Genomic DNA, 56,498 nt, shown 5'->3' with positions numbered 1-56,498 from the left:
TAGGGCGCGATGATCGCAACCTGATCATTGCGCGCCGCGAAGGTCCGGTCGAAGGGGACATGCAGCATCAGGTCGCCGGGCATGAAGCCCAGCAAGCCGCCCTTCCACACGCCGTTGCGCAGATCGTCATCGGCGCTTTCGTCCGCGACCAGTTGGGCCACATCGGCGCGCACGCCCAGCCTGCTCGCGATCGCCTGCGCCAGGTCGGCGTCCAGACCGACGATCTTGCCGCCCTCCTCCCACGACCAGGGCCGGTTGTCCTGATAGACGATCACGCGCAACGTACCGAGCGCCTTGACCTTGGCCAACGGAGCCGCGCCGCCGCGGCCCGCGGCCAGCGCGAGCGCCACACCCGCCCCGCCAATCAAGGCGCGACGGGTGAGCATCGCCCTATCCCTCATGTTTGGTTTCAAGCCAGGCGCGGATGGCCCAGCCGGCCTTTTGCCCCAATACGTCGCCAAAGGGCGGCATATAGACCTTGCCGTCATGGCTGGAGCCGTGGCGGAAGCGTTCGGCGAACCATTGATCGCCGGATTCGCCTTCCTCCAGATAACGCAGGTCCGGCGCGATGCCGCCGGATTCCGCATCCAGCCCATGGCAGCGCGCGCAATTTTGACCATAAGCCGACTGGCCGATCTCGATCGCCTTGGCGTTGCCGCTATAGGGGTTTTTTTCGAGCCAGGCTTCGCCAATCTCCGGCAGCGCACTCGTGTCGACTGCTTGCGGCGTAACGTCGCCATGCGCCAGCAGCGCGCTCGCCCCGGTCATGCCCAGCGTGGCAATGGCGCCCAGCAGCGCGATCCGTCCCAGTTTCATATGCGTCATCCTCTCACGCGGATTCTCGTTGACCGGAATATCGGCTAAGGCAGGCGCGCGGCCCATTGGCCATTGGTACAATCCCGTCGATCGTTACCAGCCGATAGGATGGCGGCCATAGCGGTGAGAGGATCAGGATATGAAGCGCATCGGCATTGCCGTCGGGGCCGTCTGGCTGGCGCTGCCCGCCGCCGCGCACGGGGAAACCCTCTATGTCTCCAACGAGCGCGGGGACAGCGTGTCCGTGGTCGATACCGCGTCGGGGCAGGTGACGGCGACCTGGGCCGTGGGCGGCCGCCCGCGCGGCATCACCCTGTCGAAGGATGGTCGCTACCTCTATCTGTGCGCCAGCACCGACCATGCGGTGCAGGTGATCGACCGCGCAACCGGCAAGCTGGTCGCGGAATTGCCATCTGGGCAAGACCCGGAGCAATTTGCCCTCTCCCGCGACGGCAGGACGCTGTTCGTCGCCAATGAGGATAATGCCGCGCTGACGGCGATAGACCTGGCCAGCCGCACCGTCGCCTTTCAGGTCGATGTCGGCGGCGAGCCGGAAGGGGTGGCGCAAAGCCCGGACGGCCAGTGGGTGGCAGTGACGTCCGAAGAGGATAATGTCGTCAACTGGATCGACCTTGGCACGCGCCAGATGGTCGCCGAAACCCCGACCGACCAGCGCCCGCGCCATGTCGAATTCACCGCCGACGGCGCGCAATTATGGGTCGCGGCCGAAATTGGCGGCACAGTCCAGATCATCGACACGACAAGCCGTGCGGTGCGCGAGACGCTGCGGTTCGAGATACCGGGCGTCCCGGCGCATCGCATCCTGCCGTGCGGCATCCGTTTCACCCCCGATGGCAGGACCGCTATCGTCGCGCTGGGTCGGGCCGATCATGTCGCGCTGGTCGATGTCGCGACCCGCAAAGTCCGCGCCTATGTGCCCGTGGGCAAGCGGGTCTGGCATGTCGCGGTCAGCGCCGATGGCACCCAAGCCTATACAGCCAATGGCCTGTCCGATTCGGTATCGGTCATCGATCTGGCCAAGGCGCAGGTGAGCGCGACGATCGCCGTCGGGACCGCGCCCTGGGGGATCGCCGCCGCACCCTGACCGAGCAGCAGTGCGATTGCAGCGACCCGCGCCAGATGGCATGGCGGGGCTATGACACGCATCGGCCTGCTCGGCGGCTCCTTCAACCCGGCCCATGGCGGGCATCGCGCGATTTCGCTGTTCGCGGCAAAGGCGCTGGGACTGGACGAGATATGGTGGCTGGTGTCGCCGGGCAATCCGCTGAAGCCCCGCGCAGGCATGGCGCCCCTGCCCGCCCGGCTGGCCCATGCGCGCAAGGTCGCGCGGCGCGCCCCGATTCGCGCCACCGCGATCGAGACGCAACTGGGCACGCGCTACACGGCAGACACGCTGCGCGCGCTGACCCGCCGCTACCCGCGCAACCGCTTCATCTGGCTGATGGGGGCCGATAATCTGGCGCAGTTCAGCCAGTGGAGGGACTGGCGCGGCATAGCGCGTCAAATGCCCATTGCCGTGATCGCCCGTCCGGGCTATGATGGTGCTGCTCGTGGCTCTGTGGCCATGAACTGGCTGCGGCGCTTCGTCCTGCCCGCTTGCCAGAAAGCAGGCTGGACGAATTGGAGACCGCCGGCGCTCGTGCTATTGCGCTTTCGCCCTGATCCAAGATCGGCGACCCTGTTTCGGCAGGCGAACCCCCTCTGGCATCGCGAATATGAACATGCACGTGTGCGGGACCCGCTCACGCGTCGGCTGATCGTCTAGAATGGAGCTTTTTTGACCAGACCCCTTATTGCCAACGATACGGCCGCAGCGGCCGATAGCGTGGCCGCCCTGCACGCCCTCGTCATGCAGTCGCTCGACGACGACCAGGCCCAGGAAACCATCTCCATCCCCCTCGAAGGCAAGAGCAGCATCGCCGATTATATGGTGATTGCGAGCGGTCGTTCGTCGCGCCAGGTCGCGGCGATCGCCGAGCATCTGGCCGAGCGGGTCAAGAAAGGCACGGGCCGTTCGTGCCGCATCGAAGGGCTGCCGGTCGCCGACTGGGTGCTGATCGACGCGGGCGATGTGATCGTCCACCTGTTCCGGCCCGAAGTGCGCAGCTTCTACAATCTGGAACGGATGTGGGGCTTTGTCGACGCGCCAGTGGCGGGGACGGCATAACCCGACGCCGTTCGGGCTGAGCGAAGCCGAAGCCTTCCACTGAGCGTAGCGAAGTGGCTTCGCCTGCGGCTCAGCCGAACCCTTCGACTTCGCTCAGGGTGAACGGATTAAGGCTGAATGCTCCTCCATATCATTGCGCGCGGGAAGATCGGGCGGTCGCCCGAAGCCGAACTGGTCGACCGCTATGTCAAGCGGCTGACCATGCCGCACAAGATCACCGAAATGCCTGATCGGGGCGGCAAGCTGCCCCCGCAGGCGCCCGGCACCGTCACGGTGATGCTGGACGAAAAGGGCAAACAGCTATCCTCCATGGACTTTGCCCGGCGGATCGAAGGCTGGCGCGACGCGGGAACGCGCGAATGTCGCTTCCTGATCGGCGCGGCGGACGGGTTCGACGACGCCGAACGGGCGAATGCGGACCTGCTGATCGCCTTTGGCAATATGACCTGGCCGCACATGATGGCCCGCGCGATGCTGGCCGAACAATTGTGGCGGGCCTGCTCCATCCTTGCCAACCACCCCTATCATCGCGAAGGATAGGCGGGTGACACGGGGCGGGATCATGATGGCGATGATGGCGGGCCTTGGCGTCCTGGCCGCGTCGCGCCTGCCCGCCGCCGATGACGACGCCATCATCCTGCCCGGCACCGCCGGCACCACATTGCAACAGGAACAGGCCGCGCTGAAGGCCGCGCGCCGCCAGTCGGACGAGGCGCGCGATCGCTCCGCCCGGCTCGACCAGCAGGCGAGCGCAGCGCGCGACGAGGCCGAGCAGGCGCGCCGCCGCGCCGCCGCGATCGCCGCGCGCATCCAGCAGGCCGAAGCCGACATAGCGGGCGCACAGGCGCGCATCGCCATCGTCGCGCGGATGCAGCGCGCGCAGGCGGCCCGGCTGGCGGCCAAGCAGGAACCGGTCGTGCGCCTGACCGCCGCGCTCCAGATGATGGCGCGCCGCCCGCTGGCGCTGGCGCTGGTCCAGCCCGGCTCGATCACCGATGCCGTGCATATGCGCGCGGTGCTGGGGCAGATACTCCCGGTGATCCGCCAGCGTACCGCCGGGCTGCGCGCCGAGCTGGAACGCAGCCGGGCGCTGCGCGCGACGGCGCAACAGGCGGCCGACGCTCTGGCCAGCAGCCAGCAACAGCGCAAGGAAAGACAGGCCCAACTCGCCGCGCTGGAGGCGCAGAAGCGGGTGGCCGCGCGCGACTATCGCACCAATGCGGGGATGGAGAGCGAGCGGGCGCTGGCGCTGGGCGAGCGGGCGCGCGACATTGTGGACCTGATGGACCGGCTGGAGGAAGCGGGCGACCTGCGCGACAAGCTCGCTGCGCTGCCTGGTCCGCTGCTGCGCCCGGCTCGCCCCGACCAGACCGGCGCCCCTGCCCCTGACCGGGCCGTGGCGATGCGCGGCCCGCCGCCCTATCGCCTGCCCGTCGTAGGCCAGTTGGTCACGGGCATGGGCGAGGTGAATGATGGCGGCGTCCGGTCACGCGGGCTGACGCTGGTGACGCAGCCGGGGGCGCAGGCCGTCGCGCCGACCGCCGGACGCATCGCCTTTGCCGGGCCCTATCGCGGCTATGGCCAGATATTGATCATCGACCATGGCCAGGGATGGACCACGCTGATCACCGGCCTGCATCGCGTTACCGCGCAAGTGGGCGACAGCGTGCGGCAGGGCGAGCCGGTCGCCATCACCGGCCCCGGCCGCCCGACCATCACCATCGAACTGCGCCGCAACGGCCGTCCGGTGGACATCGTGCCGCTGGTGGGGCTGGGATGAGGATCGCGCGCCCATTAACCTGACGCTCATCGACCCTGCGCAACATTCGTCGAAGCGCGCTTTTGCGTCGGGACGCGAATCGGCTTATGATGGATCGTAGATGCCGGAATCAAGGACAACCATGAAATCCACCTTCCTCCAGGGCGCACTTGCGCTCGGGGCGCTTGCGCTCATTCCCGCCACCACCGCGGCGCTCGCCGATGGGGAGGCGTCGAGCTACAAGGCGCTCGACGAATTCATGGACGTGTTCCAGAAGGTCCGCAGCGATTATGTCGAGAAAGTCGACGATGAAAAGCTGATCAAGGGCGCGATCGACGGGATGTTGGCCAGCCTGGACCCGCACAGCAGCTTCCTGGACGCGCGCGATTTCCAGAATCTACGGACCCAGACAGAGGGCAGCTATGGCGGCCTGGGCCTGTCGGTCACGCAGGAGGATGGCGCGGTCAAGGTCATCGCGCCGACGCAGGATACCCCGGCCTGGCGCGCGGGGATCAAGGCGGGCGACTATATCACCCATATCGACGGGCAGCTGATCTATGGCGGCACACTGGACGAAGCGGTCGACAAGATGCGCGGCGCACCGGGTACCAGCCTGAAGCTGACGATCGTGCGGGCCGGACGCGACAAGCCGATCGACCTGACGCTGACGCGCGAGATCATTCAGTTGAAGCCGGTGAAATGGGAAGTGAAGAACGGCATCGGCGTCATCAACATCGTCAGCTTCTCTGCCAATACCGGTGCCGATGTACGGCAGGCAATCCGCAGCATCGACAAGTCGCTGGGCCACAAGCCGACCGGCTATGTGCTGGACCTGCGCTCCAACCCCGGTGGCCTGCTGGATGAAGCGGTGTCAGTCAGCGACGCTTTCCTGGAACGCGGCGAGATCGTATCGCAGCGCGGCCGGGCCAAGGGCGATGTCGAACGCTATTATGCAAAGCCTGGTGACGATGCGAAGGGTCTGCCGGTGATTGTGCTGGTCGATGCAGGATCGGCGTCCGCATCCGAAATCGTCGCCGGTGCGTTGCAGGACCAGCATCGCGCGCTGGTGATGGGCGAACGCAGCTTTGGCAAGGGCAGCGTGCAGACGATGTTGCCGCTGTCGAACACCACCGCGCTCAAGCTGACCACGGCGCGTTACTATACGCCTTCGGGCCGCAGCGTGCAGGAAGGGGGCATCCAGCCCGACATCCGCGTCCCGCAGCTGTCCGACCCCGATTACAAGAACCGCCCCAAATATCGCGAAAGCGACTTGCGCCGCCATTTGATCAACGAGATCAAGACCGACGACAAGACGCTGGAGGAAGATGCCAAGGACGATCCGCGCTTTGCCATGTCGGCGGAGGAATTGAAGAAGAAGGGCGTCGAGGATTTCCAGCTCGACTATGCGCTCAAGACGATTGGCCGCCTGGCCAGCACGCCGGGCGCGACCATCGCGCAGGCTGCGGCCAGGAAGCCGGGGGCGAAGTAAGGGGTTCCCTGTCATTCCCGTTCGCCCTGAGCGGATGGTGTGGGAATCCCGCAAGTTCAGCATGACGAAAGGTGCCTGGGGGTTTAAGCGGGGATGATGAGCAAACTTCCCCTCGCTCGCGCCCTGGCGCTGCTGATCCCCGTGGCGCTGCTGGGCGGTGCCTATGTGTCGCAATATGTGGGCGGATTGCATCCGTGCGAAATGTGCTGGTGGCAGCGTTATCCGCATATGGCCGCGATCGCGCTGGCGCTGCTGGCCTTTGCGGCAAAGGGCAATCCGAGGACCAGCGCGATGTTCACGACGCTGGCGGCCATCGCCATCGCCATAAGCGGCGCCATCGGCCTGTTTCATGCCGGGGTCGAATATGGCTGGTGGGAAGGGCTGACTGCCTGCTCCACATCGCCGACCGGCGGCAATGCGGCCGACATATTGACCCAGATCATGGCGACGCCCATCACCCGCTGCGATGTTGCGCCATGGAGCCTGCTGGGCATATCGCTGGCGGGCTATAACGGCCTCTTGTCGGTCGGTGGCGCACTCGCCATCTTGGCGTTGTTGGGACGCAAAGGACGCAATGCATGAGCGCGAAGCAGGATTTTCCTCGACCGGGTCGCCGTCCCAAGCCCGCCGATCGCGCGTCGATGCTGCGGGTCGATCAGGCCGGTGAGTTCGGCGCGACCCGCATCTATGCCGGGCAGCTTGCCGTGATGGGCGATCGGCATCCTGATGCCCGCATCATTGCGGGCATGGCCGCGCAGGAAGAGCGCCACCGCCAGACGTTCGACGCCATGATCGCCCGACGCGGCGTACGACCGACCGCGCTGGCGCCGATCTGGAACGTGGCGGGCTTTGCGCTGGGTGCGGTGACGGCGGCGATCGGTCCCAAGGCCGCCATGGCCTGTACCGCCGCGATCGAGACGGAGATCGACCGCCACTATGGCGAACAATTAGTGCAATTGGGCAGCGACGATCCGGAACTCTCCACCGCCATCGCGGATTTTCAGGCAGAGGAAGTCGAGCATCGCGATGCCGCGCTGGCGCATGGAGCGCAGCAAGCCCCTGCCTACCCCCTCTTGTCGGGCGCCATTCGTTTGGGATGCCGGGCCGCCATCGCGCTGTCGAAGCGCATCTGAAAAGGACCGACGGATGACCAGGATACCGATGATCGCCGCGCTGTTGCTGATGGGCGCTGCCGGCCCCGCACTGGCCCAGCCGTCAAGCGCGCCCACCGCGGCGGCCGCGCCGACGACGGAGAAGGTCAACCTTGTCATCGTTTATGGCGACGATGCCTGTCCGCAAAGCCAGGGCGACGACATTGTCGTGTGCGCGCGCAAGGGGGAGGAAGAGCGCTATCGCATCCCCGAACCGCTACGCGGCGATCCCAATGAACCCAGCAAGCAGGCTTGGGGCGAGCGGGTGCGATCGATGGAATATGTCGGCCGGTCCGGCACCGAAAGCTGCTCGCCAGTCGGCGGTGGCGGCGCAACCGGCTGCTTCGCGCAGCTGGCGCGGCTGGCCAAGGCGGAACGGCAAGCGCTCGACAATGCCAGCTGGAAGGATCTGGTAGAAGCCGAGCGCGCCAAGCGCCTGTCCACCATCGACGCCGACAGCGAAGCGATCGAAGCGCGGGTCGTGGCGGAGGAAAAGGCCAAGGATACGGCGCCCGCATCGCAACCCTGACGGGTCCGGGCGCCGAACGGCGTCTGGACAAGGAGTCTCCGCTTTCGGGCAAGGCGGGCAATGACAGGGGCGAATGAAGGATTTTCCGATGATGCGTCTGTCTATGTCCCTGGCCTTGATGGGGGCGGCTTTGATCCCGGCGACGCCCGTGCTGGCGCAGCCTGAACCGCCGCCCGACCGTATTTTCAACCTGATCGTCTATGGCGATGATCCCTGCCCCAAGGGCAAGGATGACAGCGAAATCGTGGTGTGCGCGCGCAGGCCAGAAGCCGAGCGCTACCGCATCCCCAAGAAGCTGCGTGAAAAGCCGGCGGTCGCTGGTGGTCCCGGCTGGGGCAGCCAGGTGGCGACGATGGAACAGGTCCAGCGCCAGACCCTGCCGGGCAGTTGTTCGGTGATCGGCAGCAACGGCTTTACCGGCTGTGCGGCCCAGAGGCTGCAACAATGGTTCGCCGAGCGACGGATGCTGGAATCGAAGGGCGAACCCTGAGCTTTTAACGGCCCATGCCGGGCTGATAGCGCTGCTTGGCCGCGTTGACCTTGTCGATCAGGCTGGAAAGCGGTTCGGATGCTGGCATCGCACGGCAGGGTTGCTTCATGCTGCTCATCCGCTGGCTGAGCGTGCCGAAAATATGGTCGATGCGATCCATCAGTCTGTCCCGACAAGTGATAGCCCGCTATCGCGCCCCTGTGGTTAACAAGTGGTAATCGGTGGCCCGCCTTTGCGCCGAACCGAATCACGCACCCGTCGAGTCGCAGGCGGCAAGTCCCTGCACATAGGTCGGGTAACGTGGCGACCAGCCCAGCAGGCGTTTTGCGCGTCCATTGGCGACGCGGCGGTTCTCTGCATAAAAGGCCAGCGCCATGGGCGACAACGCGGCCTGTTCCAGCGTCAGCAGGGGCGGATGGGCCATCCCCAGCATGTCGCAGGCGGCCTCTATCACCCGGTTTTGCGCGCAGGGCAGGTCGTCGGCCAGATTATAGATGCCCGGCGGCCCATCGAACGAAGCCATGATCCCCGCGACAATGTCATCGACATGGATGCGGCTGAAAATCTGGTCGGGCAGGTCGATGCGATGCGCCTTCCCTGCCCGCACCCGGTCCAGCGCCGAACGGCCCGGACCGTAGATGCCCGGCAGGCGGAAACGGCGCATATCAGGCCGCAACGCGCCCCATGCCTGATCAGCCTGCGCCCTGGCGGTACGGCGGCCGGTGCCGACCGGGCTGGCTTCATCGACCCACGCCCCGCGCGTGTCGCCATAGACGCCGGTGGAGGAGAGATAGCCGATCCAGCGCGCTGGTGCGGCGGCTATCGCGGTACCGTAGCGGGCCAGCACCGGGTCGGTGTCGCCCGCGGGCGGGACGGAGGAGAGGATATGGGTGGCGCTGGCGATTGCCGCGCGGACGGCGGGTTCGTCATCGAAGGCCAGCGTGTCTGCGTCGGCATGGCGGCGGGTGGCGGTGATGCGCCAGCCATCCGATCGCAGGCGGTCGGCCAGCCGGGACGCGGTATAGCCAAGGCCAAAGATCAACAGATGAGGCAATATACTCCTCCGTTCGTTTCGAGCGCTTCGACTGCTTGCCAAGGCAGGCGCTCAGGACAGGCAAGGTCGAGAAACCTGTGCACCGTTTCTCGGCTTCGCTCGAAACGAACGGAGACAGAGACTAGACCGTGAAGCTCTCGCCGCAGCCGCAGGCTCCCTTGGCATTGGGATTGGCGAAGGTGAAGCCGGCGGTGAAGTCATCCTCCACCCAGTCCATCGTCGATCCGACCAGATAGAGCACCGACGCGCCGTCAATGTAGAAGGTGCCGCCGGGCGTCACGATCTTCTCGTCGAATTTGGCTTCCTCGCTCACATAATCGACCGAATAGGCCAGACCCGAACAGCCGCGCCGGGGCGTGGAAAGCTTGACGCCGATCGTCCCCTCCGGCGCGTTGGCCATCAGGTCGGCGATGCGCTGTTCGGCGCTGGCCGTCAGCGTGACGGCGGCGGGGCGGGCGCGGGTCTTGGTCTCGGTCGTCATCACAGCATCCCCAGTTCCAGCTTGGCCTCATCGCTCATCTTGGCCGGATCCCATGGCGGGTCCCAGACCAGATTGACCTGCGCATCGCCGACGCCGGGGACGGCCCCGACACGCAGTTCGACCTCGCCGGGCATGGATTCGGCGACGGGGCAATGCGGCGTGGTCAGCGTCATGGTGACGACGACATGATTGTCGGGCGACACATCGACGCCATAGATCAGCCCCAGATCGTAGATGTTCACCGGGATTTCCGGGTCGAAAATATCCTTGAGCGCGTCGATGACGCCATCATAGACATCGCCGCCCGGCTCCCCCGCCGGGCTTTCGGCGGGCTTGGCGGCGAGGAAGCCGTCCAGATAGTCGCGCTGGCGCGGCGCTTCTTCCACTCGTGCCTTGGGCGGGGCGTCAACGGCCTCTACCTCTTCCACCACGATCTTGTTCGCCTCGGTCATCCGAAGATCTTCCTTACCCGTTCCAAACCCGCGACCAGCGCATCGACGTCGCCCTGATCGCTATAAATGCCAAAGCTGGCCCGTGCGGTCGCCTCCACGCCCAGATGGCGCATCAGCGGCTGGGCGCAATGATGCCCGGCACGGATCGCGACGCCTGCTTCGTCCAATATGGTGCCGACATCGTGTGGATGCACCCCCTCGACTTCAAAGGAGAGGATGCCCGCACTGTCGTCCGGCCCGAACACCCGCACGCTGTTGAGATTGTCGAGCGCCGCGCGAGCCTGCGCCACCAGCGCACATTCATGCGCGTGGATGGCGTCCAGCCCGATCGCATGCACATAATCGATCGCCGCCGACAGGCCGATCACGCCGCTGATGTGGGGCGTTCCCGCTTCGAACCGGGTCGGCGCGGGGGCGTAGGTCGTTTTTTCAAACGTCACCTTGTCGATCATCGATCCGCCGCCCTGATAGGGGGGCATGGCGTCGAGCAGTTCCTGCCGCGCCCACAGCACGCCGATGCCGGTCGGGCCGTAGAGTTTATGTGCGGAAAAGACGTAGAAATCGCAATCGAGCGCCTGAACGTCGACGGCGAGGCGCGGCACGGCCTGGCAACCGTCGATCAATATCCGCGCGCCGACCATATGCGCGATGTCGGCGGCGCGGCGGCAATCCAGCACGCTGCCCAGCACGTTGGACACATGGGCGAGCGCGACCATGCGATGCCGGGGCGTGATCATCGCGCGCATCGCGTCAAGATCGATCCGGCCATCATCGGTCAGCGGCACGACGTCGATATGGGCGCCGACCTTTTCCGCCACCATCTGCCACGGCACGATATTGCTGTGATGTTCCAGCGTGGACAGGAGGATGCGATCGCCCGCCTTCAGCTGTTCGCCCGCCCAGCATTGCGCGACCAGGTTGATCCCTTCGGTCGCGCCGCGGACATAGACGATTTCGCTGTCTGACTTCGCGCCGATGAAACCGGCCACCTTGCGCCGGGCCGATTCATAGGCGAGCGTCATGTTGGCGGACCGCGCATAGACGCCGCGATGAACGGTGGCATAGTCGGGACCATAGGCGCGGGCGATGGCGTCGATCACCGCCTGCGGCTTTTGCGCGGTGGCGGCGCTGTCGAGATAATGCCAGTCGAGGACGCCGGGGAAATCGGCGCGGAGCGACAGGCGTTCGGGGGCGATGACGCTCACAGGATTTTACCTTCCTCGTCATGCCGGACGTGATCCGGCATCCAGAGTCTCCCACACCATGCGTGCCGCCCTGGATCCCGGATCAAGTCCGGGATGACGGAGTGGGATGGAACAGCGTTCATACCATTGCCTCCAGCTTGGCGATCGCCGCCGCTTCGAGCCTGTCCTTCACCGCCTCGTCCGCCACGCTGTCGAACACGCCCGCCACGAAGGAGCGCAACAGCAGCGTCTTGGCGGTCGCCGGGTCCATCCCGCGCGAGGCCATGTAGAAAAGCGCTGCCTTGTCCAGTTCGCCTACGGTCGCGCCATGGGCGCATTTCACGTCGTCGGCATAGATTTCCAGTTCCGGCTTGGCATTGGCGGTCGCGGTGCGATCCAGCAACATGGCCTTGACCGACTGGAAGGCGTCAGTGCGCTGCGCGTCGCGGGCGACCGCGATCCTGCCGAGATAGCTGCCGGTGGCGCGCTCGCTCAGGATCGAGCGGATCGTCTGGCCGCTGGTCGCGTCGGGCTGCGCATGGGTGACGCTGGTGACGATTTCCAACGTCTGATCACCGCTGCCCAGAATGGCGCCGCCCAGCTCGAAATGGCTGCCCCGACCCAGCGTCACGTCGATCGTCACCCGCCCCAGCTGGCCGCCAATGTTGAGGACGTGAAAATCGCAGCGCGCGCCATCGGCCACGGTCACGACATAATCATGCACCGCCGTCGCGCCATCGGCTGCGTCCTGCAACAGATGGTGATGCGCCGCTTCGCCCGCCGCAACGTCGATTCGCACCGGCGCGGGCAGCGGCCAGACGCTCTGGAGCGCCGAAAGGTCGCTATAACGCCAGCTTTCGTCGCGGCGGGTGGGAAGGTCCAACATGTTCATCGCTTTGTTTTCAATGCCTTGCGGTTCAAACTCGTCCAACTTCGTCCATATGCACGGTGTTTTCGGTATAAGCCTTTGTAACTTAAGTATATTATCTCGTATTTCACCGCGATAGGACAGATATTCCGTTATCCGACCACCTCGGCCCCAACCACATCAGAATAGCCTTCACGTTCCAGTTCGAGCGCCAGTTCCGGGCCGCCCGACTTCACGATCCGCCCGCCAGCCAGCACATGGACATAGTCAGGCTTCACATAGTCGAGCAGGCGCTGATAATGGGTGATGAGCAGCACGGCCTTTTCGGGCTTGCGCATGATCGCGTTGATGCCAGCGCCCACGATCTTGAGCGCGTCGATGTCCAGCCCGGAGTCGGTTTCGTCGAGGATCGCCAGCTTGGGATCGAGGATGCCCATCTGCACCATTTCGGCGCGCTTCTTTTCGCCGCCCGAAAAGCCGACATTCACCGGGCGCTTGAGCATATCCATGTCGAGGCCGAGCAAAGCGGCCTTTTCCTTGGCGAGGCGGATGAATTCGCCGCCATTCAGTTCCTTTTCGCCGCGCGCGCGCTTCTGGCTGTTGAGGCTTTCGCGCAGGAACTGGAGGTTGGAGACGCCGGGGATTTCGACCGGATACTGGAAGCCCAGGAACAGGCCGGCGGCGGCGCGTTCATGCGGGTCGAGATCGAACAGGTCAGCGCCATCGAACGTCGCGGTGCCGCCGGTCACTTCATAACCGGGACGGCCGCCCAGCGTGTAGGCCAGCGTCGATTTGCCCGCGCCGTTCGGCCCCATGATCGCGTGGATTTCCCCCGCGTTGATCTGGAGCGACAGGCCTTTCAGGATCGCCTTGCCGTCAATTTCATTGGTCAGTTGGTCGATCGTCAGCATCATTTATCCTTCGTGCGCGCGCTGGAGCGTGCGGGCGGTCCAGAAGGCCATGTCCCGCACGTCACCGGGCGCCGGAAACAGCGTGTCGATATGCCGCTTGATCGGCATATAGGGCCACCAGTCGACATTCTCTTCCGGCGGCCCTTTTTCGAGCAGCGCCACCACGAATTCGCTGACCGGACCCATGCGGGCCAGGTTGGGGGCCTTCGCCTTGTGGAACGCCTTGTCCTTGCGCAGCTTCTCGGTCATGGCGGCGTCCGCCTTGTCCAGCGCGGCGCGGCTGTCGGCCTCGAATGTGTCGAGATCGCCGAAATCGGCGCGGGCGCGCTGTTCCAGCTCGCCTTCCTCCAGCTCATAATCCTCAGTCAGGATGCGGATCGCGGCGGTCCATGACTGGCCATTGCCAACATCCTCCGCAAAATCCGCGAGGGCATCCTGAATATCGTCTTCGTCGCTCAAAATTCTGTTCCTTGAGAGGGAGAAAGCCCCTCCCCTTCAGGGGAGGGGTTGGGGTGGGGGTATGCCCAACGATCCGGAGCCTGTTCAAGCCGATGCAGGATCGTTTCGCACACCCCGTCAAGATTGCTGATCACATCTGCATTGCCGACATGCAGCACCGAAAGGCCAAGCCTGTTCAATGCTGCATCGCGCTTGAGGTCCGCCAAAATATCATGTGTGTCGCCATCCACTTCGATGACCAACCCCTTTTGCGGACAAAAGAAATCGGCAATGAACGGGCCTATGACTGATTGGCGGCGGAATTTATGGCCACCGAGTTGGGAACGGGACAAACGAGTCCATAAGCGTTTTTCCGGTTCGGTGGGATCACGACGCATGTCGTGAGCGAAGCCATCCAATTGAGCGAGGCGCTCAACCGACAGCCCCCACCCCCGGCCCCTCCCCTGAAGGGGAGGGGAGTTTAGGCGGTACGCCTGATCACGGGGCGTGAGCGACCTCACCCCACGCTGCCTTCCAGCGAGATCCCCAGCAATTTCTGCGCCTCGACCGCGAACTCCATCGGCAGTTGTTGCAGCACTTCGCGGGCGAAGCCGTTGACGATCAGGCCGACGGCGCTTTCCTGGTCCAGGCCACGCTGCATGGCGTAGAAGAGCTGATCATCGCTGATCTTGCTGGTGGTCGCTTCATGTTCGATCTGGGCGCTAGGGTTCCGCACCTCGATATAGGGGACGGTGTGCGCGCCGCACTGATCGCCGAGCAGCAGGCTGTCGCACTGGGTGAAGTTGCGCACGCCCTCCGCGCCCGGCGCGACGCGGACGAGGCCGCGATAGGTGTTGTTGCTGCGTCCCGCGCTGATCCCCTTCGACACGATGGTCGAGCGCGACCCCTTGCCATTGTGGATCATCTTGGTGCCGGTGTCGGCCTGCTGCATATTGTTCGTCAGCGCGACCGAGTAGAATTCGCCCACGCTGTTTTCGCCGTTCAGCACGCAACTGGGATATTTCCAGGTGATCGCGCTGCCGGTTTCCACCTGCGTCCAGCTGACCTTGGAATTGCGCCCCTGGCAGAGTGCGCGCTTGGTCACGAAATTATAGATCCCGCCCTTGCCGTCCGCGTCGCCGGGATACCAGTTCTGGACGGTCGAATATTTGATCTCCGCATCGTCGAGCGCCACCAGTTCGACCACGGCGGCATGAAGCTGGTTCTCGTCGCGCATCGGTGCGGTGCAGCCTTCGAGATAGCTGACATAGCTGCCTTCGTCGGCGACGATCAGGGTGCGTTCGAACTGGCCGGTATTTTCCGCATTGATGCGGAAATAGGTGCTGAGTTCCATCGGGCAGCGAACGCCCTTGGGGATGTAGACGAAGGTCCCGTCGGAAAAGACCGCGCAGTTCAATGTCGCGAAATAATTGTCGTGCATCGGCACGACCTTGCCCAGCCACTTCTTCACCAGATCGGGATATTCGCGCACCGCTTCGCTGATCGAGCGGAAGATGACGCCCGCCTCCTCCAATTCCTTCCGAAACGTGGTGGCGACCGACACCGAGTCGAACACGGCGTCGACCGCGACGCGGCGGCTGCCCTTCACCCCGGCGAGCATTTCCTGTTCGGCAATCGGGATGCCCAGTTTCTGGTAGGTGGCGAGGATTTCGGGATCGACCTGGTCCAGCGAATCCAGTTCCACCTTCTTTTTCGGTTCGGCGTAATAATAGGCGTCCTGATAGTCGATCGGCGGGACGTTGAGCTTTGCCCAGTCGGGCGGCGTCATCGACTGCCACATCGCAAAAGCCTTCAGCCGCCAGTCGAGCAGCCATTGCGGCTCGTTTTTCTTGGCGGAGATGAAGCGGACCGTGTCTTCGTTCAGCCCCTTTGGCGCGAAGTCCTGTTCGATGTTCGACGCCCAGCCATGTTCGTAGGTGGACGCACGATCGGCGGCCTCCTGCGCCTGGGCATTGCGCGCTTCTCTGGTCGTCACTTCGGTCATGCCAATTCTCTCGTCAAACTCGCGATCGTAACCCCGGCCAGCGCCGAACGGATCGCCATGTTCGCCACATTCATATGCGGGCGGATGCGGCAGTCCTGCTCCAGCGTGCAGTCATGTGCGCCGGTGTCGGCACAGGCGGTCATGGCGATCGGCCCTTCGACCGCCTCCACCACGTCGGCCAGCGTGATCGTGGCGGGGGGACGCGACAGGCGCACGCCGCCCCCGGTGCCACGACTTGATTCGAGCAGGCCCGCAGCAGACAGGCGGCTCACCAGCTTCTGCGCGGTAGGCAGCGGAATGCCGGTTTCCGCGCTCAGCGTCGTCGCGTTCATCTTGGCCGCGCCGCAATGGCGCGCGGCGGCCGACATCAGGACCACGGCATAGTCAGCGAAGCTGGACAATTTCATGCGCGTTGCGAACCATTCTCAAATCAGACTAAATTCGTCTGATTGGGCATTTGGTCCCGCCCGCATCAATTATCAAGGCTTTTTTGGCTTTGCTCTTGCCTCAGCTCAGGCGGTTGAGCGTCGCCACATCCCCGCCCAGCGACCGGCGCAGCAGGGTCAGTTGCGCGACGGCGGACGGTTCGGTCTGCAACTGGTGCGGGGTCAGGCCGATGAAATGCTTGATTTCCCGGATGAAGTGGGACTGGTCGTAAAAGCCCGCTTCCTCGCACATGAGTTGCCAGCTTTCCCGATCGAGCGCGATCTTGGCCGAACAGCGCAAAGCGCGATATTTGCGGGCCAGCAATTTGGGCGGCGCGCCATAATATTTGTTGGTCAACCGGGCGAGCTGGCGCGGGGACAGGCCAGTGGTTTCGGCCAATATCTCGATCCGCGGCGACCCTTCGTCCATCAGCCAGGCGTCGACCGCATGGAGCAGCGTCCAGATGGCCCGGCGCGGCGGTTTGATCTTTGCGCCCAATCGCGCCCAGCACAGCGCCGCCATAACGTCCGCCTGATCATCGTCCAGCGCGCGCAGATCATCGAGCAGGCGTGTATAGGCATCGCCCTTTTCCGCCGCCATGTCACACAGGCGGTCCGCCAGCAGACTGGCATCCTTGCCATAAAGAGCCAGCCAGCCGGCGGGCAGCAGCGAAATGCCCACGACGCGTGCGGGCCGGTCCAGTTCGAACCGGGTTGCGCCCATGGTGGGGCCAAGCAGGCAGACGTCGGGCGTCGCCATCGCTACGCCGTCCTGAAAATGATAATGGCCCCCGCCGCTCAGCATGAAGCGCAATTGTGGCACATCGGCACGGGTCGCGTCGGCATATTGGTCCGCCGACACAGTGAACAGATAGAGCGAGCCGAAATAGGCGCGTAAATGTTCCGGTGGGGCAAAGTAACGCAACCGCACCGGCCCCTGCGCAGCCGCCACGGTATAGGATAGTGGCCCCCGGTCGTCCGGCAGAGCGACACCGCCCCCGGTCCTGTCGATGTTATGCGACCCCATATTCTTACCCCAGTTGGGATTTACTATGCGCCAACATCGCCGCCGCGCAAGCAGGATGGATAATGAATCGTAACTTTTGTTGTTTTCTGTTGCGCCGCACAAAAAAATGACCCGGCAATTTGCATTGCCGGGTCAGGAAAAGGTCTCATCGGCTGGAAGCCTAAGAGCCTTCGGGTCGCAGGGACGCTTTACCCCCGAATCGCGGCAATATTATTGGACGGATCAGACATTTTTTCGCCGAAAACGATCCCAAACATGACGTTTCCTGTTATGAAATGACGTGGGGCGAGTCTGTTGCCATGCTGCAACAGCGACTCGACGGGCCGCCCCGCCGCTGGCATAGCGCGGCCATGCCCTACCGCCTGATCCGCCCGCTTTTGTTCGCTCTGGATGCCGAGCGCGCCCATAATCTGTCGATCGCCGCGCTGCGCCTGATGCCGACTCCGGCCCCGCTGACGCCCGATCCGGCGCTCGCCAGCACGGTTGCGGGACTGCATTTCCCCAACCCGGTCGGCCTGGCGGCCGGTTATGACAAGGAAGGGCGAGTCGCGCACAAGATGCACGGGCTGGGCTTTGGCTTTGCCGAACTGGGGACGCTGACCCCCCTGGCCCAGCCGGGCAATCCCCGCCCGCGGCTGTTCCGGCTGGTCGAGGACAGGGCGGTGATCAATCGTTTCGGCTTCAACAATGGCGGACAGGGCGCGGCGGCGGACCGGATCGCGCGCTATCGCCGCCCGGTGGGGGAAGGGCCGGTGATCGGCATCAATATCGGCGCGAACAAGGATGCGACCGACCGGATCGCCGACTATGTCACCGGGGTTCAGGTCATGGCCCCGCTGGCGGACTATCTGACGGTCAACATCTCCTCCCCCAACACGCCGGGCCTGCGCGCCTTGCAGGATCGCGCTGCGCTCGATGAGCTGCTGGGCGCGGTGATGGCGGCACGGGGTAGCCGCGCCACGCCGATTTTCCTGAAGGTCGCGCCCGATCTGGAACCGGCGGATGTGGAAGATATTGCCGCCGCCTGTCTCGACCACCGGATCGACGCGCTGATCGTGTCCAACACCACGATCACGCGCCCGGCGCTGCGGTCGGCCCATGCAGGGGAAACGGGCGGACTGTCCGGTGCGCCGCTGACTGACCTGTCATTACAAAAACTACGCGATTTCCGTCGCTTGCTGGGCGATCGGCTGCCGCTGATCGGCGTTGGCGGGATTGGCAATGCGGAGCAAGCCTATGCCCGCATCCGCGCAGGCGCATCGCTGGTCCAGCTCTATAGCGCGCTGGTCTATGAAGGGCCGTATCTGGCGAAGCGGATCAATCAGGGTCTCAAGACGCTGATGGCGCGCGACGGCTTTGCCACCATCGACCAGATTGTCGGCATCGACGCCTGACGGGCGCTGTCATTTAGAGTCTGTGCCGAAATGCGCGAAAGAGCGCAGTTTAGTTGCCGCACCGGCCCACACCCCCACCCGACCTCCCATTCAGGATACACTCTGTGGGCGGTCGGGTAGGCGTGTGGGCCGGTGCGGATGCATCAAAGGCGCATTTCGGCACAGACTCTTCAGATCAATCGGTCCGCCTCCAGCGCGAGCGCCAGCGAGTCGCGGCCCCTGGGGGTCCGTGCGTGAAGATGGGCGTCCGCCTGGACCAGCCGTTCCACGCCGATCGCAAGCTGGGCTTCGGGCAGGGTGAAGGGCAGGCGCAGGAAGCGTTCGAACGCGCCGCTGACGCCGAAGCGCGGCCCGGCGGCGACGCGCACGCCCAGGCTTTCGGCCAGTGCGGCGAGCGCGGTTGCCTCCGCACGGGGCAGTTCGGCCCAGAGCGACAGGCCACCCGCAGGCGATTCGACCCGCCAGTGGGGCAGATGCTGTTCGAGCAGCGCCAGCAGATGGTCGCGCCGCCCGCGCAGCATGTCGGCGCGCGCGCCCAGCCCTTCGTCGGCGTCGATCAGGTGCGCCACGGCAAGCTGTTCGACCACGGGACTGGCCATATCCGTCGTCGTGCGCAGGCGGCCCAGCGCCGCGACCGTCTGCGGATCGGCGCGAATCCAGCCCACACGCAAGCCGCCCCAGAAAATCTTGCTGGCCGACCCCATGGTGATGACCTGTCGCCCGGACGGATCATGGATCGCGACCGGCGGGGGCGGGGCGAAATCCAGCCCCATCGCTACCATCGTTTCGTCGATCACCAGCGGCGTGTGGCTGCGCGTGGCAGCCGCGACCAGCGCGCGACGAGTCGCCGGCTCCATGCTGCGCCCGGTGGGATTGTGGAAATCGGCGATCAGATAGGCAAAGCGCGGCGCGGTCTGGCGAAAAGCCGCGTCCATGGCGTCAATATCCCAGCCATGGGCCGGCAGGCCGACCGGCACCGGCACGACATGCGCGCGCTGCAACGCCTGGAGCGCGTTGTGATAGGTCGGGTGGTCGATCACGACGCGATCGCCCGGCCCGGCAAGCCAATGGAGCAGCAGCGAAAAGCCCTGCTGCGCGCCATTGGTGATGATGATCTGATCCGCATCCGTCGGGCAACCGCGCCGATCGAAATGGGCCGCGACCGCGCGCCGCAAGACGGGCAGGCCGAGCGGATCATAGCCCAGATCCCCCAGATAGGCGGGCAGCGCCTCGACCGCCGCCTGCATTGCGCGACCGACGCCCGGCGCAGCGGGCAGCGCGGCATGGGTCCAGTTGAGCAGATTGCCGCCGGTGATCATGTCAATGTCTGCCTGGGGCGGTTCGACCCGGCCCGGCGGCAGGCGGGTGACGCTGCCCGACCCCTGCCGGCTTTCCAGATAGCCTTCGTCCCGCAGCCGGTCGAACGCCGCCGCTATCGTCGTGCGCGACAGGCCAAGCGCGGCGGCCAGTTCCCGCTCGCCCGGCAGGCGGACGTTCAGCCCCACCCGCCCGTCGAGCACCAGCATCCGCAACGCCTGCGCCAGTTGGCGATAGGCGGGCTGGGCGCTGTCCTGCGCGCGCCATGCACCCAGCAGGCGGAGCAGGGAAGGCGGGCGAAGGAAGGAAGTGGACATGATGATCTGATCCAATTGGCCGATGGTCAGGGCCATTTATGTCGAAATGGTCCTTTTGGAAAAGGCCAATTGTGAAGAAGAAGCCTGCCCATGATGATGCACCGCCGCCTTTTCCAGCTATTCTGGGGCCTTGGCCTCTATGGTTTTTCGATGGCGCTGATGCTGCGCGCCAATCTGGGCCTCGATCCCTGGGACGTGCTGCATCAGGGGATTGCGCCCCGGCTTGGCTTAAGTTTCGGCATGACGGTCAATCTGGTCGGCGCCATCGTGCTGTTGCTGTGGTGGCCGCTGCGCCAGCGGCCGGGCATCGGCACGGTGACCAATATCATCGTGATTGGCATGGCGGTGGACCTGTCGCTGATGCTGCTGCCGGTGCCGGAAGGCTATATGATGCGCGCGACCTGGCTGGCTGCGGGCATCGTGCTCAACGGCATTGCCGGGGGTGCCTATATCGGCGCGGGGTTGGGGCCGGGGCCGCGCGACGGGTTGATGACCGGATTTTGCCGCCGCAGCGGGTGGCCAGTCAAATGGGTCCGTACCGGCATAGAGATCAGCGTGCTGGCGATCGGCTGGCTGTTGGGCGGGACCGTGGGCGTCGGGACCATCCTCTATGCCATGAGCATCGGCTGGATCGTCCACCACGCCCTGCCCTGGTTCCGCATAGACGCGTCGGCGCGTGCAGCGATCGCCTGAACAGTGATTGACCGGGGCGGCTATCCGGGCATGATCCGCCTGCCCCATCCTGATAGCGGAGCCGACCGATGCGCCCCCTCCTCGCCGCCGCCTTGTTACTGACCCTGACCGCAGCGACGCCCGATGAGCGCGCGCTCGCCCCGCTGGCCTTTGAACAGGTCGCGCCGGCGGGCACCAAAATGCCGCGGTTCAAGGTCGATGCGGCATGGCCGACCATGCCCGCCGACCTGCTGCTGGGCCAGGTGAGCGGCGTGGCGGTCGCGCCCGACGATTCGGTCTGGGTCGTTCATCGCCCGCACAGCCTGACCGCGACCGACACGGGCCTGGCGCAAAGCCCGCCGATCGCGGTCTGTTGCAAGCCAGCCCCACCTGTGGTCCATTTTGCCAGCGACGGGCGCTATCTGGGCGGTTGGGGTGGGCCAGACAGCGCGCCAAGCGTCGGCGGCGTCAACCAGTGGCCAGCCAGCCTGCATGGCATCTTCGTCGATGCAGCGGGAACGGTCTGGTTCGGCGGCAATGGCAAGGACGATCATGTCGTGCTGAATTATCGTGCCGACGGCACCTTCATCCGCGCGTTCGGCCAGCGCGGCAAGACCGGCGGCAATGATGCGACGGACCAGTTGGGCAACCCGTCCGATGTCAATCATTCCGACGGCATGGTGCTGATTTCGGACGGTTATGTGAACCGGCGAGTGATCGGATATGACGCGCGCACCAATGGCTATAAGGGCCGATGGGGCGCCTATGCCAGGCCGCCGATCGCGCCGACGCGGCAGGGCGCGTTCGACCAGAGCCATGCGGTCGACCCGAGCAAGATCGCCGATCCCAAGGCGCAGACCTTCGCCGACATCGTCCATTGCGTCGTGCCGACCAGGGACGGGCATGTCTATGTCTGCGATCGCAACAATAATCGCGCGCAACTCTTCAAGCGGGGCAAGGATGGCGACCTGACGTTCGTGCGCGACCTGGTGATCGCGGGCGAGACGGGCGGCACCCATACAGTCACCGACATCGCCTTTTCGCCCGATCCCGACCAGACCTATCTTTATGTCGCGGACATGATGAACGGGCGCATCTGGATATTGGAGCGCAAGACGCATGCCGTGCTGGGCGCGATCGGCCGGGTCGGACGGCAGGCGGGACAATTTACCTGGCTGCACAGCATTGATACCGACAGCGAGGGCAATATCTATGCAACCGAGGTCAATACCGGCCGGCGCGTGCAGAAGCTGGTGTTTACCGGCATCCAGTGAGAGGGGGACGCTTCATGACGACCGAATTATATGAACTGACCGTGCCCGTCTTCATCCGCGGGCTGAACGCGCTGTCGGCGCTGCTCGACAAAGGCTCTGCCTTTGCCGCCGAAAAGGGGATCGACCCGGCGACGCTGACCGGCGCGCAATTGATCGCCGACATGAAGCCGCTGACCGCGCAGGTGCAGTTCGCCTGCGATACCGCCAAGGGTACGGTGACGCGGCTGGGCGAGCTGGAGCCGGTGGCGATGGCCGACACCGAACAGACATTTGCCGAGTTGCAGGCGCGGATCGCCAAGACGATCGCACTGCTGGAAGCGGTGCCGCGCGACCGGATCGACGGGCGCGAGGATGCCGATGTGGTGTTGAAGGTGCCGGGCGCCGACATTCCCTTTACCGGCCGGTCCCATGTGCTGACCTTTTCCCTGCCCAATTTCTATTTCCACCTGACCATGGCCTATGCGCTGCTGCGCCAGGCGGGTGTGCCGATCGGGAAAATGGACTTTCTGGGCGGGGTCTAGTGGTCCACTAGCGCTTAACCGGCGATCAGCCGGACATAGGCGCTGGCGACCCAGCCGCTGACGCAGGGGCCGTCATAGGGCTGTTTGCGATCGACGGGGGAGGAAACGCCGCAATCGGGGGCTTGCGCGCCATTGTCGGCGGCAGGCGGCGGTGCCAGCACGACGCCCAGCCATTTCTGGTCGAGGCTGCGGGTGCAGATATAGGCGCGATCGCCTTCGTTGAGGGTGGCCAGCACCTTCGCATCGCCAAAGGGGGCGGCGCGCAGCGGCTGCCCCCCTGCCCCGGTGCGCAGCACCTGTCCCATGCCGCCGCAGGCGTCGAGGCGCGGGCCATCCTCCCCAATCGTCACGGCGCGTGCGACCGGCGCGTCCATGCGGCTTTCCGACACGTCGGCGCGCGGTGCGCCCGCCAGCGAACTGTTGGGCAATTCGTCCAGCACCTCGCGGCTGTCGGAACAGGCGGCGAGCAGAAAAATCAGGGCGATGGCGCGCGTCATGGCACAGGGGATAGACTGGTCTGGCGTGCGGGGAAAGGCACCATGTTTCGCTTTAGTTTCAGCGAGGCTTTCCCTATATGCTCGGCATGAGCGACGAACCCCAGAATAGCCCGAACAGCAACGCATATGGCGCCGACAGCATCAAGGTGCTGAAAGGGCTGGACGCCGTGCGCAAGCGGCCCGGCATGTATATTGGCGACACGGACGACGGATCGGGCCTGCACCATATGGTGTTCGAGGTCAGCGACAATGCGATCGACGAGGCGCTGGCCGGCCATTGCGACCGGATCGACATCACCCTGAACCCCGATGGATCGGTCAGCGTCATGGACAATGGCCGGGGCATCCCGACCGGCATCCACAGCGAAGAAGGCGTGTCGGCGGCGGAGGTCATCATGACCCAGCTGCACGCGGGCGGGAAGTTCGAGAATACGTCGGACGACAATGCCTACAAGGTGTCGGGCGGCCTGCATGGCGTGGGCGTGTCCGTGGTGAACGCCCTGTCCGACTGGCTGGAACTGAACATCTGGCGCGACGGGCAGGAACATTGGATGCGGTTCCGCAACGGCGACGCCGAAGCGCCGCTCAAGGTGCTGGGTCCGGCGGCGCCGGGGCAGAAGGGGACCAAGGTCACCTTCCTGTTTTCCGCCGAGACATTCAAGAACGTCACCGAGTATGATTTCGACAAGCTGGAGCATCGCTATCGCGAACTGGCGTTCCTCAACAGCGGCGTGCGCCTGTTCCTGACCGATGCGCGGCATGAGGAAAGCAAGACGGTCGAGCTTTATTATGAAGGCGGCATCGCGGCCTTCGTCAAATATCTCGATCGCAACAAGGCCGCGATGATGCCGGAGCCGATCGCCATTTCCGGCACCCGCGACGATGTTACCATCGACGTCGCGCTGGAATGGAATGACAGCTATTATGAAAATGTGCTGTGTTTCACGAATAACATCCCGCAGCGCGACGGTGGCACCCATCTGGCCGCATTCCGCGCGGCGCTGACCCGCACCCTCAACAATTATGCCGATAAATCGGGCATGTTGAAGAAGGAGAAGGTGTCGCTGACCGGCGAGGATATGCGCGAAGGGTTGACCGCGATCGTGTCGGTCAAGCTGCCCGATCCCAAATTTTCGTCGCAGACCAAGGACAAGCTGGTCAGTTCCGAAGTGCGCCAGCCGCTGGAAAGCCTGATGGCCGACAAGATGGCCGAATGGCTGGAAGAAAATCCCACCCATGGCAAGATGATCGTCCAGAAGGTGATCGACGCCGCCGCCGCGCGCGAAGCGGCCAAGAAGGCGCGCGAACTGACCCGGCGCAAGGGCGTGCTGGACATTGCCAGCCTGCCCGGCAAGCTGGCCGACTGTCAGGAACGCGATCCGGCCAAGTCCGAACTGTTCCTGGTCGAAGGCGATTCGGCAGGCGGGTCGGCCAAGCAGGGCCGCAACCGGCACAATCAGGCGATCCTGCCGCTCAAGGGCAAGATATTGAATGTGGAGCGGGCGCGGTTCGACCGGATGATTTCGTCCAAGGAAGTCGGCACGCTGATTCAGGCGATGGGCACCGGCATTCGCGACGATTTCAACATCGAAAAGCTGCGTTACCACAAGATCGTCATCATGACCGACGCCGACGTCGATGGCGCGCATATCCGCACGCTGCTGTTGACCTTCTTCTACCGCCAGATGCCGCAGATCATCGAGGCCGGGCATCTCTTCATCGCCCAGCCGCCGCTTTACAAGGCGACGCGGGGGCGCAGCGAACTTTATCTGAAGGACGACGCCGCGCTGGAGCAATATCTGGTCGACAATGGCGTCGAATTGATGGTGCTGGATGGACCGGGCGGCAGTCGGACCGGCCATGACCTTAAAAATCTGGTCGATCATGCGCGACGGATGCGGTCGGTGATGCGCTATGTCCCGCGCCGCTATGATCCCGCGATCATCGAAGCGCTGAGCCTGACCGGCGCGCTGGACCCCGAATTGTCGCAAGATGCGCAGGCAGAGCGACTGGCGGCTGCGGTTGCATGGATGGGCGCGCAGGATGCGGAGGGCAAATGGACCGGCCGGATCGCGGAGGAAGGCGGCTTCCATTTCGAGCGGCTGTGGCGCGGCGTGACCGATCATCATGTCATCGAGCATGGCTTTGTCGGTTCGGCCGAAGCGCGCAAGCTGCACACGCTGGCGAGCGAGGAATCGCAAAGCTATGTAACGCCGTCGCGGCTGGTGAGTGCGAAGGCCGCGCAGGCGGCCGAGGATGCGGGCGAGGATGATCTGCCAGCGGTCGCGGCGAAGGGTTCGACATTGGTGACCCGGCCAAGCGAATTGCTGGCCGCGATCCTGGCCGCGGGGCGCAAGGGGCTGGCGATCCAGCGTTACAAGGGGCTGGGCGAGATGAATGCGGAACAGCTGTGGGAAACCACGCTGGACCCCGACAATCGATCGATGCTGCGGGTGGAGGTCGAGCAGGCGGATGTCGCCGACGAGATTTTCAGCCGCCTGATGGGCGAAGTGGTCGAACCGCGCCGCGAGTTCATTCAGGACAATGCGCTGAACGTCGCCAATCTGGACGTCTAGACATGATCGGGCTGCGGCTGGCTGGCCTCGTGGCGATGGGCGCGGGGCTGGCTGGCTGCGACAGTAAGCCGAACAATGATGCAGCGTCGGTCATGCAGACGGTGCCGGTGGTGGTGAACAGCGCGCCGCCGGAGAATGTCGCCGCGCCTGTTTCGCCGCCCAAGAATCTGAAAAATAATCGCTTTCCTGTTTCACGTGAAACGCTGGCACCCCCAAAAGCACCCCCGGTGAAAGCGCAGCCGCAGCCCGATTATCGCGCCATCGGCACCGAGCCGTTCTGGGCCGTGACGGTGCGCGGGACGGTCGCGACGCTCGAACGACCCGATCAGGGGGCCGTGCAATTTGCGGTGGCGCGCGCGCGCGAGAAGCGGACGATCCGCTACGTCGGCGACGGCTTCGCCATGACGATCAGCCAGGGGCCGTGCAGCGACGGCATGAGCGACGCGCTATGGTCAGACCGGGTGGCGGTGGCCTTTGCCGATGGCGTGCTGAAGGGCTGCGGGGGTGAGCGGGACACAGGCGACAGCCCGCCCGGCTAATCCGCGCGCATGGCTGTATTGACCAGCGCCTCCGCCTCCATCAGCAGCGCGTCCTCAGCCGCGCTTTGCGCGACCTGCTCGCGACCGATGAGGATCAGGACCGGGACGGCGAGCGGGCTGACCCGGTCAAGGCTGACATGCAGCATGGTCGTGGCGGCACGGTCGATCAGGTCGCCCAGCCGCCCCACATCGGTCATGCGCGCGCGCGCATCGGCCCAGGCGGCCTTCAGCAGCAGATGGTCGGGCTGATATTTGCGCAGCACGTCGTAGATAAGGTCGGTCGAAAAGGTGACTTGCCGCCCGGTCTTGCGCTTGCCCGGATGCTGCCGCTCGATCAGGCCGGATATGACGGCGACGTCGCGGAAGGCGCGCTTGAGCAAGCTCGACTGTTCGACCCAGTCGATAAATTCATGGTCGAGAATGTCGGCGGAAAACAGGCTTTTGGGATCAGTGACCGGCTTCAGGCCATAGATGGCCAGCGCATAGTCATTGGAAACGAAGCCCAGCGGCATCAGCCCCTGAGCATCCATCCGCCGGGTCAGCAACATGCCCAGCGACTGATGGGCATTCCAGCCTTCGAAACTGTAGCAGAGCAGATAATGACGCCCTTCGTGCGGGAAGGTTTCGATGAGCAGCTGACCCGGTTGCGGCAGGACGGAGCGCAGTTTCTGCATGTCGAGCCATTCGCGCACGTCCGGCGGGAAGCGGTGCCATTGATCGGGCTGCGCCAGAAACGTGCGGACCCTTTCGGCAAGGCGCGTGGACATGGCCATGCGGGTGCCGCCCCAACTGGGGATGCGGGCCTGTTTGGAGGTCGCCCGCACGATCAGGTCGCTGGTGTCCATCCTGACGACTTCCAGCGCCATGCCGGAAAAGAAGAAGCTGTCGCCGGGGGTAAGCTGGGCGGCGAACCCCTCCTCCACCGTGCCAAGCTTGCGACCATTGGCGAAACGGACGGCGAGCGCTGGCTGATCGACGATGATGCCGGCATTCAGGCGATGCTGCTGGATGAAACGGGGATGGGACACGCGCCAGCTGCCATCAGGATCGTGCGTCAGCCGCTTGAACCGGTCATAGGCGCGCAGGGCGTAGCCGCCGCCTTCGATGAAATGGAGGACGGAGGCGAAGGCGTCGGGCGTCAATGCGCTATAGGGCGTTGCGGACTGGATTTCGGCCAGCATCTCCTCTTCACGGAACGGCCCGGCGCAGGCGAGACCCATGACATGCTGGGCCAGCACGTCGAGGCTGCCCGCGCGAAAATCATCGGCGTCGCGCTCGCCCGCTTCTACAGCGTCGAGGGCCGCGCGGGCTTCGAGATATTCAAAGCGGTTGCCGGGAATCAGGATGGCTTCGCTCGCCTGATCGAGCCGGTGGTTGGCGCGGCCGATGCGTTGCAGCAGGCGGGAGGAGCCTTTGGGCGCACCCATCTGGATCACGCAGTCGACATTGCCCCAGTCGACGCCAAGGTCGAGCGAGGCGGTGGCGACAAGCGCGCGCAGCTTGCCGTCGGCCATGGCGCTTTCCACCTTGCGCCGCGCCTCGATCGACAGGCTGCCATGGTGGATGGCGATGGGCAGATTGGCGTCGTTCGCCGACCATAATTCCTGAAAGATGAGTTCGGCCAGGCCGCGCGTGTTGCAGAATACCAAGGTCGTCTGGTGCGCGGCGATTTCCGCCATGACCTGACTGGCCGCATATTTGCCCGAATGGCCCGACCAGGGTACGCGCCCTTGGGGGATGAGGATGGTGACGTTCGGCTCCGCGCCGGCTTCGCCCAGCACCGTGGCGACCGTGTCGATATCGCCATCGGGCGCGAGCCAGGCCCGGTAGGCGTCGACATCCGCGACGGTCGCGGACAGGGCGACGCGGCGCAGGCCGGGATTGATCGTCTGGAGCCGCGCCATCGACAGGCTGAGCAGGTCGCCGCGCTTTTGCGTGGCAAAGGCATGGACTTCGTCGACGATCACCGTTTGCAGATCCGCGAACATCAGCGCCGCATCGGGATAGCTGAGCAACAGCGAGAGCGATTCGGGCGTGGTGAGCAATATGTGCGGCGGCTTGATCCGCTGGCGCGCCTTGCGGTCCGATGGCGTGTCGCCGGTGCGGGTTTCGACGCGGATCGGCAGCGCCATCTCCTCGATCGGGGTCATGAGATTGCGGCGGACATCGACCGCCAGCGCCTTGAGCGGGGAGACATAGAGGGTGTGCAGCCGATCGGTCGGCTGTTCGATGAGGTCAGTGAGCGTCGGCAGGAATCCGGCCAGCGTCTTGCCCGCCCCGGTGGGGGCGACGAGCAGCGCATGATCGCCCCGGCGCGCGGCGGCGAGCATGGCGCGCTGATGGACGCGCGGGGTCCAGTCGCGCGCGGCGAACCATTGCTCCAGCACCGGGGGGAGGATGTCCATGACAGCGATGTAGGGAGGCGCTGGCCCGGTGTCACCGCCTTCGTCCAAGTCGCGCAAGTCCGGTAACTAAAATACCATCGGGCGAAATATTCTTACGCACGCCTCTGGCCCTCCGCCCCATCCCTGCGTTATCATCATGCCATCAGGAACGGCGCAACAGACGCCGTATCAAGCAGGAGATATATATGCCGGGCGAAACCGAAGCCGACCTTAGCGGGGTCGAACCCAACCGCCGCCGTCCCAAGCCGCCGATCATGGAGATTGACGGGCGTCCGCTGAAACCCGCGACGCTTATGATGGGCCATGGTTATGACCCCACTTTGTCGGAAGGGTCGCTCAAGCCACCGATTTTCCTTACTTCCACTTTCGCGTTCGAGAGCGCGGCGGCGGGCAAGCGGCATTTCGAGGGGGTGACGGGCATCCGGCCGGGCGGATCGGACGGCCTAGTCTATTCGCGCTTCAATGGTCCCAATCAGGAAATCGCCGAAGACCGCCTGTCGGTATGGGAGGAAGCGGAGGACGCCCTGCTCTTTTCCAGCGGCATGTCGGCCATCGCCACCACCCTGCTGGCGATGGTGCAGCCCGGCGACGTGATCGTCCATTCTGCGCCGCTCTATGCCGCGACCGAATCGCTGATCGGGCGGATATTGGGCAAGTTCGGCATACAGTGGCTCGATTTTCCCGCTGGCGCGACCGAGGAAGAGATTGGCGCAGTGATCGAAAAGGCCAAGGGGCTTGGCCGCGTCGCGCTTATCTATCTGGAAAGCCCGGCCAATCCGACCAACGTACTGGTCGACATCGAAGCGGTTGTCGCGCGGCGCAACTTCCTGTTCGACGGCGAAGCGCATGTGCCGCCGATCGCGATCGACAATACATTTCTGGGGCCGTTATGGCTGAAACCGCTGGCCCATGGCGCGGATCTGGTGATTTACAGCCTGACCAAATATGCCGGCGGGCATAGCGACCTGGTCGCGGGCGGGGTGCTGGGGTCCAACGCGCTGATCACCACCATCCGGCTGATGCGCAATACGATCGGCACGATTCTGGACCCGCATAGCGCCTGGATGCTGTTGCGGTCGCTGGAAACGCTGGAATTGCGGATGAGCCGGGCGGGCGAAAATGCCGCCAAGGTGTGCGCCTGGCTGAAGGACCAGCCGCAGGTGGAGAAGATCGTCTATCTGGGCTTTCCCGAAAGCGAACGGCAGCGCGATATTTATGCCCGCCATTGCAGCGGGGCGGGATCGACCTTCTCGCTTTACCTGAAAGGTGGCGAAGCGGAGGCGTTCGCCTTTCTCGACGCACTCAAGATCGCCAAGCTGGCCGTGAGCCTGGGCGGGACCGAGACGCTGGCGAGCCATCCCGCCGCGATGACCCATTTGTCGGTGCCGGCCGCGCGCAAGGCGGCTTTGGAGATTGGCGACAATATGGTCCGTATCTCGATCGGCTGCGAGGATGCCGATGATCTGATCGCCGATTTTGCCCAGGCGTTGCGGGCGATCGGCTGAGATGGGCGACAAGGTGGATCGACCGCTTCTGTTGGTGGGCCAGCCCTTGCTGGCCCCCTTGCTGCCGCTGCTGGCAAGCGATCATGACGTCATCGCCCTGTGGGAAAAGCCCGACGCCACGCAACTGGCGCGCGTCGATGCGGTGATATGGGCAGGCGAATTCGCGCTGGACCGATCGCTGATCGACGCGATGCCGCGCCTGTCGCTGATCGCCTGCTTCACCGTGGGCTATGACGGGGTGGATCTGGCGCTGGCCAAGGCGAGGGGCATTGCGGTCACCCATGCGGGCGACGCCAATGCGCAGGATGTGGCGGACCATGCGATCGGGCTGATGATCGCCCATCGTCGCTGGATCGTGGGTGGCGACCGGCATTTGCGGGCAGGATTGTGGACGATCGAGGCCAAGACGCGCACCCGGTCGATGAGCGGGGCGCGGCTGGGGATTATCGGCATGGGGTCGATCGGCATTGCAGTGGCGGAGCGGGCGCAGGCGATGCGGATGCAGGTGAACTGGTGGGGGCCGCGCGACAAGCCTGCCCTCCCCTGGCCCCGCACCGACAGTCTGGAGGCGCTGGCGCAGCAGAGCGACATATTGCTGGTCGCGGCGCGCGCGGACGAAAGCAATCGGGGCATGATCTCCAGGGCGATCATGGATGCGCTGGGGCCGGACGGGCTGCTGGTCAATGTCGCGCGCGGGCAGTTGGTGGATGAAACAGCGCTGATCGCTGCGCTGAAATCGGGGGATCTGGGGGGAGCCGCGATCGACGTGTTCGACCCCGAACCGACCGACCCCGCGCGCTGGGTGGATGTGCCCAATGTGGTGCTGACCCCGCACACCGGCGGGGCGACGCACGAGGCGGTAGGGCGAATGGCGCAGATGCTGATCGCCAATCTGTCCGCCCACTTCGCAGGCGAGCCGCTCCCCTCCCCCATTCGCCTCTGAACCCTGCGGCGAGTCGTGCGTTGAGCGCGGCACGGCGATGAGGCCGTTGCAGGAGGGGGTGCGCCGTGGGGATGAAAGCAGGATCGCGATGGGCCGTCCGCATTGGCGTCGGGCTGCTTGTCCTGATCGGGCTGCTGATCCTGCTGCTGGCGGCATTTCCATGGGGCATGTTCAAGGGCCGGATCGAGGATCGCCTGTCGGACCGGATCGGCAAGCGGGTCACGATCGGCTCCATGGTGCGCGAGGACAGCCTGTCCTTTCACCCGGTCGTGCGCCTGACCGACATAAGGGTGCCGCAGCCCCACTGGGCGCCGGGCAACGCCGATCTGGCGCGGGTTGGCGAGGCGCGGGTCGGCTTTTCCGCGCTGGCGCTGCTGACCGGCGGGCCGGTGCTGGAACGGCTGGACCTGGCGCATGCGCGCCTGTCCTTCTATCGCGCCGCCGACGGACGCGAAAGCTGGAGCGGCGAGCGCAGCCGCGCGAGTGACGACAAGGGGCAGCGCCCTGCCCTGCGCAGCCTGACGGTCAGCGACAGCCGGATCGCCTATCACGACGACAAGCGCGGTCGATCGGTCGACGCGGCGCTGACGGTCGACGCCAGCGGATTACGCCTGTCGGGCACGGGCGATGTCCGCGGCCATCCGGTTAGGGTGACCGCCAGCGGCGCGCCGATCGTGGGGCAGAAGGCGGGTGCACGCTGGCCGTTCAAGGCGGAGATTGCCGGTGAGGCCGTGGGCATGACCATCGACGGCACGATGGATGGGCCGCTCGACATCGGCCATTTGCGCGGCAAGGTGACTGGCCATGCGATCGACCTGCGCGTACTGGATGCGATCATAGAGGCGGGCCTGCCCGGCACCCAGCCCGTGCGACTGGCGGCGCAGGTCGTGCGCGACCGGCCCGACTGGACCATCGAGAATCTGAAAGGCACGATCGGCCGGTCCGACATTGCAGGGCACGCCACCATCCGCAAACGTGATGGCCGCACGCGCATCGACGGCGCGATCGCGTCGGCACGGTTCGATTTCGACGATCTGTCGTCCAATGAAGGCAAGCGCAAGGCGGCGGCCAAGCGCGCGAAGCTGGGCGAACGGCTGATCCCCGATACGGCGATCGACCTGTCGCGGATGGCGCGGACCGATGGACGCCTGGAGGTGCGGGCGGACAGGCTGTTATGGCCCGGTTCCAGCCCGTTCCGATCCTTGCGCAGTACATTGAGTCTGGAACGCAGCCGACTGGTGGTCGAACCGCTGCGGCTCGGCCTGACGCGCGGCATATTGACGGGCCGCCTGGCGGTCGATCAGCGGCAGGGAGGGCCACGTCTCGATCTGGCGCTCAATCTGCGGTCGGCGCGGTTGCTGGATTTCTTCCCCGAAGCGCGGATCGATGGCGGGCTGGCCGGGCGGGTTGCGCTGAATGGACCGGGCCGCACGATCCGGCAGGCGGTGGGGCGATCGTCCGGCACCATCGCGCTGGTCGGGCGCGACGGATCGATCCCGGCGCGCACGGCGGCGCTGATGGGACAGGATGTCGGCAAGGGGCTGACGGTGGACAAGGACAAGATGGCGGTCCTGCGCTGCGTGGTGGCGCGCTTCGACGTCAGCAACGGCGTGGCGCGCGCGAACCCGGTGCTGATCGACACGTCACGCGCCCAGACGCGCATTGCCGGGACGATCCGCCTGACGGACGAGGTGATGGCGCTGAAAGCGAGCGGTCAGCCCAAGCAGGGCAGCCTGTTGCGGCTGAACGGCATGGTGCCGATTGGTGGGACGATCAAGCAGCCCGATATTCGCGTGCCGACCGAGGCGCGATCGGCCAAGGGCATATTGAAGATGATCGGCAAGGCGATTGCCGGTGACAAGGTGCCGCGCGCGCGCGACGCGGACTGCGAGGGGCTGGCCAAAACGGCTATGCGCTAAACACATATTTCCGTTCGTTTCGAACGGATGTGGGGATATTAGACCCAGTCCACCCGCGTCCAGCCGCGGGCCGCCGCCAGTTTCGCCAGCTTCCTGTGCGGGTTTGACGCGAAGGGGATGTCGGCGAATTCCAGCATCGGCGCGTCCGAGACATGGTCGGAATAGGCGCGGATATGCGCCTGGCCACGATCAATCGCCTCGGCCGCCATCCACGCCTTGATCATCCGCAGCTTGCCCGTGTCATAGCAATTTTCACCGGCAATCTTGGCACGGACATAGCGCAAGTCCTGCGAAAGATGATCGGTGGCGATCACGGCGTCGAAACCCAGTCGCCGGGCGATCGGCTCGACATACAGGCGGTAGGATGCGGTGGCGAGGACGAGGCGATAGCCATCGGCGCGGTCCTGCGCGATCTGGGCCACCGCGCCCTGCCGCAAATTGGTCGCCACCACCTTGTCGGCATAGGTTTCGACATGCGGCATGAGCCGCGCACGCTCGACATTGAAGCCGATCATCAGCGCCTGATTAAGCTCTTTCAACCGCTGGCGCGTGATCAGCTTGACCACATAAGCGAGCATCAGCAATCCGACGCAGGGGAGCAGCGCCAGCCGCCACGGGGCCATGGCGCGCGCCATGTGAATGAGGAAGCCGGTATAGGTGCCGCTGAACGTCACCGTGCGGTCCATGTCGTAAATTGCCAGACGGTGCGTCATGCCGTGTCCGAAACTTTTGCCCTTGTCCTTCGTTCTGACTTGCAGTTGGGCCGTTTCGGCTTGCCGCGCAACCGATATTGGACCAGTAATCCCATCGCATGAACAAAGCCGCCGATCTTGCCGAAGAAATGCGTGACGACGGCACAGTGATCCGACTTTCCGGATCGCTGGCCGTTGCCTGCCTGCATGACCTGCCCGGTCGGCTGGATGCGGTGCAGGGCCCTGTCAGCGCGATCGATCTGTCGGAGGTCGACCATATCGACACGATCGGCGCATGGACCGTGCATCGCACGGCCAGGCGGCTGAGCGCCCCGATCACCGGCGGGCGCGACGATACGATGCGGTTGATCGACGCGGTCGGGGCGCTGGACGAACCTGTATCGATCCGGCCCGATCATGTCCCGGCGATCCGCCGCGTCGTCGGCCAGATCGGCGAGGCGGTCAGCATGGCGGGATCGACCATGCTGGGCCTGCTGGGCTTTTTCGGCGGCACGCTGGTCGCGACGTGGAACATCATCCGCCACCCCAGCCGGTTCCGCGTCAATGCCGTGGTCCAGCGGTTCGAGGTTGTCGGCGTGTCGGCGCTGGGCATTATCGGCCTGATGAGTTTCCTGATCGGCATCGTCATCGCGCAGCAGGGATCGGTGCAGTTGCGCCAGTTCGGCATGGAGATGCTGACGATCAATCTGGTGGGTCGGCTGACCTTCCGCGAACTGGGCGTGCTGATGACCGCGATCATGGTCGCGGGCCGGTCCGGATCCGCCTTCGCCGCGCAACTTGGCACGATGAAGCTGACCGAGGAAGTCGATGCGATGCGCACGATCGGCGTATCGCCGATGGAGGCGCTGGTGCTGCCGCGCACGCTGGCGGTCGTCGTCATGATGCCGCTGCTGGGCTTTTACGCGTCGATCATGGCGGTTATCGGCGGCGGTTTCCTCTGCGCCATCGCGCTCGACATACCCCCGATCACCTTCGTCCAGCGCCTGCGCGAAGTCGTGCCGATCACCGACCTGTGGGTGGGGCTGATCAAGGCCCCGGTATTCGGCTTGATCATCGCCATTTCCGGCTGTTTCCAGGGGATGCAGGTCAAGGGCAATGCGGAGGAAGTGGGGCTGCGCACCACAGCTGCTGTCGTGCAGGCCATCTTCCTGGTCATCGTTCTGGACGCGATTTTCGCCGTGTTCTTTACCTGGGTAGGGTGGAACTGATGGCCGAGCATGACGACATCGTCGCCGAGGAAGAGCGGATCGAAACCGTGATGGAGCAAAGCGACATCGCGATTTCCGTGCGCGGCATCCGCAACAGTTTTGGCGATCAGGTGGTGCATGACGGGCTGGACCTGGACGTGCGCAAGGGCGAGATCATGGGCGTTGTCGGCGGGTCCGGCACCGGCAAATCGGTGCTGATGCGGGCGATCATCGGCCTGCAGACCCCGGACGAGGGGGAAATCCACGTCTTTGGCGAATCGATGATCGGCCGTTCCGACGATGAGGCGCTGGCGATCCGCAAGCGTTGGGGCGTGCTGTTTCAGGGCGGCGCGCTGTTTTCCACACTGACCGTCGCGGAAAATGTCGAAGTGCCGATCCGCGAATATTATCCCAATATCGGCGCGGAACTGCGCGACGAAATCGCCGCCTACAAGATCCGGATGACTGGTCTCCCTGCCGAGGCTGGTCCCAAATATCCGTCGGAACTGTCGGGCGGGATGAAGAAGCGGGCGGGGCTGGCGCGCGCGCTGGCGCTGGACCCGGACCTGTTGTTTCTGGACGAGCCGACGGCCGGGCTGGACCCGATCGGCGCGGCTGCGTTCGACGAACAGACCCGCCAGTTGCAACAGACGCTGGGGTTGACGGTGTTCCTGATCACCCATGACCTTGATACGCTCTATTCGATCTGCGACCGGGTCGCCGTTCTGGCCGACAAGAAGGTGATTGCCGTCGGCACGATCGACGAATTGCTGGCCACCGATCATCCGTGGATTCAGGAATATTTCAACGGCCCGCGCGGCCGCGCCGCGACGGCGGCGGTTACCCGTCAACATGACCGCGAACAGGATAGGGTGGCCCAGACGTCGCCCGATGGAAGGCAATAGGATATGGAAACCCGGTCCAACCATGTGCTTGTGGGCACGGTCACGCTGCTGCTGCTGGCGGCGATCATCGGTGCCGCCTTCTGGTTTTCGCGCCTGTCCGATGGCGAGAATAAGGAATATGACATCTTCTTCAAACAGTCGGTCAACGGCCTGGCGAAGGGATCGAGCGTCAATTATTCGGGCGTGCCGTCCGGCCAGGTCGAAAAGATCGAACTGTGGAAGCGCGATCCCGGATTTGTGAAGGTCCGCATTTCGGTGAAGGACGGCACCCCCGTCCTGCAAGGCACGACCGCGACGATCGCGGGTGTGGGCTTTACCGGCGTCAGCGAAATCGTGCTGGATGGCGCGGTCAAGGGCGCACCGCCGATCATTTGCCCGGCCAACAATCCGTTGACGGTTTGCCCCGATGGCGTGCCGGTGATCCCGACCAAGCCGGGCGCACTGGGCGAATTGCTCAACAATGCGCCGCAACTGCTGGAACGGCTGTCGACCCTGACCGAGCGGCTGACCGAATTGCTGAACGACAAGAATCAGCAGTCGATCGCCGGCATCCTAGCCAACGTCGAGCGTATTTCGAGTTCGCTGGCGGATCGCAGCCCGGAAATCTCCGCCACGCTGGCCGAAGCGCGCATCGCGGTGCAGCGCACCGGGGTTGCGGCCGAACAGATTGGCAAGCTGGCCGCGACGACCGATTCGCTGCTGACCGACGAAGGCAAGCCGCTGATGGCCGACCTGCGCAAGAGCGTCCAGTCGGCGACGCGCAGCATCGACACGCTAGACAAGACGATTGCCGAAGCCCAGCCGGGCGTGCGCGCCTTCAGCAACCAGACCATGCCGGAGGTCAACCAGCTGGTCCGAGACCTGCGTGAAATGTCGCGCGCCTTCCGCGGCGTGGCCGAAAAGCTGGACCAGCAAGGCGCTGGTTCGCTCGTAGGATCGCCCAAATTGCCGGATTACAAGCCATGATGAGAGGGACAAGGCGTATGTTCAACCGCCAAACGCGCAGCGCCACGGTTGCGCTCACCGCAGCCTTCCTGTTGGCTGGCTGCGTCTCCTTCGGCGCCAAGCCGCCAGAACAATTGCTGGCGCTGAGCGCCACGCAGACCGTCGCGCCGGGACGCCTGCTGACTGGCGCGCAGGGACCAAGCCTGACCGTGGCCGATCCCGAAGCGCCCAAGACGCTCGATACGGTGCGGGTGCCGGTGAAGCTGTCGCCCACCTCGATCGCCTATGTGACCAAGGTGCAATGGGCCGACACGCCCCGCCACCTGTTCCAGAAACTGCTGGCGGAGACGATTGCCGCGACCAGCAACCGCATCGTTCTGGACCCAGGCCAATATGCGGGCGACGCTGGCCAGCGGCTGATGGGCGAACTCGTCGCCTTTGGCCTGGATGCGCCGGGCAACAGCGCGGTCGTGACCTATGACGCGATATTGACCAAGGGCAGCGGCACCGTGATCGCGCGGCAGCGCTTTACCGCCACCGTGCCGGTCGGCGCCAAGATCGAGGCAGGCACGATCGGCGTGCCGCTCAATACCGCAGCGAACAAGGTCGCGGCGGATGTCGCGGCCTGGCTGGCAACGCAGCCGGGTTAAGCCCGCTCCAGCGCTTCATTCACCTCGCCGCCTGCCGCTTCGAGCAGGCGGCGCTCAAGCGTTTGCAACCGCGCCTTGCTCTCGATCTTGCCGCCGAGCAGGTCGGTGACATAGAATGTGTCGACCGCGCGTTCGCCATAGGTGGCGACATGGGCGCTATGGACGGTGACCTTCGACTGGAACAACGCATTGGCCAGGCTGAACAGCAGGGCTGGCCGGTCGGCAGCGTTGATTTCCACCACGGTGAAGCGGTTCGACGCCTTGTTGTCGATCAGCACGTTGGGGACGATGCGGAACGCTTCGGCACGGGTCCGGGTCAGCGGGCGCGCCGACAATTTGGTAATCATCCGGTGGCGATTGGACAGCGAATCCTCGATCGCGTTGCGGATGCGGGTCAGCTGGTCGGGATCATGAAAGGCGCCGCCGAACGGGTCCTGCACCAGAAAATTGTCGATCGCCACGCCGTCGCGCGTCGTGTGGATGCGCGCGTCGATGATGTTGCCGCCCGCCAGATGGATGGCGCCCGCGATGCGATAGAACAGCCCCGGATGGTCGGTGGCATAGACCGTCACCAGCGTCGCGCCGCGCTGCGGATAATAATGGGCGGCGATCGACAGGGGCGCATCGGCAGAAGCCAGGATGTGCTGCGCATTGTGGATCAGAATATCCTCTGGCTCGGCGATCCAGTAGGATTCGGGCAGCCGACGACGCAGCCGTTCAAATTCCGCATCAGGCAGACCCAACGCCTGCCGCGTCGCTTCCTGCTTGGCCGCGACCCGCTCGCTGCGCCCCTTCTGCTTGTGACCCAGCCGCAGCAATTCTTCGGCGGCCTCGTACAGGTCGCCCAGCAACTGCCGTTTCCAGCTGTTCCACACCCCCGGCCCGACTGCGCGAATATCCACCACGGTCAGGCAGAGTAGCAGGCGCAGCCGCTCCGGGCTTTGTACGACATCGACGAAATCCAGGATCGTCTTGTAATCGGCCAGGTCGCGCTTGAAGGCGGTGGCCGACATCAGCAGATGATAGCGCACCAGCCAGGCGACCGTTTCCGTCTCCGCCGGGGTCAGGCCCAGCCGCGGGCACAGCTGTTTGGCGACGTCCGCGCCCAGGATACTATGGTCCCCGCCCCGTCCCTTCGCAATGTCATGCAGCAGCACTGCAACGTACAGGACGCGGCGCGACAGCAGCTTGCCCATCAGTTCGGTCGCTAGCGGATGATCGCCGGGCAGGTCGCCCTTTTCGATCCGGGCCAGCAGGCCAACGGCGCGGATCGTATGTTCGTCCACCGTATAATGGTGGTACATGTCGAACTGCATCTGCGCCACGACGCGGCGGAAATCGGGGATGAAGCGCCCGAAAACGGTCGATTCGTTCATCCAGCGCAACACGGTTTCGGGATCGCGCGGGGATGTGAGCACATCCATGAAGGCCGCATTGGCGCGCGGATCCTTGCGCACCTTGGCGGTGATCAGCCCGGCGTCGCGGCTGGCCGCGCGGATTGCGCCGGGGTGGATGGCCAGGCCATGGCGGTCGGCAACGGCGAAGATTTCCAGGAGCCGGACCGGATCGACCTGAAAGAAATCATCGCTGGGCAGCGACAGCCGACCGCGTTCCAGGACGAAGCCGTCCAGCTTCTTGGGTCGGCGAAACAGGGCGGGAATGTAGCGCCGCCCCCTGGCCCCCAACTGATCGTCCAGATGGGCCAGGAACATGGCCGTCAGGTCGCCCACGATCTTGGCGTTCAGGAAATAATAGCGCATGAAGCGCTCCACCCCCGACCGGCCATGCCGCCCGGTAAAGCGCATCCGCGTCGCGGTTTCCAGCTGGAGGTCGAAGGTCAGCCGATCCTCCGCCCGGCCAGTGATGGTGTGCAGGTGGCAACGCACCGCCCACAGGAAATCCTCCGCCTTCTGAAACTGGCGCAGTTCCAGCTGGGTCAGCAGCCCGACATCCACCAGTTCGGCCACCGAGCGCACCCGGTTCACATATTTGCCGATCCAGAACAATGTGTGCAGGTCGCGCAGGCCGCCCTTGCCCTCCTTCACATTGGGTTCGACGACATAGCGGCTGTCGCCCATCCTTTTGTGGCGCTCGTCACGCTCGGCCAGCTTGTCGGTGACAAAGGCGCGCGCGGTGCCCTGCATCACTTCCGCGTCGAAGCGGGTTGATGTTTCCTCATACAGCGCCCGGTCGCCCCAGACATAGCGCGCCTCCAGCAGGGCGGTGCGGACCGTGAGGTCGGCCTTGGCCATCCGCATCGTCTCGTCAATCGAGCGGCTGGAGTGTCCGACTTTCAGACCAAGATCCCAGAGCGAATAGAGCATGGATTCGATGACCTGCTCGGTCCAGCCGGTCGGTTTCCATGGGGTGATGAAGCCGATGTCGACATCGCTATGCGGCGCCATTTCGCCCCGGCCATAGCCGCCGACCGCGATCAGGGCGATCCGTTCGCCCGTGCTGCGATTGCCCGACGGGTAGAGATGATGCGTCGTCGCGTCATAGAGCAGGCGCAAAATCTGGTCGATCAGGAAGGCAAAGGCCGTCACCGACTCCCGACCGCGCGTGGGCTTGGCATGCAGCCGCCGGGCGATTTCGGCCCGGCCGTCGTCCAGTGCCGCCTTCAATTCCTTGACGATCACGCCGCGCAGCAGCATCGGATCGCTCCGGTGCAGTTGCGCCTGTGCGGTGATATTGTCGGAAATCGCACGCCGATCGATGATCGCGCGGCGCGATCCCAGCGCGGGAAATTGCATGACCATGATGGCTATCTAGTCTTGCTCGCTGGTCGCGGCCAGTTGTTTCAGCCGATATATGTGATCGAGCGCTTCGCGCGGCGACAATGCGTCGGCATCAATGCCATCAAGCGCGGCGCGCAGCGGATCGACCAGCGGTTCGGGCTGGGCGGCGACGGCGGCGAACAGCGGCAGGTCGTCCAGTCCCGCCGCGATGCCGCCCGTCCTGGCCTTGCCCGCTTCCAGCCGGGCCAGCACGTCCTTGGCACGCTTGAGGACCGCGGCCGGCAGGCCCGCCAGCCGCGCGACGGCTAGGCCATAGCTGCGATCGGCCGGCCCGTCGGCCAGTTCATGCAGCAGCACCAGATCGCCCTTCCACTCGCGTGCACGCACATGATGGAGCGAGAGCGAGGACAGGCTTTCCGCCAGCCGGGTCAGTTCATGATAATGGGTGGCAAACAGGCAGCGGCAGCGATTGACCTCATGCACCGCCTCCACCACCGCCCATGCGAGCGCAAGCCCGTCATAGGTGGATGTGCCGCGCCCGACCTCGTCCAGAATGACGAAGCTGTCGGCGGTCGCCTGCGCCAGGATCGCGGCGGTTTCCACCATCTCGACCATGAAGGTGGAGCGGCCCCGCGCCAGATTGTCGGACGCGCCGACCCGGCTGAACAGCCGGTCGACCAGACTGAGCGTCGCGGCCTGCGCCGGGACATAGGCGCCTGCCTGCGCCAATATGACGATCAGCGCATTTTGCCGCAGGAAAGTGGATTTACCGCCCATATTGGGGCCAGTGACCAGCCAGAGCCGGTCGTCCTGCACCAGACGGCAATCATTGGCGACGAAGGGTTGCCCTTCGCGCCGCAGCGCATCCTCCACCACCGGATGCCGGCCGCCGACTATGTCCAGGCATGGCCCGGCGCCGTCCGCCACCACGAAATGGGGCCGCTGCCAGCCGCCCTCCGCCGCCCGTTCGGCGAGCGCTGCGGCGACATCCAGCCGGGCCAGGGCCTGGGCGGCGCGCGCAATGTCCGCCTTGCGATCCAGGACGGCGGCGATCAGGTCTTCCAGATGGGCCGCTTCGGCGACCAGCGCATGTCCCCCCGCCTGCGCGACGCGCCCGGCTTCCTCATGCAGATCGACCGAGTTGAAGCGCACGACGCCCGCCAGTGTCTGGCGATGGGTAAAGCCGCTGTCGGGTTGCATCAGCGTGTCGGCGGCGCGGGCGGGGACTTCGACATGATAGCCCAGCACGCCATTATGGCGGATCTTGAGGGCGGAGATGCCGGTTTGTGCGCGATATTTGGCCTCCAGCGCGGCGATCGCCCGGCGACCATCGCCCGCCATGCGGCGCAATTCATCCAGCGCCGGATCATAGCCATCGGCAATATAGCCGCCGCTCGCCGTTTCGGTCGGCGGGGCAGGCACCAGCGCGCGCGCCAGATTATCGACCAGCGCGCCATGGCCATCGAGCGCGGGCAGCAGGCGGGCGAGCAGCAGCGGCTGGTCGGGCAGACGCCCCAGCCGCTCCCGCAACAGGCGCGCTTCGCCAAGGCCATCGCGCAACTGGCCAAGGTCGCGCGGGCTGCCCCGGCCCACCGCGACCCGGCCCAGCGCCCGGCCAATGTCCGGCAGCGCGCGCAAAGCGCCACGCAACTGGTCGCGCAGCCCCGCATCGTCATGGAACAATTGTACCAGCCCCAGCCGCGCATCGATCAGGCCCATATCCATCAGCGGCGCAGACAGATCCTGCGCCAACAGCCGCGCCCCCGCCCCCGTCACGGTGCGATCGACCGCGCCCAGCAGGCTGCCCGCCCGCGCGCCATTCATCGTCGCGACAATTTCCAGGCTCTCGCGCGTCGCCGCATCGATGGCGACATGGCCGCCGCTCGTCTGGCGCAGGGGTGGCGCAAGGAAGGGTAATGTCCCCTTGCCCGCATGGTCGAGATAGCCGATCAACCCGCCCATCGCCGCCAGTTCAGCGCGGCTGAACTGCCCGAACCCGTCCAGTGTCGCGACCCCGAACAGCCGTTTGAGCGCGGTTTCGGCGCGGCTGCTGGAAAAGGCGGCGCGATCGAACATATGCGCGTCGGCTATGTCGAGCGTCGCCCCTTCTGCCACCACCGTCTCGCTGGGGCGCAGGCGGGCGAGTTCGGCGGGCAGATCGGCGGGTCGGCAGGTCATCGTTTCGAACCGGCCGGTCGAGATGTCGGCGGCGGCCAGGCCGACCTCGCCCTCTCCGCCCACCTGCGCCAGCGCGACCAGCATGTTGTCGCGACGGGAATCGAGCAATGTTTCCTCGGTCAGCGTGCCCGCCGTTACATAGCGGACGATGTCCCGCGCCACGAGCGTCTTGCCGCCGCGCGCCTTGGCCTGCGCCGGCGTTTCGGTCTGTTCGGCGATGGCGACCCGGTGGCCCGCCTTGATCAACCGGGCCAGATAGCCTTCCGCGCTGTGCACCGGCACGCCGCACATCGGGATCGGCACCCCGCCATGTTCGCCCCGACTGGTCAGCGCGATGTCGAGCGTCGCGGCCGCTGCCTTCGCATCGTCGAAGAATAGTTCGAAGAAATCCCCCATGCGGTAGAAGAGCAGGCAGTCATTCGCCTGAGCCTTGAGCGCCAGATATTGCGCCATCATGGGCGTAGGGGCGGGCTGGATCGCGATGTCGTTCGGGGCGCTGGGCATGAAGCCCGGATAGCGCCAAGCGGCACAGCAGGAAAGAAGCCTTCTCGCACTTGCCCACAAGGCGCGCTTGCCGCTAGGGCCGACGCAACGGACAGCAAAGGGCGGATGAGTGATGACCGACAAGTCGAATGTGGAATTTTCCGAGCGCGAGGCGCTGTTTTTCCATTCGACCGGACGCCCCGGCAAGATCGAGATCATCGCGTCCAAACCCATGGCGACCCAGCGCGACCTGTCGCTGGCCTATTCCCCCGGCGTTGCGGTGCCCGTGCTGGCCATCGCGGCGGACCCCGCCACCGCCTATGATTATACCGCCAAGGGCAATCTGGTCGCCGTCATCACCAACGGCACGGCGATTCTGGGCCTTGGCAACCTCGGCGCGCTCGCATCCAAGCCGGTGATGGAGGGCAAGGCGGTGCTCTTCAAGCGCTTTGCCGACGTGGACAGCATCGACATTGAACTCAAGACCGAGGATGTCGACCGCTTCATCGAGGCGGTGGAACTGATGGAACCGACATTCGGCGGCATCAACCTTGAGGATATCAAGGCGCCCGAATGTTTCATCATCGAACAGGCGCTCAAGGAGCGGATGAACATTCCGGTATTTCATGACGACCAGCATGGCACCGCGATCATCGCGGCCGCAGGCGTCATCAACGCCGCGATGCTGACCGGGCGCGAATTGAAAGACCTGAAAGTCGTGGTCAATGGCGCGGGCGCGGCCTCGATCGCCTGCACCGAACTGATCAAGGCGCTGGGCGTGGCGGGTGACAATGTCATCATGTGCGACAGCAAGGGCGTGATCTACCAGGGTCGCACCGAAGGCATGAACCAGTGGAAATCGGCCCATGCAGTCAGGACCGACGCGCGCACGCTGAAGGAAGCGATGAAGGGCGCGGACGTATTCCTTGGTCTGTCGGTCAAGGGCGCGGTGACGCCGGACATGGTCAAGGATATGGGCGAAAAGCCGATCATCTTTGCGATGGCCAATCCCGACCCGGAAATCACCCCGCCCGATGCGAAGGCGGTGCGCCCCGAAGCGATCGTGGCGACGGGCCGGTCGGACTATCCCAACCAGGTCAACAATGTCATCGGCTTCCCCTTCATCTTCCGCGGCGCGCTGGACGTGCGGGCGACGACGATCAACGAAGCGATGAAGGTCGCCGCCGCCCATGCCATCGCCGAACTGGCGCGCGAACAGGTGCCGGAGGAAGTGGCCAAGGCCTATGGCCGTTCGCACAGTTTCGGACCCGACTATATCATCCCCGCCCCGTTCGACCCGCGCCTGATGGAAGTGGTGCCGTCCGCCGTCGCGCAGGCGGCGATGGACAGCGGCGTGGCGCAAAAGCCGATCGCCGACATGGCCGCCTATCGCCAGTCGTTGAAGGGCCGGCTGAACCCGACCACATCGGTCCTGACCACGGCCTATGAAGTGGCCAAGGCCAATCCCAAGCGCGTCGTCTTTGCCGAAGCGGAAGAGGAAGTGGTGTTGCGCGCGGCGATCCAGTTCCGCGACCTGGGCTATGGCATCCCGGTGCTGGTCGGTCGCGGCGATGTGGTCGACAAGCTTAAGGCGCTGGGCGTGCGCGATCCCGACAGTTTCGAACTGCACAACAGCGTCAATTCGCCGCTGGTCCCGCAAATGGTCGACCTGCTCTATGCGCGCCTGCAACGGCGCGGCTATCTGCGCCGCGATTGCGAGCGGATGGTGAACCGCGATCGCAATATTTTCGGCACATTGCTGGTCCGGATGGGCGTGGCCGATGCGATGATCACCGGCATGACCCGCCCCTATGCGCAGACATTGCGGGAGGTGAAGCGGGTGATGGACCCGGCGGCAGGACGCACCCCGTTCGGCATCCATGTCATGGTGGCCAAGGACAAGACCGTGTTCCTGGCCGACACCACCGTCAACGAGCGCCCGACGGCGAACGAACTGGCCGATATAGCAGAAGGCACCGTCGCCGTGGCCCGCCGCATGGGCCATGATCCGCGCGTCGCCTTCCTCTCCTACTCCAATTTCGGCAACCCGCCCGGCGCGTTTCTGGAAAATGTGCGCGGCGCGGTGAAATTGCTCGACGAACGCGGCGTCGATTTCGAATATGAAGGCGAAATGACCGCCGATGTGGCGCTCAACCCGGCGGTCATGAAGAGCTATCCGTTCAGCCGCCTGTCCGGTCCCGCCAATGTGCTGGTGATGCCCGGCCTGCAATCGGCCAATATCTCGGCCAAGCTGCTGCGCGAACTGGGCGGCACGTCGATGATCGGCCCGGTGCTGGTGGGCATGGAAAAATCGGTACAGATTGCGACGATGGCGTCCAACGCATCGGAACTGCTGACGCTGGCAGTGCTGGCGGCGGGCGGGATTGCGCTTTGATCGACATAAAATCGCACCCCATCCTGTGGCAGCAAGGAAACATGATGGGGTGCAGGGGAGAGTCCGCATGAGTGACGTTATCAGTTTCGACAGCGCAACCTTCCGCCGGGTGCTGGGCCATTATCCCACCGGCGTATGCGTCGTCACCGCCGTAGAGGCGGACGGCGCACCCGTCGGCATGGTTGTCGGCTCCTTCACCTCCGTCTCGCTTGATCCGCCGCTGGTCGCCTTCTTCCCGGCCAAAACATCGCAAAGCTGGCCACGTCTGGCTGCGGTCGGCAAATTCTGCGTCAATGTGCTGGCCAGCGACCAGCAGGCACTGTGCCGCCAATTGTCCGGGCGCGGCGAGGACAAGTTTGCCGGCGTCTCGCACCGTGTATCGGCCAATGGATCACCGATATTGGACAATGTCGTCGCCTGGATCGACTGCACGCTGGACGCGGTGCATGAGGCGGGCGACCATTATATCGTGCTGGGCAAGGTCATCGCGCTGGAAGTCGACCGGCCTGAAAGCCCCTTGCTGTTCTTTCAGGGCAATTACGGGGAATTTTCGCTGCTCGCGTGACGGGGCGGGCATTGTCGCAGCGTCGGATAGGGATGGCGGCGGATTGACGGCCCGATGCTATCTTTCCAATATGTGGACCAGAGGACATATTGGGGACATATCACCGGTCCTTAACTCCTGATCCCTATTGCTGTCCAATTGCCTCCCCACGACCGGATCGCCCATGACCGCGCTGCTCATCACCGTCGATACGGAACTGTCCGCCTCGCTCCAGCAGCGCGGCGTCGACCTGGATGACAATATCCGCCGTTCGATCTGGGCCGAAGCGCAGGGGCAGGCGCATGGCATAGGCTGGCAGATGGACATGCTCGACCGCCATGGCCTGAAAGGCGTGTTCTTCCTCGATCCCCTGCCCGCGCTGGTCCACGGCGCCGATTTTCTGACCCCGATCGTCACCGCGATCGTGGAGCGCGGCCATGAAGTGCAGATGCACGTCCACACCGAATGGCTCGCCTGGGCGAAGGAATCGCCGGTCGGTGGACGACAGGGCCGCAACATCGGCGATTTCACGCTGGCGGACCAGATCGTCCTGCTGGGCTTGGCCAGGCAGCTGCTGGAACAGGCCGGGGCGCCCGCCATCACCGCCTTTCGCGCGGGTAATTTCGGGGCCAATGACGACACGCTGCGCGCCCTTGCGGCAATCGGCCTGTCCTGGGACAGCAGCGTCAATCCCGCCTATCTGGGCCATGACTGCCATATCGATGCCGATCCGGGCGAGATAGGCGCAAGCCGCCTGCACGGTATCAGTGAATTGCCGGTATCGGGCATATCCGACCGGCCCGGCCGCTTTCGTCCGGCGCAAATCTGCGCCATGTCCGCCGCCGAAATGCGCGCGGGGCTGCGCCATGCTGCACAGGAAGGCCATGATGCCTTCGTCATTGTCACCCATAGTTTCGAAATGCTGTCCCGCGACCGGCAACGCCCCAATGGCGCGGTCAAGGCGCGGTTCGTCGCGCTCTGCCGGGAGGCGGCCCGCCTACCGCAGATCCGTGGCGCAGGCTTCCACGACCTGCCCGGCGATCTGGCCGATCGCGCTGGCCGCAGCCTGACCCGCGTGCCGCCCAGTCGTCTGCGCACCGGGTTGCGGATTGCCCAGCAGGCCTGGTCGACATGGCGCTACGAACATCGGCTGGTGCCTGCGTGACAGCCCTGCCCGGCGCCATCGTCCTGGGTCTGGAAAACGCCATCGGCCTGACGGTCGTGCGTGAACTGGGCGAGCATGGCGTGCCCGTGCACGGCGTCGCGGGCGATGCGGACAGCGTGGGCGCGGCCTCTCGCCACTGCACCCGGTCGCACTTGCGCCCCGACGGCCCTGCCGCGCTCTGGCTGCCGGACATGATCGCCCGCACCGGCGCGGGCGCGGTGCTGGCCGTGTCCGAATCAGACCTGCTGGAACTGGCGGAACTGCCACCCACGATCGGCGATTGCCACATATTGGTGCCCCGGCCCGACCGGCTGGCCAAGGTCATCGACAAATTCCGAACGCTGGACATTGCCGAAAAGGCTGGCCTGCGCGTCCCGCAGACCTGGCAACCGCAGATCGGCGAGGATTTTGCCGCCCGTGTCGCGACGATGCATTATCCGCTGGTCGCCAAATGGGCCAATCCGCCCGCGATCATGCCAATCTTGGAGCAGGCCGGGCTTGAATGGCTCAAGACCGAATATGTCCACACGCCGCAAGAGCTGGTCGGACTGCTGGACCGCTACGCGCCTGTAGGCCTTTGGCCGTTGATCCAGCAATATTGCCGGGGCGTCGGCCTGGGGCAGATGCTCTACATGGAACAGGGACAGGCGACGCTGCGCTTCCAGCATCGCCGCCTGCACGAATGGCCCCCCGAAGGAGGCGTATCCACGCTGTGCCGGGCCGAACCGGCGGACCTGCATGGCGATCAGATGGCGCTGTCCGAACAATTGTTGCGCGCGCTCGACTGGGACGGGCAGGCGATGGTCGAATATCGCTATGAGCCGGACAGCGGACGCTATTGGCTGATGGAGGTCAATGGCCGTTTCTGGGGCAGCTTGCCGCTGGCCCGCCATTGTGGCGCGCATTTCGCCTGGGAAGCCTATCGCCGTACCGTGCTGGGCCAGCGTGACCCGGCGCCACCGCCGCGCGATGATCTGCGCGCGCGCTATATGGTGCCGGAAACCAAGCGTCTCATACGCCTGTGGATTGCGCCGGGACGCATCAGCGATCCGTTCTTCAAACGGCGGCCAGTCAGGGATCTGTTCGGCTATGTGCTGGGCTTTTTCGACCCGGCAACCCGCTATTATGTGCTGACGCTGTCCGATCCCCGCCCCTGGATGCGGGATATGGCGCAGATGTTCAGAAAAGCCGTGCGTGGGGGAAAGCGCTGACCAGCCGCTCGACCGCCTGTTCGATTCGGGCAAGGCAGGTCGCCATATAAAGGTCGTCCAACCCATAGGGATCGTGCAGATGCGGCAGCACCGGCACCGTCCACCGCCCAAGCAACGTCCGCGGCAGATGGTTGAGGCGCGGATCGGCGGCCAGCCGGTGCAATTGCCGCACCTCCATCGCCAGCAGCAGGTCGCCCGCCAGCGGCACATAATCCGCCATGTCGACCGCACGATGCTGCGCCAGATCATGACCCAAGGCACGGGCGGCGGCGATGGCGGGATCATGCGCGGCCCGCCCCGTGGTGGTCGACAGCCCGAAAGACGCGGACCGCAGCCCCACCCTGCGCGCCACGACATCGGCAAAGGCGCTGCGGCAGATATTGCCCTGACACACGAACACCAGCCGCCGCACCTGCGCGGGATCAGGCGAGCGACTTGCGGACAAGCCCAGCGCCAGTTGCGGATAGGACAAGATCAGGCGGACCAGGCCGCGCAAAGTGCCGAAACGGGCGCGGATCATCGGTTCAGTCCGAAAAAAGGGTGGCGGAGACGGAGGGATTCGAACCCTCGGTAAGGAGTTATCCCTACGACGGTTTAGCAAACCGTTGGTTTCAGCCACTCACCCACGTCTCCAAACATGGCCTGAACGCCCGCTTGGGGCGGGGCTGCGGCTAGGCGACGTGTCCTATAGCGACGGCTTTGGCGCATGGCAACGGTCCTGTTCGGGGATTTTTTGCGCTAATGTCATGCCTGTAAATCGTTCCGGCCCGGAATCGACTCAGGTGGACGTTCGTTCATTGTCGTTTCAGGTTGAAAGCCGATAGTCTGGGGGATGGTTAAGATGGAAATTTGCGGGGAGCATCGGGCATGATCGGGATTATGGGACGGAAGGGCGCCCGCCTGGCAAGCGCAGGCGCGCTGGTCGTGGCGCTGGCGGGGCTGGCGCTCAGCCCGGTGGCGTCTGCCCAGGTGCGCACCATCGATCCCAACACCGCGATCGACGCCGATCTCGCGCCGCCGCCACCCGCGCGCCCTGCCCCTACAGAACCCGGCGTCGATCCCAGCGTCTATAATGACAGCCCGGCCAACAGCGCCGTCACGTCCGGCACCACCGCAACCGGCGCGCCCGTTACGGAATCATCCCCGCCTGCCGCCATCGCGCCCAGCGATTCCTATCAGCAGGACGATCTGATCGGCGCGGCGGAAGGCGTGTTCGGCAAGGGCGCGGAAGGGCTGGCTGGCCTTATCGAAAAAATATTGAAGGATCAGGGTCGCCCGAACGCCTATATCGCCGGGCGTGAGGCGTCGGGCGCTTTCGTTGTCGGCCTGCGCTATGGGTCCGGCACGCTCAATCACAAGGTTGAGGGCAAGCGCGAAGTCTATTGGACAGGGCCATCGATCGGCTTCGATGTCGGCGGCAATGCGGCCAACACCTTCGTGCTGGTCTACAATCTATACGACACGCAGGATCTTTATCACCGCTTCCCGGCGGCCGAAGGCACCGCCTATCTGGTGGGCGGTTTCACAGCCAGCTATCTGCGCTGGGGCAATGTCGTACTGATCCCGATCCGTCTTGGCGTCGGCTATCGGCTGGGCGTCAATGCCGGTTACATGAAGTTCAGCGAAAAGCGGACCTGGCTGCCATTTTAAGGGGCGATCATCGGCGTGCGGACTGACGGCTGGGGATTATAACCCCAGCGCCAGTTGATCGCCCTGCCCCGCTTCCTCCTCCACTTCCAGATTATGCACCCCCAGTCCCAACAACCGCGCGCCCATGCGCAGCGGTAGCTGGGCCAGCAGCAAGTCCCGCGCCGCTTGCGCCAGCAAGTCGGGGGAGCGCACCGGCGTTGCAAAGCTGCGCGATCGGGTGATGATACGGAAGTCGGCGAATTTGATCTTGAGCGTCACCGTCCGGCCCCAGGCCTGCGCCTTTTCGATCCGGCCCCACAGGCTGGTGGCGATTCGCTCTATCTCCGCCACCAGCCGATCCCGATCGGTCAGGTCGTCAAAAAATGTGTCCTCGACACTCACTGACTTGCGCTGCTCGCGTTCGCGCACTGGCCGGTCGTCCTGCCCGCGGGCGGCCCGGTAATAATATTGGGCGGCGTTGCCGAAATGCGCCTGAAGGAAGGGCAGGTCGCGCGCGCGCAGGTCTGCCCCCGTCTCGATCCCCAGCGCGTGCATCCGCGCCGCCGTCACTGGCCCCACGCCGTGAATGCGCCGCACCGGCATGGCGGCGATAAAGGCCGGGCCTTCGCTTGGCCGCACGACGCATATTCCGTCGGGCTTGTTCTGGTCCGACGCCAGCTTGGCGATCAGCTTGTTATAAGACACGCCGGCCGAGGCGGTGAGCCCGGTTTCCGCGCGAATCAGCGCGCGAATCTCCGCCGCCACCTGCGTCGCGGACGCGATGCCCGGCTTGTTCACGGTGACGTCCAGATAGGCTTCGTCGAGCGAGAGCGGCTGGATCATGTCGGTAAAGCGCGCGAAGATCGCCCGGATCTGCCCGGACACCGCGCGATAGGCGTCGAATCGCGGCGGCACGAAGATGAGGTCGGGGCAGAGCCGCCGCGCCCGTGCCCCGGGCATGGCAGACTTCACCCCGAACGCCCGCGCCTCATAGCTGGCCGTGGCGACCACCCCGCGCGGGCCGCCCCCGCCGACCGCGATCGGCTGGCCGCGCAGCGCGGGATTGTCCCGCTGTTCCACCGACGCATAGAAAGCGTCCATGTCGATATGGATGATCTTGCGCAGCGATGGCGGCGGGGCGTCCATGGCCCGATCTTATGCCATGACAGGAACGAAAGGAAAACAGCGTAGCCGCGACCGCGACTTATTCCTTGCCCTTGAGTGCCAGCAAAGCGGCAAAGGGACCGGCCTGATCCTCCTGCAACACGCCTGCTTCGCGCAAAATGGCGTCGGCATCGGGCGCGCGGGGATAGGGCGCCATCGCCAGCGCCACTGTCTCGGCGACGGCTTCGCCCATGTCGATGCTGTTGCCGCTATAGCCGATCGTGTCGCAATCTTCGGCGTCCAGCTCCATTTCAGCGCCTTCGACGACATCCTCATCGTCAGGAACGAAGCGGAGCAGGAAATCTGTGTCGATGGTTTCTGCCACCGGCTGGCCTGTTGCGACACAGGCCTGCGCCAGGCTGGCCCGCACCCGACCGCGTGCGAAGATGCTGCCATTCTCCTCACTGATTCGATAGTCCGCCTCCAGCGCATCGAGCGCCAGCAGGCCGAACCGGCGCATCAGCGCTTCCCGCTCGGTCGCGTCGGCGACGATGCTGGTGCTGCCGCTGATATGGCCGATCTGGTCCAGCCGGACGGGGCGCGAAAATTCGGGCGTCGGCAGCGCGCTCATCCCAGGTCCCCCGCCAGCATCGCATCGCGGGTCAGGCAGCCCAGCCGCGTCCAGCGTTCCCGCAACGCGCCTTCAACATGGGCCAGCGCGGCGTCGCTCACCGGTGCGCCGCGATAGAGGTTGCGGCGCAGCGCGTCGGCCATGTCGGCTTCCCCGGCCAGCGCGGCACGATAGGCGCTGATCCGGCCGCCCAGCGCGCTCACCATCCGGCCGATATGCTTGCCGACCACGACATCGCCTATGCCTTCCTGGCGCAACTGGCCGTCCATGTCGTCGACGAACAATTCGGTCAGCCAGACGCTTTCCTGCGTTGCGCCCTGCTGCTCCAGCCGCATCAGCACCTGCGCCAGGACCGCGACGATCATGTCGAATCGTCCGTCCAGCGTGTCGGGCACCGCGCCGTCGATATACCAGTGCGGCTGCCGCCCCTGCGCGACGATGACATTGTAGAGCGGCAGCAGTCCATCCTTGGGATCGGTGCGGCCAAACAGGCGCTGGAGGAAGGAAGGGGAGGCTGTGGACATGGGGACTATGCTTTTTTAAGATGGATCGTTCGACGGAGCACCGTCTTGCCAAGTGTCGCCCCTTGCCGGGAGCGACGCATTTCCATATTGATCGAGCCGCTGCCCAATGCAATGGCGGCGTCATGTTTATTGGGTTCGCGGGAGCGTTCCGCCAGGAGAAGTCCATGCGTCAGTTCAGCCGTCATTCCACACGCGGGCGTGTCCTGTTGGCTCTTGGCCTGGGCGCGCTGGTGCTGGGAGCATCGGGCTGCACCCGCATCCGCACCCATCAGGGCTATCAGGTCGACAAGCTGCTGGTCGATTCGGTCCAGCCGGGCATCGACAATCGCGCATCGGTGGAAGGCACGCTGGGTCGTCCCAGCTTCGTCTCGCAATTTGGCGAGCAGGACTGGTATTATGTATCGCGCGACATGCGCGCGCTGGCCTTCTCCAACCCCAAGCCCGTCGCCCAGACGGTGCTGCGCGTCCATTTCGACGCAGCGGGCAATGTTGCAGCGGTGGATCGCATGGGGCTGGAACAGGTCGCCCATATTTCGCCCATGGGCGACAAGACGCCGACGCTGGGTCGCAACCGCAGCCTGTTTGACGAGATATTCGGCAATATCGGTGCGGTCGGCGCTGGCGGCATGGGCGGCAATGCCGGCGGCAGCGGTCCGGGCGGCGGCCCGAACGGCAGCTAAGCCAGCCTGCCCCTCACTCCAGGCTTTTGCTGGCCTGTTCGGTGACATCCTTCGACAGGCCCGGCTGCGCCAGGATGCGTGACAATTGCGCACGCATCAACCCGGCCCGATCAGCATCGAAACGCTTCCAACGCCCCAGGGGCGGGACCAGCCGTGCCGCGGTCTGCGGATTGCGCTTGTCGAGCGCGATGATGCAGTCGGCCACCAGTTGATACCCTTTGCCCGATCGATGGTGGAACGCCCATTGGTTGCCCGAAAATGCGCCATAGAGGGACCGCACCCGGTTTGGATTGGACAGAGTGAAGGCCTTGTGCCTTCCCAGTTCCTCGACCTGATCGACCGTATCGGGATGCAGCGCGAACGCCTGGGTCTGGAACCATTTGTCGAGCGTCAGCGCGTCATGGCCGTAGCGGTTGTAGAATATGTCGATCGCCGCGTCGCGTTCCATGCTGGTCCCATTGGCCAGCGTGGCGAGCGCTGCCTGCCGCTCGGTCATATTGTCCGCCTCGTGGAACTGGGCGAAGGCAATGGCGGGGCCATCCTCCGCGCCCGACGCCACCAGATAATGCAGCGCTGCGTTGCGCAGCTTGCGCGCACCTTTGGCCGCCGGCGACAGCGAAAAGCCGTTCGCTTTGGTGCGGCTGTGAATGTCGCGCCATAGCGGCGCCAGATCCGCGCCGATCCGCCGTTGCAGCGATTCCCGCGCTGCATGGATGGCATCGGGGTCGACCACCGCCATCTGGTCGCCCAGATAGGCTTCGCTGGGCAGACGGATGGCTTCGGCGACGAAGGCAGGGTTCAGCAGCGGATCGCTGATCGTATTGCGCACCGCTGCGACGACGGCGGCGTCATCGACTGGCTGCCCCGCGATCGCGCCGACCAGAACGTTGACCATCAGCTGCTGCATCGCTTCATAGCGCGCGAACGGATCGTCGTCCCGCGCCGACAGAAAGGCGAGGTCATCCTGGCTGCGGTTGGTTTCCACGATCACCGGGGCGGAAAAGCCGCGGTTGATCGACAGGATCGGCGGGGCAGCGAAACCTTCGAAACGAACATTCTGCTGCACCTCCGTCAGCATCAGCAATTCATCGCCATGATGCGTGCCGGTAGCGGGATCGAACAAGGCGACCCGCAGCGGAATTGCCATGGGCTGCTTTTCGGGCTGGCCGGGGGTTGGCGGGATGCTCTGTTGCAGATGGAGGTCAACCGTGCCGGTCGCTACGTCATGGCGCAGCAGCGCGCGGACATGCGGTGTGCCCGCCTGCTCATACCAGCGGCGGAACTGGGTCAGGTCTATGCCTCCGCCCTCTTCCATCGCGACCACGAAATCCTCGCAGGTCGCGGCCTGCCCGTCATGCCGGTCGAAATAGAGATCGCTGCCGGCGCGGAAGCGTTCAGCACCCAGCATCAGCGCCATCATGCGGATGATCTCCGCCCCCTTATTATAGATGGTCGCGGTGTAGAAGTTGCTGATTTCCATATAGGATTCAGGACGGATCGGGTGCGCGAGCGGGCCGCTATCCTCCTGGAACTGGGCGGCGCGCAAGATGCGGACGTCCTCGATTCGCTTGACCGCGTGACTACCCATGTCGGCGGAAAAATTCTGGTCGCGAAAGACCGTGAATCCTTCCTTCAGGCTCAACTGGAACCAGTCGCGGCAGGTGACGCGGTTGCCCGACCAGTTGTGGAAATATTCGTGCGCGACGACGCCTTCGACCCCGTCATAATCAATGTCGGTCGCGGTTTCGGGATCGGCCAATATGTAGCGCGAATTGAAGATGTTAAGGCCTTTATTCTCCATCGCGCCAAAATTGAAATCGGCCACGGCGACGATGTTGAACACGTCCAGATCATATTCGCGGCCATAGACGCGCTCGTCCCACGCCATGCTGTTCTTGAGCGCCTGCATGGCGTGCGCGGTGCGGAGCAGATCGGCTTCGCGCACCCATATACCCAACTGCACCTCCCGTCCGCTCATCGTCACGAAGCGATCGGCGTTGCAGGCCAGGTCACCGGCAACCAGCGCGAACAGATAACAGGGCTTGGGAAAGGGATCGTTCCAGAGCGCCCAATGGCGATCATCATCCAGCACGCCCTGGTCGACCGGATCGCCATTGGCCAGCAGGATGGGAAAGCGCGCCTTGTCAGCGGTCAGCCGGACGCTGTAGCACGACAGGACGTCGGGCCGATCGGGGAAGAAGGTGATGCGCCGGAATCCTTCCGCCTCGCACTGGGTGCAGAGCAGGCCGCCGCTGGCGTAGAGGCCCATCAGCTTGCTGTTGCTTTCCGGGGCCAGTTCGACGAGCGTTTCGATGCTGTGCGCCGCGCCGGACAACGCGATGATCAGCGACCCGGCCTCCATATGCCAGTCATCCGCAGCCAGCGCCGTGCCGTCGACCTTCACCTCCAGCGGCACCAACCCGTCGCCATCGAGGCGCAGCGGTCGATCATGATCGCCATTGCGCGTGACCGACAGCGTTGCGCGAACGATCGTCAGCGCCGGGTCGAGATCAAAATCCAGCGCGATGGCGGGGACCAGCCAGTCGGGCGGGCGATAATCCGAGCGGCGGATGATCGTGGGAGCGGCGGTAGAGCTTTGCATGTCGGCCATGCCCGCAACCTAGGGAGCGGGTGGGTAAAAGACCAGTCTGCTTTGGTTCAAACTCTTCAAACTTCGCCCATGTCGCATATGGCGATTCACGGTCGGCAGCGCGCTACCCCATGGTCGCCTAAATGCGTTCGCCCGACAGACGCTGGCACAGCATATCGAGCTGGTCGAGCGTCGAATAGCGCAGCGACAGCGTGCCGCCCGCGCCGCTGGCATGATCGATATCGACCTTCAGCCCCAATATGTCGGCCAGATGCTGCTCCAGCGCGGCAATATCCGCATCCTTGTCGCCCGAACCGCCGCCGCGCCGTGCGGCCGGTGCGTCCTCGCCCTTCTTGACCCGGCGAACCAGCTGTTCGGTATCACGGACGGACAGCCCCTTTTGTTCGACCTGCCGCGCCAGCGCCTCGCAATCGGGCGCGCCAATCAGCGCGCGGGCATGGCCCATGCTGATTTTCTGTTCGACCACCTGCTGCTGCACCGTTGCTGGCAGATCGAGCAGGCGCATGAGATTGGCGACATGGCTGCGCGATTTGCCGACCAGGCGGCCGAGCGCTTCCTGGCTATGGCTGAATTCGGCGATCAGCTTGCGATAGGCTTCCGCCTCTTCGATCGGGTTAAGATCTTCACGCTGGATATTCTCGATCAGCGCGATTTCGAGCGTTTCGGCCTCATCGAAATCGCGCACGATCGCGGGGATGCGGTGCAGATGGGCGCGCTGCGCCGCGCGCCAGCGGCGTTCGCCCGCGACGATCTGGAAGCCGCCACCATGGGGCCGGACGATGATCGGCTGGATCACGCCGCGTTTGCCGATGCTTTCGGCCAGTTCCTGCAACGCGCCTTCGTCGAAATGGCGACGCGGCTGTTCCGGGTGCGGCTGGATCAGCGCGACCTCTATGGACTGGATCGCCTTGCCCGATGGCGATGGCGCGACCGCCGCGACAGGTTCTTCGCGCGCGACATCGCCAAGCAGCGCGGACAGGCCACGGCCCAGCCCGTGCGGGCGCTTGGCCATTTTGGGCTTTTCGCTGGTTTCGTCGCTCAAGCCGCTACCTCCTGCCG

At 64.8% G+C, this 56,498-nt stretch carries 55 protein-coding genes and 1 tRNA gene (1 of these 56 running past the window's edge); 29 read left to right on the top strand and 27 right to left on the bottom strand.

Going from position 1 to position 56,498, the window contains the following annotated elements; genetic code table 11:
• Together SX1_RS12050 and pedF are read right to left on the bottom strand one after the other, a co-directional pair.
• Positions 1-386, bottom strand: the 5' end (the start) of a protein-coding gene (locus tag SX1_RS12050) for a substrate-binding periplasmic protein (protein WP_019053186.1). Its footprint begins 469 nt before the window's first position; only the first 386 of its 855 coding nucleotides appear in the window; its start codon is at positions 384-386; its stop codon lies beyond the left edge, outside the window.
• 4 nt (positions 387-390) lie between these two features.
• On the bottom strand, positions 391-816 hold the full coding sequence (pedF, locus tag SX1_RS12045) for a cytochrome c-550 PedF (protein WP_026002500.1): 426 nt from the start codon (positions 814-816) through the stop codon (positions 391-393).
• Between the two features lie 139 nt (positions 817-955).
• Here pedF and SX1_RS12040 point away from each other — a divergent pair, with 139 nt between their 5' ends.
• From SX1_RS12040 to SX1_RS11995, 10 genes are all read left to right on the top strand, one after another.
• On the top strand, positions 956-1,921 hold the full coding sequence (locus SX1_RS12040; protein WP_019053185.1) for a PQQ-dependent catabolism-associated beta-propeller protein: 966 nt from the start codon (positions 956-958) through the stop codon (positions 1,919-1,921).
• A 51-nt stretch (positions 1,922-1,972) separates the two neighbouring features.
• Positions 1,973-2,602 (top strand): nicotinate-nucleotide adenylyltransferase, encoded by a 630-nt coding sequence (locus SX1_RS12035; RefSeq protein WP_019053184.1) that lies wholly within the window; start codon positions 1,973-1,975, stop codon positions 2,600-2,602.
• A gap of 12 nt (positions 2,603-2,614) precedes the next feature.
• Positions 2,615-3,004: a ribosome silencing factor gene (gene rsfS / locus SX1_RS12030; RefSeq protein WP_017183718.1), complete on the top strand. Its 390-nt coding sequence runs from the start codon at positions 2,615-2,617 to the stop codon at positions 3,002-3,004.
• Between the two features lie 117 nt (positions 3,005-3,121).
• A complete protein-coding gene (locus SX1_RS12025) occupies positions 3,122-3,544 on the top strand; it encodes a 23S rRNA (pseudouridine(1915)-N(3))-methyltransferase RlmH (protein ID WP_017183719.1) in 423 nt (140 codons plus the stop codon).
• A gap of 22 nt (positions 3,545-3,566) precedes the next feature.
• The gene (locus SX1_RS12020) at positions 3,567-4,784 is read left to right on the top strand and encodes a murein hydrolase activator EnvC family protein (protein WP_019053182.1); all 1,218 of its coding nucleotides are present in this window, start codon (positions 3,567-3,569) and stop codon (positions 4,782-4,784) included.
• 121 nt (positions 4,785-4,905) lie between these two features.
• Positions 4,906-6,252: a S41 family peptidase gene (locus tag SX1_RS12015; RefSeq protein WP_019053181.1), complete on the top strand. Its 1,347-nt coding sequence runs from the start codon at positions 4,906-4,908 to the stop codon at positions 6,250-6,252.
• Positions 6,253-6,348: 96 nt separating this feature from the next.
• The gene (locus tag SX1_RS12010) at positions 6,349-6,834 is read left to right on the top strand and encodes a disulfide bond formation protein B (RefSeq protein ID WP_026149708.1); all 486 of its coding nucleotides are present in this window, start codon (positions 6,349-6,351) and stop codon (positions 6,832-6,834) included.
• A complete protein-coding gene (locus SX1_RS12005) occupies positions 6,831-7,385 on the top strand; it encodes a demethoxyubiquinone hydroxylase family protein (protein ID WP_017183579.1) in 555 nt (184 codons plus the stop codon). The genes SX1_RS12010 and SX1_RS12005 overlap by 4 nt, the downstream gene beginning before the upstream one ends.
• A gap of 13 nt (positions 7,386-7,398) precedes the next feature.
• A complete protein-coding gene (locus tag SX1_RS12000; RefSeq protein WP_019053179.1) occupies positions 7,399-7,932 on the top strand; it encodes a hypothetical protein in 534 nt (177 codons plus the stop codon).
• A gap of 73 nt (positions 7,933-8,005) precedes the next feature.
• Entirely contained in the window at positions 8,006-8,422 is a 417-nt protein-coding gene (locus tag SX1_RS11995; protein WP_019053178.1) for a hypothetical protein, read from the top strand.
• A 4-nt stretch (positions 8,423-8,426) separates the two neighbouring features.
• Here the strand turns inward: SX1_RS11995 and SX1_RS24515 are convergent, their stop codons facing one another.
• The 12 genes from SX1_RS24515 to SX1_RS11935 all read right to left on the bottom strand — a co-directional run bounded on the left by SX1_RS24515 (position 8,427) and on the right by SX1_RS11935 (position 17,267).
• Entirely contained in the window at positions 8,427-8,582 is a 156-nt protein-coding gene (locus SX1_RS24515; protein ID WP_017183582.1) for a hypothetical protein, read from the bottom strand.
• Between the two features lie 87 nt (positions 8,583-8,669).
• Entirely contained in the window at positions 8,670-9,476 is an 807-nt protein-coding gene (locus SX1_RS11985) for a Rossmann-fold NAD(P)-binding domain-containing protein (RefSeq protein ID WP_026149706.1), read from the bottom strand.
• 121 nt (positions 9,477-9,597) lie between these two features.
• Positions 9,598-9,957: a HesB/IscA family protein gene (locus tag SX1_RS11980; RefSeq protein WP_019053176.1), complete on the bottom strand. Its 360-nt coding sequence runs from the start codon at positions 9,955-9,957 to the stop codon at positions 9,598-9,600.
• On the bottom strand, positions 9,957-10,409 hold the full coding sequence (locus tag SX1_RS11975) for an SUF system Fe-S cluster assembly protein (RefSeq protein WP_019053175.1): 453 nt from the start codon (positions 10,407-10,409) through the stop codon (positions 9,957-9,959). Before SX1_RS11975 ends, SX1_RS11980 begins: the two co-directional genes overlap by 1 nt.
• Complete coding sequence (locus tag SX1_RS11970; RefSeq protein WP_019053174.1) at positions 10,406-11,614, bottom strand: cysteine desulfurase; 1,209 nt, start codon at positions 11,612-11,614, stop codon at positions 10,406-10,408. The genes SX1_RS11975 and SX1_RS11970 overlap by 4 nt, the downstream gene beginning before the upstream one ends.
• Positions 11,615-11,732: 118 nt before the next feature.
• Positions 11,733-12,485, bottom strand: coding sequence for a SufD family Fe-S cluster assembly protein (locus SX1_RS11965; RefSeq protein WP_026002476.1), 753 nt, complete (start codon positions 12,483-12,485; stop codon positions 11,733-11,735).
• Between the two features lie 128 nt (positions 12,486-12,613).
• On the bottom strand, positions 12,614-13,372 hold the full coding sequence (gene sufC / locus SX1_RS11960; protein ID WP_026002477.1) for a Fe-S cluster assembly ATPase SufC: 759 nt from the start codon (positions 13,370-13,372) through the stop codon (positions 12,614-12,616).
• A 3-nt stretch (positions 13,373-13,375) separates the two neighbouring features.
• A complete protein-coding gene (locus SX1_RS11955) occupies positions 13,376-13,831 on the bottom strand; it encodes a hypothetical protein (RefSeq protein ID WP_019053173.1) in 456 nt (151 codons plus the stop codon).
• The gene (locus tag SX1_RS23800; RefSeq protein ID WP_255209746.1) at positions 13,828-14,229 is read right to left on the bottom strand and encodes an endonuclease domain-containing protein; all 402 of its coding nucleotides are present in this window, start codon (positions 14,227-14,229) and stop codon (positions 13,828-13,830) included. Before SX1_RS23800 ends, SX1_RS11955 begins: the two co-directional genes overlap by 4 nt.
• Positions 14,230-14,327: 98 nt before the next feature.
• A complete protein-coding gene (gene sufB, locus SX1_RS11945) occupies positions 14,328-15,815 on the bottom strand; it encodes a Fe-S cluster assembly protein SufB (protein WP_019053171.1) in 1,488 nt (495 codons plus the stop codon).
• The gene (locus SX1_RS11940) at positions 15,812-16,222 is read right to left on the bottom strand and encodes an RrF2 family transcriptional regulator (RefSeq protein WP_017183592.1); all 411 of its coding nucleotides are present in this window, start codon (positions 16,220-16,222) and stop codon (positions 15,812-15,814) included. Before SX1_RS11940 ends, sufB begins: the two co-directional genes overlap by 4 nt.
• Before the next feature lie 100 nt (positions 16,223-16,322).
• Positions 16,323-17,267: a helix-turn-helix transcriptional regulator gene (locus tag SX1_RS11935; protein WP_019053170.1), complete on the bottom strand. Its 945-nt coding sequence runs from the start codon at positions 17,265-17,267 to the stop codon at positions 16,323-16,325.
• 350 nt (positions 17,268-17,617) lie between these two features.
• On the opposite strand from SX1_RS11935, the gene SX1_RS11930 reads away from it, so the two are divergent.
• Entirely contained in the window at positions 17,618-18,661 is a 1,044-nt protein-coding gene (locus tag SX1_RS11930) for a quinone-dependent dihydroorotate dehydrogenase (protein ID WP_026149705.1), read from the top strand.
• Positions 18,662-18,831: 170 nt separating this feature from the next.
• On the opposite strand, the gene yczR is transcribed toward SX1_RS11930, so the two are convergent.
• On the bottom strand, positions 18,832-20,295 hold the full coding sequence (gene yczR, locus SX1_RS11925) for a MocR-like transcription factor YczR (RefSeq protein WP_026149704.1): 1,464 nt from the start codon (positions 20,293-20,295) through the stop codon (positions 18,832-18,834).
• 90 nt (positions 20,296-20,385) lie between these two features.
• Between yczR and yczE the strand changes: the two genes are divergently transcribed.
• The 3 genes from yczE to SX1_RS11910 all read left to right on the top strand — a co-directional run bounded on the left by yczE (position 20,386) and on the right by SX1_RS11910 (position 22,762).
• A complete protein-coding gene (yczE, locus tag SX1_RS11920; protein WP_019053167.1) occupies positions 20,386-20,988 on the top strand; it encodes a membrane protein YczE in 603 nt (200 codons plus the stop codon).
• Positions 20,989-21,056: 68 nt separating this feature from the next.
• Positions 21,057-22,241 (top strand): NHL repeat-containing protein, encoded by a 1,185-nt coding sequence (locus SX1_RS11915; protein WP_017183597.1) that lies wholly within the window; start codon positions 21,057-21,059, stop codon positions 22,239-22,241.
• A 14-nt stretch (positions 22,242-22,255) separates the two neighbouring features.
• On the top strand, positions 22,256-22,762 hold the full coding sequence (locus SX1_RS11910) for a DUF1993 domain-containing protein (RefSeq protein WP_019053166.1): 507 nt from the start codon (positions 22,256-22,258) through the stop codon (positions 22,760-22,762).
• A gap of 14 nt (positions 22,763-22,776) precedes the next feature.
• On the opposite strand, the gene SX1_RS11905 is transcribed toward SX1_RS11910, so the two are convergent.
• Positions 22,777-23,259, bottom strand: coding sequence for a hypothetical protein (locus SX1_RS11905; protein WP_017183599.1), 483 nt, complete (start codon positions 23,257-23,259; stop codon positions 22,777-22,779).
• Between the two features lie 86 nt (positions 23,260-23,345).
• On the opposite strand from SX1_RS11905, the gene gyrB reads away from it, so the two are divergent.
• On the top strand, positions 23,346-25,835 hold the full coding sequence (gene gyrB / locus SX1_RS11900) for a DNA topoisomerase (ATP-hydrolyzing) subunit B (RefSeq protein ID WP_026149703.1): 2,490 nt from the start codon (positions 23,346-23,348) through the stop codon (positions 25,833-25,835).
• A gap of 2 nt (positions 25,836-25,837) precedes the next feature.
• Positions 25,838-26,374, top strand: coding sequence for a COG3650 family protein (locus tag SX1_RS11895; protein WP_019053164.1), 537 nt, complete (start codon positions 25,838-25,840; stop codon positions 26,372-26,374).
• Here the strand turns inward: SX1_RS11895 and SX1_RS11890 are convergent.
• A complete protein-coding gene (locus SX1_RS11890; protein WP_052310910.1) occupies positions 26,371-28,779 on the bottom strand; it encodes a ligase-associated DNA damage response DEXH box helicase in 2,409 nt (802 codons plus the stop codon). The genes SX1_RS11895 and SX1_RS11890 overlap by 4 nt on opposite strands.
• Before the next feature lie 185 nt (positions 28,780-28,964).
• Here SX1_RS11890 and SX1_RS11885 point away from each other — a divergent pair, with 185 nt between their 5' ends.
• The 3 genes from SX1_RS11885 (at position 28,965) to SX1_RS11875 (ending at position 33,146) form a co-directional block, all read left to right on the top strand.
• A complete protein-coding gene (locus SX1_RS11885; RefSeq protein WP_019053162.1) occupies positions 28,965-30,284 on the top strand; it encodes a cystathionine gamma-synthase family protein in 1,320 nt (439 codons plus the stop codon).
• Position 30,285: 1 nt separating this feature from the next.
• Positions 30,286-31,227 carry a 2-hydroxyacid dehydrogenase gene (locus tag SX1_RS11880; protein WP_019053161.1) on the top strand — a complete coding sequence of 314 codons (942 nt, stop codon included), beginning with the start codon at positions 30,286-30,288 and terminating at the stop codon, positions 31,225-31,227.
• Positions 31,228-31,298: 71 nt separating this feature from the next.
• Positions 31,299-33,146, top strand: coding sequence for an AsmA family protein (locus SX1_RS11875; protein WP_019053160.1), 1,848 nt, complete (start codon positions 31,299-31,301; stop codon positions 33,144-33,146).
• A gap of 38 nt (positions 33,147-33,184) precedes the next feature.
• Here SX1_RS11875 and SX1_RS11870 read toward each other — a convergent pair whose 3' ends face one another.
• Positions 33,185-33,859, bottom strand: a complete 675-nt coding sequence (locus SX1_RS11870; protein ID WP_026002403.1) for an HAD family hydrolase — start codon at positions 33,857-33,859, stop codon at positions 33,185-33,187.
• Positions 33,860-33,957: 98 nt separating this feature from the next.
• On the opposite strand from SX1_RS11870, the gene SX1_RS11865 reads away from it, so the two are divergent.
• From SX1_RS11865 to SX1_RS11850, 4 genes are read left to right on the top strand one after another with little or no spacing between them, the layout of a single operon-like run.
• Positions 33,958-35,067 carry an MlaE family ABC transporter permease gene (locus SX1_RS11865; protein ID WP_019053159.1) on the top strand — a complete coding sequence of 370 codons (1,110 nt, stop codon included), beginning with the start codon at positions 33,958-33,960 and terminating at the stop codon, positions 35,065-35,067.
• Positions 35,067-35,951 carry an ABC transporter ATP-binding protein gene (locus SX1_RS11860; protein ID WP_019053158.1) on the top strand — a complete coding sequence of 295 codons (885 nt, stop codon included), beginning with the start codon at positions 35,067-35,069 and terminating at the stop codon, positions 35,949-35,951. The genes SX1_RS11865 and SX1_RS11860 overlap by 1 nt, the downstream gene beginning before the upstream one ends.
• Positions 35,952-35,954: 3 nt before the next feature.
• On the top strand, positions 35,955-36,917 hold the full coding sequence (locus SX1_RS11855) for an MlaD family protein (protein WP_017183220.1): 963 nt from the start codon (positions 35,955-35,957) through the stop codon (positions 36,915-36,917).
• 17 nt (positions 36,918-36,934) lie between these two features.
• Positions 36,935-37,546 carry an ABC-type transport auxiliary lipoprotein family protein gene (locus SX1_RS11850; protein ID WP_019053157.1) on the top strand — a complete coding sequence of 204 codons (612 nt, stop codon included), beginning with the start codon at positions 36,935-36,937 and terminating at the stop codon, positions 37,544-37,546.
• On the opposite strand, the gene SX1_RS11845 is transcribed toward SX1_RS11850, so the two are convergent.
• On the bottom strand, positions 37,543-40,305 hold the full coding sequence (locus tag SX1_RS11845) for a [protein-PII] uridylyltransferase (protein WP_026149701.1): 2,763 nt from the start codon (positions 40,303-40,305) through the stop codon (positions 37,543-37,545). The genes SX1_RS11850 and SX1_RS11845 overlap by 4 nt on opposite strands.
• Positions 40,306-40,314: 9 nt before the next feature.
• Positions 40,315-42,966, bottom strand: a complete 2,652-nt coding sequence (mutS, locus tag SX1_RS11840) for a DNA mismatch repair protein MutS (protein WP_019053155.1) — start codon at positions 42,964-42,966, stop codon at positions 40,315-40,317.
• 112 nt (positions 42,967-43,078) lie between these two features.
• Here mutS and SX1_RS11835 point away from each other — a divergent pair, with 112 nt between their 5' ends.
• The 4 genes from SX1_RS11835 (at position 43,079) to SX1_RS11820 (ending at position 48,260) form a co-directional block, all read left to right on the top strand.
• Entirely contained in the window at positions 43,079-45,340 is a 2,262-nt protein-coding gene (locus SX1_RS11835; protein WP_019053154.1) for an NADP-dependent malic enzyme, read from the top strand.
• 67 nt (positions 45,341-45,407) lie between these two features.
• Positions 45,408-45,905 (top strand): flavin reductase family protein, encoded by a 498-nt coding sequence (locus SX1_RS11830; RefSeq protein WP_019053153.1) that lies wholly within the window; start codon positions 45,408-45,410, stop codon positions 45,903-45,905.
• A gap of 163 nt (positions 45,906-46,068) precedes the next feature.
• Positions 46,069-47,049 carry a polysaccharide deacetylase family protein gene (locus tag SX1_RS11825; protein WP_019053152.1) on the top strand — a complete coding sequence of 327 codons (981 nt, stop codon included), beginning with the start codon at positions 46,069-46,071 and terminating at the stop codon, positions 47,047-47,049.
• Positions 47,046-48,260: a carboxylate--amine ligase gene (locus SX1_RS11820; protein ID WP_019053151.1), complete on the top strand. Its 1,215-nt coding sequence runs from the start codon at positions 47,046-47,048 to the stop codon at positions 48,258-48,260. The genes SX1_RS11825 and SX1_RS11820 overlap by 4 nt, the downstream gene beginning before the upstream one ends.
• Here the strand turns inward: SX1_RS11820 and SX1_RS11815 are convergent.
• Positions 48,229-48,780, bottom strand: a complete 552-nt coding sequence (locus tag SX1_RS11815; protein WP_019053150.1) for an arsenate reductase/protein-tyrosine-phosphatase family protein — start codon at positions 48,778-48,780, stop codon at positions 48,229-48,231. The genes SX1_RS11820 and SX1_RS11815 overlap by 32 nt on opposite strands.
• Positions 48,781-48,801: 21 nt before the next feature.
• Positions 48,802-48,893, bottom strand: a tRNA-Ser gene (locus SX1_RS11810).
• Between the two features lie 234 nt (positions 48,894-49,127).
• Here SX1_RS11810 and SX1_RS11805 point away from each other — a divergent pair.
• Positions 49,128-49,910: a DUF1134 domain-containing protein gene (locus tag SX1_RS11805; RefSeq protein WP_019053149.1), complete on the top strand. Its 783-nt coding sequence runs from the start codon at positions 49,128-49,130 to the stop codon at positions 49,908-49,910.
• A 36-nt stretch (positions 49,911-49,946) separates the two neighbouring features.
• Here SX1_RS11805 and dinB read toward each other — a convergent pair whose 3' ends face one another.
• Genes dinB through SX1_RS11790 form a run of 3 tightly spaced genes read right to left on the bottom strand, consistent with a single transcriptional unit; the run spans position 49,947 to position 52,148 of the window.
• Positions 49,947-51,035 (bottom strand): DNA polymerase IV, encoded by a 1,089-nt coding sequence (dinB, locus tag SX1_RS11800; protein ID WP_019053148.1) that lies wholly within the window; start codon positions 51,033-51,035, stop codon positions 49,947-49,949.
• Between the two features lie 58 nt (positions 51,036-51,093).
• Entirely contained in the window at positions 51,094-51,624 is a 531-nt protein-coding gene (locus SX1_RS11795) for a DUF177 domain-containing protein (RefSeq protein WP_019053147.1), read from the bottom strand.
• Complete coding sequence (locus SX1_RS11790; protein ID WP_017183208.1) at positions 51,621-52,148, bottom strand: ubiquinol-cytochrome C chaperone family protein; 528 nt, start codon at positions 52,146-52,148, stop codon at positions 51,621-51,623. Before SX1_RS11790 ends, SX1_RS11795 begins: the two co-directional genes overlap by 4 nt.
• Positions 52,149-52,312: 164 nt before the next feature.
• On the opposite strand from SX1_RS11790, the gene SX1_RS11785 reads away from it, so the two are divergent.
• The gene (locus SX1_RS11785) at positions 52,313-52,828 is read left to right on the top strand and encodes an outer membrane protein assembly factor BamE (RefSeq protein WP_026002401.1); all 516 of its coding nucleotides are present in this window, start codon (positions 52,313-52,315) and stop codon (positions 52,826-52,828) included.
• Between the two features lie 13 nt (positions 52,829-52,841).
• Here the strand turns inward: SX1_RS11785 and pepN are convergent, their stop codons facing one another.
• Both pepN and SX1_RS11775 read right to left on the bottom strand, forming a co-directional pair.
• Entirely contained in the window at positions 52,842-55,439 is a 2,598-nt protein-coding gene (pepN, locus tag SX1_RS11780) for an aminopeptidase N (protein ID WP_019053146.1), read from the bottom strand.
• Between the two features lie 118 nt (positions 55,440-55,557).
• Positions 55,558-56,481: a ParB/RepB/Spo0J family partition protein gene (locus tag SX1_RS11775; RefSeq protein WP_017183205.1), complete on the bottom strand. Its 924-nt coding sequence runs from the start codon at positions 56,479-56,481 to the stop codon at positions 55,558-55,560.
• Positions 56,482-56,498 lie beyond the last annotated feature (17 nt).

The organism is Sphingobium xenophagum NBRC 107872 (genome assembly GCF_000367345.1).
Lineage (GTDB): Bacteria > Pseudomonadota > Alphaproteobacteria > Sphingomonadales > Sphingomonadaceae > Sphingobium > Sphingobium xenophagum.
Note: the sequence above shows the minus strand (reverse complement) of the source record. Positions and strands in the feature narration are given on the sequence as shown.

Excerpts from the sequence above, each read along its gene's own strand:
- SX1_RS12025 (WP_017183719.1), top strand. The coding sequence starts at position 3,122 with ATGCTCCTCCATATCATTGCGCGCGGGAAGATCGGGCGGTCGCCCGAA.
- yczR (WP_026149704.1), bottom strand. The coding sequence starts at position 20,295 with ATGTCCACTTCCTTCCTTCGCCCGCCTTCCCTGCTCCGCCTGCTGGGT.
- dinB (WP_019053148.1), bottom strand. The coding sequence starts at position 51,035 with ATGGACGCCCCGCCGCCATCGCTGCGCAAGATCATCCATATCGACATG.
- SX1_RS11830 (WP_019053153.1), top strand. The coding sequence starts at position 45,408 with ATGAGTGACGTTATCAGTTTCGACAGCGCAACCTTCCGCCGGGTGCTG.
- SX1_RS11870 (WP_026002403.1), bottom strand. The coding sequence starts at position 33,859 with ATGACGCACCGTCTGGCAATTTACGACATGGACCGCACGGTGACGTTC.
- SX1_RS12005 (WP_017183579.1), top strand. The coding sequence starts at position 6,831 with ATGAGCGCGAAGCAGGATTTTCCTCGACCGGGTCGCCGTCCCAAGCCC.
- SX1_RS11880 (WP_019053161.1), top strand. The coding sequence starts at position 30,286 with ATGGGCGACAAGGTGGATCGACCGCTTCTGTTGGTGGGCCAGCCCTTG.
- SX1_RS11980 (WP_019053176.1), bottom strand. The coding sequence starts at position 9,957 with ATGACGACCGAGACCAAGACCCGCGCCCGCCCCGCCGCCGTCACGCTG.
- SX1_RS11855 (WP_017183220.1), top strand. The coding sequence starts at position 35,955 with ATGGAAACCCGGTCCAACCATGTGCTTGTGGGCACGGTCACGCTGCTG.
- SX1_RS11890 (WP_052310910.1), bottom strand. The coding sequence starts at position 28,779 with ATGGACATCCTCCCCCCGGTGCTGGAGCAATGGTTCGCCGCGCGCGAC.
- SX1_RS12020 (WP_019053182.1), top strand. The coding sequence starts at position 3,567 with ATGATGGCGATGATGGCGGGCCTTGGCGTCCTGGCCGCGTCGCGCCTG.
- SX1_RS11860 (WP_019053158.1), top strand. The coding sequence starts at position 35,067 with ATGGCCGAGCATGACGACATCGTCGCCGAGGAAGAGCGGATCGAAACC.
- gyrB (WP_026149703.1), top strand. The coding sequence starts at position 23,346 with ATGAGCGACGAACCCCAGAATAGCCCGAACAGCAACGCATATGGCGCC.
- SX1_RS11930 (WP_026149705.1), top strand. The coding sequence starts at position 17,618 with ATGCCCTACCGCCTGATCCGCCCGCTTTTGTTCGCTCTGGATGCCGAG.
- SX1_RS11785 (WP_026002401.1), top strand. The coding sequence starts at position 52,313 with ATGCGTCAGTTCAGCCGTCATTCCACACGCGGGCGTGTCCTGTTGGCT.
- SX1_RS12010 (WP_026149708.1), top strand. The coding sequence starts at position 6,349 with ATGAGCAAACTTCCCCTCGCTCGCGCCCTGGCGCTGCTGATCCCCGTG.
- SX1_RS11965 (WP_026002476.1), bottom strand. The coding sequence starts at position 12,485 with ATGAACATGTTGGACCTTCCCACCCGCCGCGACGAAAGCTGGCGTTAT.
- SX1_RS11850 (WP_019053157.1), top strand. The coding sequence starts at position 36,935 with ATGTTCAACCGCCAAACGCGCAGCGCCACGGTTGCGCTCACCGCAGCC.
- mutS (WP_019053155.1), bottom strand. The coding sequence starts at position 42,966 with ATGCCCAGCGCCCCGAACGACATCGCGATCCAGCCCGCCCCTACGCCC.
- SX1_RS11915 (WP_017183597.1), top strand. The coding sequence starts at position 21,057 with ATGCGCCCCCTCCTCGCCGCCGCCTTGTTACTGACCCTGACCGCAGCG.
- SX1_RS12040 (WP_019053185.1), top strand. The coding sequence starts at position 956 with ATGAAGCGCATCGGCATTGCCGTCGGGGCCGTCTGGCTGGCGCTGCCC.
- SX1_RS12035 (WP_019053184.1), top strand. The coding sequence starts at position 1,973 with ATGACACGCATCGGCCTGCTCGGCGGCTCCTTCAACCCGGCCCATGGC.
- SX1_RS11865 (WP_019053159.1), top strand. The coding sequence starts at position 33,958 with ATGAACAAAGCCGCCGATCTTGCCGAAGAAATGCGTGACGACGGCACA.
- SX1_RS11905 (WP_017183599.1), bottom strand. The coding sequence starts at position 23,259 with ATGACGCGCGCCATCGCCCTGATTTTTCTGCTCGCCGCCTGTTCCGAC.
- yczE (WP_019053167.1), top strand. The coding sequence starts at position 20,386 with ATGATGATGCACCGCCGCCTTTTCCAGCTATTCTGGGGCCTTGGCCTC.
- SX1_RS12000 (WP_019053179.1), top strand. The coding sequence starts at position 7,399 with ATGACCAGGATACCGATGATCGCCGCGCTGTTGCTGATGGGCGCTGCC.
- pedF (WP_026002500.1), bottom strand. The coding sequence starts at position 816 with ATGAAACTGGGACGGATCGCGCTGCTGGGCGCCATTGCCACGCTGGGC.
- SX1_RS11835 (WP_019053154.1), top strand. The coding sequence starts at position 43,079 with ATGACCGACAAGTCGAATGTGGAATTTTCCGAGCGCGAGGCGCTGTTT.
- SX1_RS11875 (WP_019053160.1), top strand. The coding sequence starts at position 31,299 with ATGAAAGCAGGATCGCGATGGGCCGTCCGCATTGGCGTCGGGCTGCTT.
- SX1_RS11795 (WP_019053147.1), bottom strand. The coding sequence starts at position 51,624 with ATGAGCGCGCTGCCGACGCCCGAATTTTCGCGCCCCGTCCGGCTGGAC.
- SX1_RS11995 (WP_019053178.1), top strand. The coding sequence starts at position 8,006 with ATGAAGGATTTTCCGATGATGCGTCTGTCTATGTCCCTGGCCTTGATG.
- SX1_RS12015 (WP_019053181.1), top strand. The coding sequence starts at position 4,906 with ATGAAATCCACCTTCCTCCAGGGCGCACTTGCGCTCGGGGCGCTTGCG.
- SX1_RS11885 (WP_019053162.1), top strand. The coding sequence starts at position 28,965 with ATGCCGGGCGAAACCGAAGCCGACCTTAGCGGGGTCGAACCCAACCGC.
- SX1_RS11935 (WP_019053170.1), bottom strand. The coding sequence starts at position 17,267 with ATGGGGTCGCATAACATCGACAGGACCGGGGGCGGTGTCGCTCTGCCG.
- SX1_RS11975 (WP_019053175.1), bottom strand. The coding sequence starts at position 10,409 with ATGACCGAGGCGAACAAGATCGTGGTGGAAGAGGTAGAGGCCGTTGAC.
- sufC (WP_026002477.1), bottom strand. The coding sequence starts at position 13,372 with ATGCTGACGATCGACCAACTGACCAATGAAATTGACGGCAAGGCGATC.
- SX1_RS11910 (WP_019053166.1), top strand. The coding sequence starts at position 22,256 with ATGACGACCGAATTATATGAACTGACCGTGCCCGTCTTCATCCGCGGG.
- SX1_RS11895 (WP_019053164.1), top strand. The coding sequence starts at position 25,838 with ATGATCGGGCTGCGGCTGGCTGGCCTCGTGGCGATGGGCGCGGGGCTG.
- SX1_RS11805 (WP_019053149.1), top strand. The coding sequence starts at position 49,128 with ATGATCGGGATTATGGGACGGAAGGGCGCCCGCCTGGCAAGCGCAGGC.
- SX1_RS11790 (WP_017183208.1), bottom strand. The coding sequence starts at position 52,148 with ATGTCCACAGCCTCCCCTTCCTTCCTCCAGCGCCTGTTTGGCCGCACC.
- sufB (WP_019053171.1), bottom strand. The coding sequence starts at position 15,815 with ATGACCGAAGTGACGACCAGAGAAGCGCGCAATGCCCAGGCGCAGGAG.
- SX1_RS11815 (WP_019053150.1), bottom strand. The coding sequence starts at position 48,780 with ATGATCCGCGCCCGTTTCGGCACTTTGCGCGGCCTGGTCCGCCTGATC.
- SX1_RS11825 (WP_019053152.1), top strand. The coding sequence starts at position 46,069 with ATGACCGCGCTGCTCATCACCGTCGATACGGAACTGTCCGCCTCGCTC.
- SX1_RS11845 (WP_026149701.1), bottom strand. The coding sequence starts at position 40,305 with ATGGTCATGCAATTTCCCGCGCTGGGATCGCGCCGCGCGATCATCGAT.
- SX1_RS24515 (WP_017183582.1), bottom strand. The coding sequence starts at position 8,582 with ATGGATCGCATCGACCATATTTTCGGCACGCTCAGCCAGCGGATGAGC.
- SX1_RS11940 (WP_017183592.1), bottom strand. The coding sequence starts at position 16,222 with ATGAAATTGTCCAGCTTCGCTGACTATGCCGTGGTCCTGATGTCGGCC.
- pepN (WP_019053146.1), bottom strand. The coding sequence starts at position 55,439 with ATGGCCGACATGCAAAGCTCTACCGCCGCTCCCACGATCATCCGCCGC.